This window comes from Polaribacter sp. M10 (assembly GCF_054968445.1).
Genome location: NZ_JBSSBG010000004.1, coordinates 1 through 57,671 on the forward strand (window position 1 = coordinate 1; position 57,671 = coordinate 57,671).

Here is a 57,671-nt window from a genome sequence, read left to right on the forward strand (position 1 = left end):
AACTCCTCGTTTGTGAAGCTGTTCTATAAAACTGGTCAGTTCTGAACCTGTTTTAAATTGTTTTAAAAAGTCTTTGTTGTTTAATAAATCTTCTGGTTTCATAAATAAAAGTGTGTTTATAAATTTAATGATTATTTTATCGTAAAGTTATTTCCGAAATTTTTCCTCATTGAGCAATTGAAATATTGCTCTAGAAAAATTTCAGAATAACTTTACTTACACACTTTTTGGTTTAGTACCATAAAAACAAAAAAACCGTTTAGAAATTTCTAAACGGTTTTTTTTATTAAATTATAATTAAGCTTTATTCTTTGATAAACTTTGTTGTATAACTTACATCATCAGCAAAAACTTTTATCAAATACAAACCATTGGATAAATCTTCTATATCAATTTTTGTAAGATTTGCAGTAAATACTTTCATCTTTTTACCTAATACTGAGTAAATTTCAATTTTAGAAACTTGTAAAGTTTTCGATTTTACATTTAGAATATTTTTAACCGGATTTGGATAAAACTCCAAAGATGCTACTAACCCATTATTTTCTGTATTTAAAGTACATGTATTACCAACTTTGTAAGAAAAATATTTTGTTACAGCCAAACCACCAGCAAAAGCAAATTTACAAGCATAATTAATAGTTTCGCCATTTGTAAAACCACTTATTGTTTTGGTAAATTTCTTACCAGAAACCAAATCCATTTGAGTTTCTATAAATGGAGATTGTTTCCATAAGTATGCAACTACTCCTGATTTGTCTGTATCTAATAATTCAAAAGTAAAAGTTACATCTGTTCCGTTTGTGGTAAACTCATAATTATATCCTAAAGAAAATGCACCTTGTACAGCTTCATTAAAAGTTCCTGCACATTCTGAATTGGTATCTGAAGTAGTTGTAGCTTGCAGTTCTATTGAATTATTAGCAGCTTCATTACCAGAAAGATCTTTTGCAGCAACACTAAAAGAGTATAAAGTTTCAGGATTTAAACCTGTGATAACCATAGATTTTTGAACTCCAGAATCGCCATTTTCAGAAACTGTATTGTTGTTATACGTAACTTCATAAACCACTTTACCAGAATTATCTGTTGCGTTTAACAATAATTCTACAGAATTTCCTGTGATTGTACCTAAAGTGGCCGTAAAATTTTCTGGTGCAATTGTATCAGAAGTACTACCTGTACAACTACTACCCACAACATAATCGAAATATGTTGTAGCAGACAAACCACCTGAATAAGCAAATTTACATCCATAACTTATGGTTTGCCCTAAAGTTAATCCACTGATTGTTTTCGAAAAACTTAAACCATCTGTTTGATCAAATTCAGATTCAATAAATGGATTTTGTTGCCATAAATACGCTACAACACCAACTTTATCAGTATCTAACAATTTAAAAGTTATGGTTACACTTGTACCAATCGTTTCGAAAGTTACTTCATAACCTTCAGAAAAAGCACCTTGTTGAGCTTCTGATGAAATTTCTACACATGATTTTTCTTCAGAAACCATAATACTAATTTCTTCGGATGTTGTTGTTGCTCCTAAATTATCTGTTGCAATTGCTGTAATTTGATGCGTTCCTAAGCTTGCATCAGACCAAGTAAAACTAAAAGGCGCTGTTGCATCTTCTCCTAATTTTGTTGCACCCGCATAAAATTCTACTAGATCAACTGAACCATCTAAATCATTTGCAGTTGTTGTTATTGTTATCCCTTCTCCTTGTTTGTAAGATGTATTTGTACTTGGAGCTGTAATTGAAATTGTAGGATTTATATTACCTCCATCAGAAACCAAAATAAGCACTTCATCACTATCAGCATACGTGCCATCACTAACTGTTAATTTACATTTGTATACTCCATTTATTAAGTTACTAGCTGTTGGTGAGGCAATTGTTTTATCATTAAAAGAAATAATTGTTGGGCCATAAATTTGTTCCCAATTAAAAGTGATTGTTTCTCCTTCTGGATCATTACTTGCAGAACCATCTAAACTTGCAGTTGTATTTGGTGAAACAACAGAAACATTGCTACCAGCAATGGCTACAGGAGGCATAAAAGGCAAAGCATCTTTGTAAGTAAACGTCATTTTACCTAAATTAAACTCACCATTTTCTATAAACAAACGCAATATATTTTCACCTTTAGTCAGTTGAATATCTGTTACAGTTTTGGTTTGCCAAACATCCCAATCTGAAGTATAAGCAACAGTAATATCAGGACTTATTTTAATACCATCAACCTCAAAATAAAAAGGCCCACCACCATTTTGGTTACCAGAAGCGTATCTAAAACTTAAATCGTAAATACCTGCAGTTTTCACATCTACAGTATACTCCATCCACTCTCCTGCTCCATTCCAACCCACAGTTGCACCTTCTCCATTTACAATAACAGCATCAATATTTTCTTCTGTTCTAAAATCCCCATTATTACCAATAGAAGTATCTACATAAGCAATATTTTGCCCAATTCCACCTTCAAATTTATCATAAAAACCAGCTTCAATTTCACCAGGAATTACATGCGGACTTCCTAAATAAGAAACCTGCTCACCTACTTGCACACTTACATTGTTGGTTAAATTAAATTCGTTATCAACAAAAACTTTTGCATAAAAACCGTGAACTCCTAGAGTTAAGTTTTCTGCTTTAAATTCGTATGGAGCTGTTGTGTCATCACCTAGAAAAGTTATGCCATCAAAAAAGGCAACTTTAGTAACCGCATTTCCTGTAACAGTTGCAGATAAATTTATGCTTCCATTAGGAAAAGCTTGTGTAAAATCTGAACTTAATTCACCAAAAACATCTACGTCTCTGCTGGTTTTCATTTGATTTGCTGGCACAGTTAACTGAAATCCGTCAGAAAAAGTAACCACAATTTGTGCATCTGAATAATTGTGAGCAACATAAGTAATTTCATCATTTTGTTTAAAAGCTGCAGCAATAGGATAATTAGCTGTAATTGATGCATCTACAACACCTAAAGCATTAACAGAATGTAACCAGTGATAGGTTTGAGCATCAGAAATACCAAATTTTAAATTTCTATCAGCATAAGCATTGTAGAGATTTACAGCTTCTTGCGGATTAGACATTGATAAATATTTCCAATACGTATCGTGCCATAAATTGTCATTGTTTTCTTGAGTTAAAACACCCGTATTTTGTGAAATTTCTGTCCATAATTTTTTAGCATATTCTTGGTTGTGACCTAAATAAAAAGAACCACCATGAATGGGATATAATTCTATACCATAAGATGCTGCAATGTCTGCTGTCCAAAAAGTTCCATTATCGTAAGAATTTCCCCAAACCCTAGAAACCAAACTGTATTGTTGATTATTGGCAAAATTTCTATCATACATATCAAACCAATATTCTTCTACAGCTGTTTGTTCTGTGGTGTAAATGTAAATTCCTAAATCTCTAATAGCATCGTTTTCTGTAATTGCACCCCAATGAATTAAAGAAGAAGCAAATTGCATACTTTCTGAGGTTGATTCTTGATCATTACCTTGAGGAAAACTTGCAAAACCATTTGCCCAGCTATGCCCTGCATAAGGACTAAAATTTCTTAAAAACGGAAATAAATCATCATTTCTATCCATAGAAGCTGCATCACTAATTAAGGTGTTAATCATTGCACCCCATTTTGTAGCCCAACCAGGTTCAAATTGTTCCATAAAAGCTGCTGCGTGAATAAAATATCCCCAATGAAAATGATGATCGTTTATGTTAGTGTCTTGCCCATGACCTGAAGGATAACCCAATAGTGCAGACCAAGTATTGTTGTAATAAAATAGAAATGCTTTTTCGCCAGATTCGTAAGTTAACCAATCTTCTAAACGTTCTTTAACAGTAGCAATCATTTTATCTCTTGCTGTAATATTACCTGTTTGATCTGCAATTCTAGCAGTTTGAATTAAACGATTTAACATTTGACCTTCGTTGTAAGAATCTGTCCAAGTTGATAAACCATCGTTTTCTATCTGAGCAATTTTTTCTTCTAATTCAGAAGGACTAAAACCAGTACTGTAATTTGCTAGATAAGGAATCGTTGGTAAAATACCTTTAAACGTATTTTCTACTTCAAAACTATTGCCTTCTAACATTTTTAATTCTCCTCTAACTGAAGTGTAAGAATAGACACTATTTACAGGCGCATTAGAACTTGTGTTATACCATTGATGAGGCAATAAACCCAACAACATATTTGTATTTGTACCTTCTTTTACGGCTGTTGTAACCGAAAAAGTTGTGTTTATTTTTGATGTGTTTTCGTTATAACTCCAAGAAGTTATGGTATTTGTAGGAAATACAAAAGCATATTTTTCTAAGTCAGATGCTACAGCTGTTACAATACCTGTATTTTGAGGTAACATGGCCATAGACCAATAGGTTTTTCCATTTAAGGTAGATGTATATGTGTTGCCAGATTGAATCCAAGAACTTCCTGAAGGTGCATAAAACACAAAATCTTGTCCATTAGATGCATTTTCTACAATTAATTGTTCGTTGATTATGGTTGTTGATCCAGAGTTTACTTTAATTTCTACAACATCATCAGTATCTTTTTCATAATATAAAAATGGCATTCCAATACCAGAAGTTACATTCATTTCATTGTCAGCATCTTTCCAATTCATTGTAACTGTCCAATCTGAATAATCAGAAACTGTAGCTCTGTCTGTAGACAAACCTTGCAAACCAACTTCTATTGGAGAAGAATCGCCAATAACACCCCAAGGAATATAAGTTACAATTAAACCTGTGTTTGTGGTTTTCATTGTTAATGGGTAATTGAATAAATTATCTGCATGATTTTCTTTTACCAATTTAGACCACCAATCATTGGTAGGTACAGGCTTGCCTAAAGCATTACCAGTTAATTGAGGAGAACCTGAAGGAAAACCATTTCTACCAGCAATATCTGTACCTGGAAACGTTTTTGTGTAGCTTCCACTACCTACTTGTGTAGTTTGAGAAAATAAAGTTGCAGTAAATACAAATAAAAACAACTTTAATAATTTAATTCTTAATTTTATGAACATATTTTTGAGTTTTATGTAAAGCTATCTTTATTAAGATTGCATTTCATAAAACACAACAATACAAAAACACAACAATATAAATATATTTAAAAAATAAGGAGAATATTAAAAATATGCCATAATATTTACAAATACCTTAATTATAAAAGTGATTTGTAACGATAAATAGAAAATTTAAGGAATTAACTCATTAAATATCGACTATACATCAACCATACAAAAATAAAAATGAGCTACTATTAAGCAAAAAAAAATCCGTTTAGAAATTTCTAAACGGATTTTAAATATTATAAATTTTATTTGCTAAAAAATTATTGATTTAATCAAAATCTGTATCTAATTTTAAGTAATCTAAAAATTCTCTTTTGGTTTCACTTTCTTTAAATTTACCACCAAACTCTGCAGTTACTGTAGAACTTTCAATATCTTTTATTCCTCTAGAATTTACACATAAATGTTTTGCATCGATAACACAAGCAACATTTTCTGTACCTAAAGCTTCTTGCATAGCTTGTACAACTTGCATTGTTAAACGCTCTTGTACCTGTGGTCTTTTAGAAAAATACTCTACAATTCTATTCATTTTTGATAACCCAATTACCTTACCATCAGAAATATAAGCCACATGAGCTCTACCAATAATTGGTAATAAATGATGCTCGCAAGTAGAATATACAACAATGTTTTTCTCTACTAACATTTCACCATAATTGTAGTTATTATCGAATGTAGATGCTTTGGGTTTATTTTTTGGGTCTAAGCCCATAAAAATCTCATTTACAAAAGCTTTAGCTACTCTTTTAGGAGTTCCTTTTAAGCTATCGTCTGTTAAATCCATTCCTAAAGTGTTTAAAATATCTTTAACACTTTCTTGAATTCTATTGATTTTTTCTTCATTTGTAATATCAAAAGCATCTGCTCTTAAAGGAGTTTTTGCTGATGTACCAATGTGATTTTCACCAATTTCTTCTATTCTTTCGTCATTCATTTTGCTGCTCAATTCAAACATTTCAATCTATATTAAAGTGCAAATTTACGTGTTTGCAACGTATTATAATCGTTTTTACATCAATTATCGTTATAACAGAATAATTCTTGATAACTAAAAACTTCTTCAAAAACAGTTTTATAAAACCCTGTTTCTAACTATTCTGTAAATCCTTAAAGTTTTTGTTGATGTTATCCATCAATCTATATATGTTGTATAACTATTTTAATTGGTCTATTAATTCTGATAACGAACATTTTGTTTGCGATCCAGAAACCATATTTTTTAAAGTATATTCTTGTTTTTCAATTTCTTGAGAACCCACAATTACAACAAATTCAATTTCGCGTTTGTTAGCATAATTCATTTGTTTTTTCATTTTTGCAGCATCAGGATACAATTCAGATTTTATATTTTGAGTTCTTAAAGCAGCAATGGCTTTCATAGAATACAAAGCTTCTGCATCACCAAAATTGATAAACAATACCTTTGGTTTTGGCAAATCAACAGATTTAAACAAACCTAACTCTTCTAAAACCAAGTAAATTCTATCCAATCCAAAAGAAATTCCTACACCAGAAACATCTTTTAAACCAAAAATTCCTGTTAAATCATCATATCTACCCCCACCACCAATAGAACCCATTTTTACACCTTCTGGAGCAGACACTTCAAAAATTGCGCCTGTGTAATAATTTAATCCTCTTGCTAAAGTTACATCCAATTCTAATTTAGCAGATTGTAAACCCAATTCTGAAATTGCATTGATTACAAATCTTAATTCTTGTACACCTTGCAATCCTTCTTCAGATAATTGTAACATTGCTGCTAAAGCATCTAAATTCTCTTTATTAGTGCCATCAAAAGAAAATAAAGATTGTACTTTTTGAATCGCTTCTTCAGAAATACCTTTGGATATCATTTCTGCTTCTACTTTTTCTTGACCAATTTTATCTAACTTGTCTAAAGCTACAGTAAAATCGATCAATTTATCTTGGGCGCCAATAACCTCTGCAATACCCGAAAGTATTTTTCTGTTATTGATTTTAATAGTCGTTTTTTCTAAACCTAATTGAGTAAAAACAGTATCGTATAATTTAATAAACTCTACTTCTTGCCAAAGCGATTTACTACCCACAACATCAGCATCACATTGATAAAATTCTCTAAAACGTCCTTTTTGCGGTCTGTCTGCTCTCCAAACTGGTTGTACTTGATATCTTTTAAAAGGAAATGTAATTTCATTTTGATGTTGTACTACATATCTTGCAAACGGAACAGTTAAATCGTAACGCAATGCTTTTTCTGAAATTTGCGCTGTAACCTTGGTACTTTCTTTTTCAGCTAATAATTTTTCATCAGCCTTTTTTAGAAAATCCCCAGAATTTAAAATTTTAAAAATCAGGCGATCTCCTTCTTCTCCATATTTCCCCATTAAAGTTGATGAATTTTCAAAACTCGGAGTTTCTATAGGTTGAAATCCGAAAGTTTCGAAAGCAGTTTTAATCGTGTTCATAATGTATGTACGATTGGCAACTTCTGTTGGCGAAAAATCTCTAGTTCCTTTTGGGATGCTTGGTTTCATATAAATAATTATGAATTACGAAATTTTAATTAATGATCAAATCACTAAAACCTAAAATTCGTAATTATGATTTTGTAATTGTAAAATTAAGAGCGCAAATATCGTGAAAAACTTATAATTTATTACGTGATATAAAGGTTTTATTTATCCTTTTTAACTTGTGCAAAGAGGCATTTAATTCAAAACCCAACAATAAAATAATGGAATTTAACCAAACAAAAAGCATCAAAATTAAAAGTGTACCAATAGAACCATACAATTGATTGTATTGCGCAAATTTTAATACGTAAATTCCGAATAAATAGAAAGTGAAAATTGAAACAACTGTAGTTAAAACAGCGCCTGCAGAGAAAAACCGTATTTCTTTTCCTTGTTTTGTTCCATACCTAAATAGTAGTGAAACAATTATAAAAATCATCAACACAAACAGTAAACCTCTACCATAATAAAATAGATTTAAGTCTGAGGTATTTAGCCAACCAATTTCATCAATCTTAGTTAATGCAAACTGGTATAATATTACCAAAATAACAGTTGATATTAAGAAAACCGAGATTAATAAAGAAACCCCTAAAGCCACAAAATACGATCGAAAAACATTTCTGAATTCTGTAATGTGATACGAATATTCGAAGCCACCAAAAATGGCGTTAATTCCATTGGTCATTAGAAAAATAGATAGTAAAAATCCGAAGGAAAGTAAACCTCCATATTGATTGTTGATAATATCGCCAATTACCAAATTTACAGCATCAAAAGTTTGAGGAGGCAAAACATCTTTAATAAAAGAGAACAAACCTTCTTGAAAACCGTCTATAGGGATGTAAGGAATTAAGGTTAAAATAAATAGCATAAATGGAAAAACGGCCATAAAAAAACTAAAAGCAATTCCTCCTGCTCTTGTGGTTAATGCGCCTTGAATGATTCCAATGACATACAATTCTAAAACATCATACAAAGACATACCCACTAAACCCGGAATTTTTATTTTTTTTCCGAATGCAACCAACTTATTAATAATTGGTATTTTATTTAGTTTGGCTTCTATTTCTTTTGACATTTTTTTTTAAGTTTCTAAGTTACAGAGTAACAAAGTTTAAAAGCTACTGAATTATAACCTTGAGTTATTCTATAATAATCTTATAACTCGATAGCAAACCTGCTACATTTTCTTTACTAAACTTGGCACCTTTTAAACTATTTTCTTCTGGACGTATTTTAAAATTAAATGCGGTTCTAAAATCTACTTTTTCTAGTGATGTTCTATCAAAAATTGTGTTTTTTAAATCGCAATTATCAAAAAATGAACTCGTTAAATTAGATGCTGTAAAATCCGTTTCTTCTAAGTTACAATTTATAAATCTTGTATTTTGAATTTTTAATTGATAAAAAGATGCAAAATTTAACAAACAATCTTTAAAAGAAAATTGCAATAAAAAAGGATCGCATTCATTGAATTTTACGCCCAACATTTTACAGTTGCTAAAATTCACATCTTTAAAAGCGGTGTCTTTTAGTATTGTATTGCTAAAATTACAATCGATAAATTCGCATTCTAGAAACTGAATATTTGATGCGTGAATACTTTCGAAATTACAATTGGTAAATGTACAATTGTCATATTCTCCTTTTTTTATTTTTGATTTTGTAAAATCAATTTTGGAGTATTCTTCGCTATCAAAATAATTGTTCATGCTTTATAATTCATTATTTAAAGTTCAAAATTCAAAGTTGGGCTTTAGTTCAAGGATTCAACTTTAAATTTTAAACTCAGAACTTCTTAAAGCGCTTTTAAACTTAAATCCATATTATAAACCGAATGTGTTAAAGCACCAGATGAAATAAAATCTACACCACATTCTGCGTATTCTCTAATGGTGTCTTCGTTAATTCCTCCAGAAGATTCTGTTAAGCATTTATCACCAATTAAAGCCACCGCTTTTCTAGTATCTTCGTAATTAAAATTATCTATTAAAATTCTGTAAACTCCATCAACAGATAAAATTTCTTCAATTTCTTCTAAACTTCTAGCTTCCACAATAATTTTTATATCAATATTATTATCCGCTAAATATTTTTTAGTTTTTGTAATGGCTGCTGTAATTCCACCTGCAAAATCAATGTGATTGTCTTTAATCATTACCATGTCATACAACGCAAATCTATGATTTTCTCCACCTCCAATTTTTACTGCCCATTTTTCTAGAGCTCTAATTCCTGGAGTGGTTTTTCTGGTATCTAAAACTTTGGTTTTTGTACCTTTTAGCAAGTTTGCAAAATATGCAGTTTTGGTTGCAATTGCACTCATTCTTTGCATTGCATTTAACACCAAACGTTCTGCCATTAAAATGGATTGCGATTTACCAGCAACATGAAAAACAATATCTCCATATTTAACTTCATCACCATCGTTTATAAAAGTTTCTACTTGTAAATCTGCATCAACATATTTAAAAACAAGTTTGGCAAATTCCACACCAGCTATAATTCCGTCTTCTTTTACCAACAATTTTGCTTTACCTTCTGCTTCTGCAGGAATACAAGAAAGTGAAGTATGATCTCCATCTCCAATATCTTCTCTTAAAGCATTTTTGATAATTAAATCTAATTCGTTCTGAAATTGTTCTTTTGATATCATTTTTTCGTGTTTCTGATGTAAAAATAGCAATGATTTTTTAACTTTTTGTCAGTTCGAGTGAATTTAATGAGTGAAAACGAATAAATTTGTATCGAGAACAATTATAGTGAACTTCTCGATACAATTTTCTCATAAAATCGAAAATTACTCGAAGTGACAAACCTAAAAACTAATGAAAATTAAACTTCTGGCCATAGGTAAAACCGACAACAAACATTTAATTCAATTGATTGATGAATATCAAAATCGATTAAAACACTATATTAAGTTTGAACTCGAAATTATACCTGATATTAAAAATGTAAAGAATTTAAGCGAAGTTCAGCAAAAAGAAAAAGAAGGAAATTTAATTTTAGCCAAACTCCAAAATACAGATCAATTAATTTTGTTAGATGACAAAGGAAAACATTTTACATCTATAGAATTTTCTAAATATTTACAAAAGAAAATGAATTCTGGAATTAAGCAATTGGTTTTAGTAATTGGTGGTCCTTATGGTTTTTCTGAAGCGGTGTATAAAAAATCTGTTGGTAAAATATCATTATCTAAAATGACGTTTTCCCATCAAATGATTCGTTTATTTATTGTTGAACAATTATACAGAGGTTTTACGATTTTAAAGAATGAACCTTATCATCACGAATAATTAAAATGAACTAGCATCATTATAATTTTTAAAAAAAAGAAGCCTTATTTGATTTCTATCATCAAAACAGACTTCTTAATTTTTACTCTCAATTTTTAAATGCTATTTTATACAAATAAGTTTAAATTAGATTGTTCTGCTTCTTCTAAATAATTAGCAACACCTCCTATTTTTACACCTGGTATTAATTCAGTTTTATCTACTCCCATAATATCCATACTCATTTGGCAAGCAATCATATTTATACCACTTTCTTGTGCAATCTGTATCATTGTTTCTAAAGCATCTACGTGTTTATCTTTCATTCTCCATTTCATCATTAAACGTCCCATACCTGCCATGTTCATATTAGAAAGTCTTAATTCTCCTGCATGACTTGGCATCATTTTGCTAAACATATTGCCCATGGTATCTTTTTTTACTTTTGGTTTGTTAGCATCTTTAATAACATTTAAACCCCAAAAAGTAAAAAACATTGTTACTTTTTTACCCATACTAGAGGCACCATTTGCAATTACAAAAGAAGCCAAAGCTTTATCTAAATCATCACTAAAAACAACAATTGTTTTATGGTCTGATGTAATTTTTAAATCACTTGAAACTTCTTTTTTAGCTTTTTCAATTATTGCTTTTACTTCTCCTTGGTTATGTTCTCTTTTAATTAATTTGTTTCCAGTAACCTTGCACCAAGATTCTACATCACTATAAAAACCTGGATCTGTAGCTGTAACTTCCATTTGGTCTCCATCTAAAATTCCTTCAATATTCTCTTTTAATTTTAAAATAGGACCAGGACATTGTAAACCACAAGCATCTACTTCTATGGTTTTTATACTAAAAGGAGTAACAGGTGTTTCTGTTTTTTCTTCGATTATATCATCAAAAAAAATAGGATTAGACTGTTCTGCCATTGCTTGTTTGTAGACTTTTAATCCACCAGAAAGGTTATAAACATCATCATAACCATTCTGACGTAAAATTCTTGTAGCCACATAACCACGCAAACCAACACCACAATAAATCATTATTTTTTTATCCTTAGGTATCTTTTTTAAATGATTTCTTAAATCATCTACATTAATATTTAATGCTCCATCAATAGAACCTAAATCATATTCTTCTTTAGTTCTTACATCTAACACAAAAGAATCTGTAATACCTCTTTTCTTAAATTGATAAGGAGAAAGTGGTTTAAACAAGCCTTTAATAATATTTTCTGCATTAAAACCAGCCTGATTTACTGGGTCTTTTGCAGAACTAAAAGGTGGTGCATAAGCATGTTCTATTTCTTGTAAATCATAAATTGTTCCGCCATTTTTAATGGTTGTTGCTAACAAATCTAATCGTTTATCAACTCCTTTATAACCTACAATTTGTCCTCCTAATAATTTTCCATTATCAGGATCAAAACTAATTTTTAACACCATTTGCATAGCACCTGGATAATAACTAGCGTGAGAACCACCGTAAACAATTGTACTTTCGTGTTTTCTACCCAAAGCTTTTAAACCACGATGTGTAAGTCCTACAATTCCTGCTGATAAATCAAACACTTTTGCGATAGCTGTGCCAATTGAACCTAAATATTTTCTTTTATGGCCATACACCATATTATCAGCTAAAATTCGACCTTGTTTATTTGCAGGTCCTGCTAAAAATGCCAAACTTGGTTTGCCTGTTATAGGATGAGGAAACTCGATAGCATCGCCCACTGCATAAATATCTTTTTTTGATGTTTGCAAATACTCATCTACCCAAATACCACCTGCTTCACCAATTTTAATTCCTGCAGATTTTGCCAAAGAAATATCTGGTTTTACACCTATAGATAAGATGATAAAATCGGCAGAAATTACGCGTTCACTTGCCAAATGAACATCAATTAAATCTCCATTGGGTTTAAACTCTTTTACAGCATCTTCTAAAAACAAACCAACATTCTTTTCTTTAAAATGTTGATGAATTGGTGCTGCAATTTCACTATCCATCATATTCATAACTTGACTTGCAGCTTCTACAACAGTTACCTTAACACCAATATGATGTAAATTTTCTGCCATTTCTAAACCAATAAACCCTGCACCAACTACAATTGCTCTTCTTGGTTTAGAATCATCTACAAAAGCTTTAATTTTATCGGTATCATCTACATTACGTAACGTAAAAATGTTTGGCGAATTAATACCAGGAATTGGAGGTTTAATAGCAGAAGCACCTGGAGATAAAATTAATTTATCGTAAGTTTCTTTATAAACTTCGCCAGTTTGTGTTTTTTTAATTTCAACACTTTTATTGTCAGAATTCACAGAAATTATTTCTGAATGTATGCGAATATCAATGTTAAAACGGGCATTAAAACTTTCTGGTGTTTGCACTAAAAGCTTGCTTCTATCTTTTATAACGCCACCAATGTAATAAGGTAATCCACAATTTGCGTAAGAAATGTGCGAACCTTTTTCTACAATAATTATTTCTGCTTTTTCATCTATTCTTCTTAAACGAGCTGCAGTTGTTGCTCCACCAGCAACTCCTCCTACAATAATATACTTCATGTTTTTATAAATTATATTGAGTTTAACTCAAAATTTAGTGACTTATTTACACTACAAATTAACAAACTTCTAAAGCTTTTATCTGTAACAAATATCACATATAGCTTAAGGTACAGCCATTTTTATTTTCAAAATATAAATGTGATTAAATCAATGATTTTTGTCATTTTTTAAATTAAATATCCGTTCAAAATTTTATTAAAAACTGTCGTTTTAAACTCTCCTCTTTTGTTACTTTCAAACCTTAAAAACTTTGTAACTTTGTTGTATTGAAACTTTGTAATTCAAAATAATGAAACTCGTATTTGCTACCAACAACCTTAACAAATTGGCTGAAGTTCAGAAAATGCTGCCAAAATCTATAGAATTATTGAGTTTAAAAGACATAAATTGTTTTGATGAAATTGATGAAACTGAAACAACTTTAGAAGGCAATGCCAAATTAAAAGCAGATTATATTACTCATAAATTTGGTTACAATTGTTTTGCTGATGATACAGGTTTAGAAGTTGAAAGTTTAGGAGGAAAACCAGGAGTTTATTCTGCACGTTTTGCTGGTGAACCTGCAAATTCTGAAAATAATATGCAAAAATTATTATCAGAATTACAAGCTAAAGAAAATAGAAAAGCACAATTTAGAACTGCTGTTGCTTTAAATTTAAATGATGAAAAATTTCTTTTTGAAGGCATTTGCAAAGGCGATATTTTAACCGAAAAACAAGGTGAAAAAGGTTTTGGTTACGACCCAATTTTTAAACCTGAAGGATACAATTTGTCTTTTGCAGAAATGAGTTCTGAAGAAAAAAACAAAATTTCTCATAGAGGAATTGCCATTCAGAAATTAGTCGCTTTTTTATCTGATTATAAAAAATAGGTTTCATTGATTTGAAATCTAGAAGTCTTACATGAAAAACAAATCTTACACAAAACACTTTATCATATTATCAGTATTACTGATATTCTTGTTTTTTGTAAATATTAGCTTGGGTTCAGTTTCTATTCCTTTTCAAGATATTTTTAAAATTTTTATAGGTAGTTTTTCATCCAAAGAAAGTTGGGAAATAATTATTTTAAATTTTAGATTACCAAAAGCAATAACTGCAATTTTAGTAGGTTCTGGTTTGTCTATTTGTGGTTTGTTAATGCAAACGTTATTTAGAAATCCACTAGCTGGTCCATTTGTATTGGGTATTTCTTCTGGAGCGAGTTTAGGTGTTGCTATTTTAATTTTAGGTTCTTCTGTTTTTGGAGGATTTTTATTAACCAATACTGTATCTAATTGGTCTTTACCAATTGCTGCTAGTTTAGGCGCTTTTTTAGTATTATCTGCAGTAATTATAGCCGCAAATAAGGTTAGAAATACAATGTCAATTTTAATTATTGGTTTAATGTTTGGGTCTTTAACTTCTGCAGTAATTAGTGTATTGGCTTACTTTTCTGAGGCAGAGCAAATTCAGCAATATTTATTCTGGAGTTTTGGTAGTTTAGGGAATTTAAGTTGGAATGAAATTTTAGTTTTTTCTATTATTTATAGTATTGGAATTCTTGCAACACTAACAATTATAAAACCTTTAAACAGCTTTTTATTGGGCGAAAATTACGCCAAGAGTTTAGGCATTAACATTAAAAAAAGCAGAAATATTATCCTGTTAATTACTAGCTTGTTAACTGGTGTTATTACTGCTTTTTCTGGCCCAATAGCTTTTGTGGGTTTGGCTGTACCTCATATTACAAGAATGTTTTTTACGACATCAAATCATAAAATATTAATACCAGCTGTAGCCATTTTGGGCGCTATTATTTTATTAATTTGCGATGCTATTGCTCAATTACCAACAAGCGAATTTACGCTACCCATTAATGCAATAACATCGCTTTTTGGGGCACCTGTTGTTATTTGGTTGTTAGTTAGAAAAAAGAAGATTTATATATAATCTAGTAATAAAGCAACAAACCTTGAAACATCTTAAAAATATCATCTTAAAAACCGAAAATCTAAGCATAGGTTATCAGAATAAAAAGTCGCAAAATATTGTAGCGTCTAAGATTGATATTGCTATTGAAAAAGGAAAATTGGTTGCGGTTTTAGGTAAAAACGGAATAGGTAAATCAACTTTATTAAGAACAATTTCTAAAGTTCAAAAAGCATTAAAAGGCGAGGTTTTTATCAACCAAAAAAATATTAACACCTTTACAAACAAAGAGCTTTCTACAGTTTTAAGTTTAGTTTTAACAGAACGATTACCAGAAAGTCAAATTACGGTTTTTGAGTTGATTGCTTTAGGCAGACAACCTTATACCAATTGGATTGATAAACTTTCAGAAAATGACTTAAAAAAAATAAACTGGGCAATTTATCAAACAGAAATTGATCACCTAAAAGAAAAGTTTTTTTATGAATTGAGTGATGGCCAATTACAACGAGCACTAATTGCTAGAGCTTTAGCACAAGACACTGATATTATTATTTTAGACGAACCCACTGCGCATTTAGATTTGCATCATACCATTAAAATTTTCGACCTATTAAAAAAACTGGTCAAAGAAACTTCTAAAACCATTATTTTATCATCGCATGAAGTAAATTTGTGTATTAAATTTGCTGATGAAATTGTCTTATTCACAGATTCTAAAATACATTCTGCTACCCCTGCAGCACTCATAAAACATGAAGCTTTTGATAATTTGTTTCCAAAAGACATCGTTAATTTTAACAAAAAGTTAGAGCAATTTATTATAAACAAGTCTTAATTTTGATTTCGCTGTTACTTTTTATTACTTTTGGTAACAAATAAATTCAAATTAATCACATTTTTTAATCGATGAAAAAAATACTGTACGTTGCTAGTGCAATTGCTTTTATGGCTTGTAGTTCTAGTAAAGACGCTTCTAATGAAGATGCAAATGTAGACCAAGCTGCAAAATACGCAGAAACCATTACTGCCAAAGATTTAGGAACTCACCTTTTTACATATGCTTCAGATGAATTTGAAGGAAGAGAAACTGGAGAACCAGGACAGAAAAAAGCGGTTGAATATTTAAAGAACTTTTACGTAAATAAAGGAATCGTATCTCCTATTGGAGTTGATGATTATTTTCAAGAAGTACCTGCAGAATGGATTAACAAAAACACACGTCGTGGAAAATTTAAAGATTCTGAAAATGTATTGGCTTTTATAAAAGGTACAGAAAAACCAGATGAAATTGTAGTTATTTCTGCACATTTAGATCACGAAGGTATTAAAGACGATAAAGTCTATAATGGCGCAGATGATGATGGTTCTGGAACTGTTGCTATGTTAGAAATTGCAGAAGCTTTTAAAATGGCTACAGATGCAGGCAAAGGCCCAAAACGTTCTATTTTATTTTTACACGTTACTGGTGAAGAAAAAGGTTTATTAGGTTCTAAATATTATACAGAAAATCCAATTTTTCCGTTAGCAAATACAGTTTGCGATTTAAATATTGATATGATTGGTAGAACTGATGATAGGCATAAAGAAAATCCTAATTATGTATATTTAATTGGTTCTGATAAACTAAGTACAGAATTGCATAATTTGTCTGAAGAAATCAACAAAAAATACACAAATATTGCTTTAGATTATAAATATAATGATGAAAATGATCCAAATCGTTTTTACTATAGATCAGATCATTACAACTTTGCAAAACACAACATTCCGATTATTTTTTATTTTAACGGAACTCATGCAGATTACCACAGACCAACAGATACACCAGACAAAATTAACTACGAATTGTTAGAAAACAGAACACGTTTGGTTTTCCATACAGCTTGGGAAGTTGCCAATAAAGAAACAAGAATTATTGCTGATAAAGCAGAAGTTAAGAAAGAAGAAAAAACAAAATAGTTTACTCTCTGTTTTCTAAAAATAAAAAACCAAGCAATTTAAATTGCTTGGTTTTTTTTATATTTAAAAAGTTCTTGAAATTAAGTATAGAACTTATTTATTTGTTTAGATATTCTCAGCTAACCAATCTCCTACTTCTTTAGTACCATAAGATTTTCCTCCATCTGCTAAATCTTCTGTAACAATACCTTTATCTAAGGCACTGTTTACAGCATCACGAATTGCTTTACCTTCTGCTTGTAAACCAAAGTTTTCAAACATCATTGCTGCAGATAACACTGTAGCCATTGGGTTTGCAATGTTTAATCCTGTTGCTTGCGGATAAGAACCGTGAATTGGTTCAAATAAACCAATTTCTGCACCTAAAGAAGCACTTGGCATTAAGCCCATAGAACCAGAAATTACAGAAGCTTCATCTGTTAAAATGTCTCCAAATAAGTTTTCTGTAATTAAAACATCGTAACTATTTGGCCATTGAACAAGTCTCATTGCAACAGCATCTACAAACTCATAAGAAACCTCAACTTCTGGATAATCTTTTTCCATTGCTTGCACAGTTTCTCTCCATAAACGAGATGTTTCTAATACATTGGCTTTATCTACACAACATAATTTCTTACCACGTGTCATTGCCAATTCAAAACCTTTTTTTGCTAATCTTTGAACCTCAGCTCTTGTGTATACACAATTGTCAAAAGCAGTTTCACCTTCTTCTCTTCTACCTTTTTCTCCAAAGTAAATTCCTCCAGTTAATTCACGTAAAAACACCAAATCAGTACCTTCAATTCGTTCTCTTTTTAAAGGTGATTTATCTAATAAAGAAGGAAACGTAAATGTTGGTCTTACATTTGCAAACAAACCTAGTTTTTTACGCATTTTTAATAAACCTTGCTCTGGACGAACTTTTGCAGAAGGATCATTATCGAAACGTGGATGCCCAATTGCACCAAATAATACAGCATCTGAAGATGCACAAATTTCGTGAGTTTCATCTGGATAAGGTTCACCAACTGCATCAATAGCAGCAGCACCAGTTAAGGCTGGTCTCCAATTAATTTCGTGATTAAATTTTTTAGCAATTGCATCAGATACTTTTACAGCTTGGTCTATTACTTCAGGACCAATTCCATCTCCTGCTAATAATGCGATGTTTAATTTCATTTTTTATTTTGGCTTTTGGCTCTTGGCTTTTGGCTCTTAGCTAAGTGCTAATTACTAAAAGCAAAAAGCTATTATATAATATTCAACATTTTCTCAGTGGCTTTTATTGCTGATACAGTTTGGTCTGAATCTAAACCACGTGTTATAAATTCTTTCTTTTCTCCTTTCCAGGTGATAATGGTTTCACATAACGCATCAGAATGACTTCCAGGAGGTATTCTTACTGCATAATCTATTAAACCTGGTAAATCTTTTTTACTGTGTGTTTTGTATAATTTACGCAAGGCATTCATAAACGCATCAAATTGTCCATCTCCTTGTGCATGTGCTTCGTATTGAACTCCTTCTACTTTTAATTGTAAAGTTGTAGAGGGTTTCATTCCTTTTGCGTGCCCTAATACATAATTTTCTACTACAATTCTTTTTTCTATGGTATCAGAATCTAAAACATCAGAAATAATATAAGGTAAATCATCTTGAGAAACGACTTCTTTTTTATCTCCTAATTCTATAATTCTTTGGGTAACTTTTTTAAGTTCTTCGTCATTTAAACTTAAACCTAAATCTTGTAAGTTTTTCTGAATGTTGGCTTTACCAGAGGTCTTCCCTAAAGCGTATTTACGTTTTCTTCCAAAACGTTCTGGCATTAAATCGTTAAAATACAGATTGTTTTTATTATCTCCATCTGCATGAATACCTGCAGTTTGCGTAAAAACATTTGCCCCAACAACAGGTTTATTAACAGGAATTCGAAATCCTGAAAACGTTTCTACTAACTTACTTACTTTATTTAAAGCCTTTTCGTTAGTATTTACTTTTACATCCTCTAAAAAATCATTAATTACTGCAATTACACTAGCCATAGGTGCATTTCCTGCACGCTCGCCCATCCCATTTATGGTTAAATGCAAACCATTTGTACCCGCTTTTACAGCTTCCATAACATTAGCAACACCTAAATCATAATCATTATGACCGTGAAAATCGATAGGCAAGTTTGGGTACTTTTCTTTAACCTCACTTATGAATTTAAAGGTTTCTTCTGGAGTTAAAACTCCTAAAGTATCTGGTAATAAAACTCGCTCTATTTTTTGAGTAGTTAAAAAACCTAAATATTCGAAAACATATGCTTTAGAACTACGCATTCCATTAGACCAATCTTCTAAATACACATTGGTTTTAATATTATTTTTAGCAGCTAACTCAATAGTTGCCTTAATATCTGCAAAATGTTGTTCTGGAGTTTTTTTAAGTTGATGTGTTAAATGATTTAAAGAACCTTTGGTTAACAGATTCTGAACTTTTGCCCCAGAAGCCATCATCCAATCTATAGATTTTCCACCATCAACAAAAGTTAATACTTCTATTTTATCTAAAAAATTATTTTCGGATGCCCAAGAAGTAATTTTTTTAACCGCTTCTAATTCGCCTTCAGAAACCCTTGCAGATGCAATTTCTATTCGATCTACTTTTAATTCTTCTAAAAGTAATTTAGCAATTGTTAGTTTTTCGGAAACTGAAAACGACACTCCTGATGTTTGTTCTCCATCACGCAGTGTCGTATCCATTATTTCTATCACTCTTTGGGTCATTTCATCAATTTTGAAAACCTAAATAATTTATCTGTTATCGACCTTGTGGAGAAATCTAAAATGGTCTTGTTTCAGCAAATGCCGAAATTTCGTTTTCGATGTTTTTTAAATAATCGATATCATCAAAACCATTTAACATATTGTCTTTTTTGTAGCTATTGATGTCAAAAGACTCAGACTCACCAGTTGCAACTAACGTTACTGTTTGATTAGGTAAATCTACTTTTATTTCTGTTTTTGGGTCTGCAAAAATTGCATCGAACAATTTATCTGCAAATTCTGGAGAAACTTGCACAGGTAAAACTCCAACATTTAAACAGTTGTTTTTAAAAATATCTGCAAATGCTGATGAAATAACGCAACGTAAACCAAAATCGTACACAGACCAAGCTGCGTGCTCTCTAGAAGAACCAGAACCGAAGTTTCTACCTCCTACTAAAATTTTAGAACCTGCATAAATTTCTTTATTTAATGGAAAATCTGGTTTTGGTGTTCCATCTTGTTCAAATCTCCAATCACGGAAAAAATTGATATCAAAATCTTTACGCTCAGTTGCTTTTAAAAAACGAGCAGGAATAATTTGATCTGTATCTACATTTTCGGTTGGTAATGGATATGCTGTACTTGTTAATACATTAAATTTATCGTAAGCCATATTTTAAGTATTCAGTCTGCCAGTATTCAGTTGGCAGTCATTATAATTATTTTAAATTTTATTTCACTAGCAGAACATCAGTTTTTGACTGAAAAACTGCTTACTGCTAACTGCAAACTATACCAAAAGCGTTCTTGGATCTGTAACTTTACCTTCTACTGCAGAAGCTGCTGCTACTAATGGAGAAGCTAATAATGTTCTAGAACCTGGTCCTTGACGTCCTTCAAAGTTTCTGTTTGATGTAGAAACTGATAATTTTCCTGATGGGATTTTATCATCATTCATAGCCAAACATGCAGAACAACCTGGTTCTCTTAACACAAAACCTGCCTCATCAATAATTTTATCTAAACCTTCTGCTTTAATTTGATCTACCACTTTATGAGATCCTGGAACTAACCAAGCAGTAACATTGTCTGCTTTTTTACGTCCTTTTACAATAGAACAAAATGCTCTAAAATCTTCAATTCGTCCATTAGTACAAGAACCTAAAAATACAAAGTCGATTTCTTTACCAATCATTGCTTCGCCTTCGTTAAAAGACATATAACCTAAAGATTTTTTATACGTCTCTACACCACCTTCTACAGTTTCAGCTTTTGGTATCGATTTTGTAACGCCAATTCCCATTCCTGGATTTGTACCATAAGTAATCATTGGCTCAATGTCTGAAGCTTCGTAATTGAATTCTACATCAAATTCAGCTCCTTCATCAGTATATAAAGTTTCCCAATATTTCATGGCTTTGTCCCAATCTGCTCCTTTAGGAGTTTGAGAACGTCCTTTAATATATTCAAAAGTTTTAGCATCGGGTGCAATCATTCCACCACGTGCTCCCATCTCAATAGATAAGTTACACACAGTCATACGTCCTTCCATAGTCATGTCTTCGAAAACATCTCCTGCATATTCTACAAAATAACCAGTAGCTCCAGAAGTTGTTTGCTTAGAAATGATGTATAAAGCAACATCTTTAGGAGTTACCCCTAAACCTAATTTACCATTAACGTTAATACGCATTTTTTTAGGTTTTGGTTGCATAATACATTGTGTAGACAATACCATTTCTACTTCAGATGTACCAATACCAAAGGCAATTGCACCAAAAGCACCATGTGTAGATGTATGCGAATCTCCACAAACAATGGTTGCTCCAGGTAAGGTAATTCCGTTTTCTGGCCCAACAACGTGTACAATTCCGTTATTTACATCACCTAAACCCCAGTGAGAAATACCATATTTAGCAGCATTGTTTTCTAAGGCATTTAACTGATTTGCAGATAAAGGATCTGCCACAGGTAAATGTTGATTTATAGTTGGTGTATTATGATCTGCAGTTGCAAATGTGCGTTCTGGATATACTACACTGTTTCCTCTACTTTCTAATCCTAAAAAAGCTACAGGACTTGTAACTTCGTGGATAAAATGACGATCTATAAAAAACACATCTGGTCCGTCTTTAACTTGACGAACAACGTGCGAATCCCATACTTTGTCAAATAATGTTTTTGCCATTTTTAGTGGTTTTTATGATTTTATTTATAATCAGCTACCAAAAATACAATTTTAAGAAGTTTATTTTACGATTAATGCATTATAAAACATTATACCCAACTGTTAAATGAACACTTATTACATTGATTTATAAAGCTTTAAATTGTTTTAAAATACGATGTCTATTTATTTTATGGGATATATTTTTTTTACAGTTGACTTTCTTAGTCTATAAAATACTGATTAAATCTAAAGGTTTTTCTAAAATAAACTTTGCGCCACTTGCCGTTAATTCTTCTTTACTTCTATACCCCCAAACTACACCTACAGGATGCATGCCAGCACTTTTTGCTGTAAATATATCTACATCAGTATCACCAACAAAAATAAAATCTTCTACTGCGATTGCTGTTTTTTCGCTAATTTCTATTGCAACTGTAGGATTTGGTTTTTTTAGGGCTTCTACTTTTAAACCAGCCACAACTTCAAAATTCCATTTCGGCATTACATCGTTTACCACTTTTTTGGTAAGTTCATCTGCCTTATTAGAAAACACTGCCATTTTTATACCACGCGCAGTTAACGAATCTAACAAGTCACTTATCCCATCAAACATTTTGGTATGTACAGTACAATTATCACGATATTCTATCATCATTTCATCTAAACAACGATTTACCCATTTTTCATTTTGATACTCTTTAGGCAAAGATTTAACCACAAGTTCTCTTAATCCATGGCCTATAAAACTCTGACAAACTGCAACACTATGCGTAGGAAAACCATGCTGTTTTAATACTACATTTATTGCATTACTAATATCTTCTAAAGAATTTACAAGTGTACCATCTAAATCAAAAATTACTCCTTTAAACATATTTTATATATTTTGCTTTAATCGCATAACAAAGCTAAAAATAATTATTGCTTAGAGGTTTATTTTTTGATGGAATTATTGACATTATTATGAATGTAAAAAGGTGAAACAAATAACTTTAAGTTGATGGAATTTGTTCTTAGTTATCGTTTTTCAATTATTTTCTATCTAGTATAAAAACGGTAAAAGAAAACTATTTTTTATCTAACAAAACAAACTCCATATCATAAGATTTTCGTTTCCAACCCGAAACTTTAAATAAAGCTATAAAATCTTGATTTTTATTTAACTGATGTCGCTTATAAAAAGCTTGTACTGAATCTTTTTGTGTAAAATACTGTAAAGCACTTATGGCTCCACAATCTTGATCCGACAGAAAAAAACGCAGTTCATTACCAGAAGGAATCGATATTTTAGCAACCACTGTATAATCTATAATTTTGTCGTTTTTCGTCACTACATCATTATAAACAATTGTTTTTTTTGTTTTTGGATTTGTGTACAAAAGCTTTTGACTTTTATAAGCAAACTGAGGAAAATTTTCCTCTAAAATATTCTTTAAAATCCCCATAGATTTTGATTGCCCAAAATATACAAGGTTGGCTTTTTCTAATTGTGCTACGTTCCATTCAGAAATCTGGATGATATCAAAATCATAATCATATTTACCCCAAAACTCAGTAATATTTTTGCTAACATAAGGAGCCATCCAATTAAAATAATGATGTGCACTGCCTTTTAATAGTCCAATCTGAGCAGGATTTTCATCTAAATATTCTTGTAATTGTATTTCGTTATTAATTTCATAATCGCGAATAATTCCTTTTTTACTAGTTAAAGTAGGTCCTTCTATGGTAAAATAATCACCAAAAATAACAGTAGTCGCAAAATTATTTTTCATTAAACTTTGCCAAAATTCATTAACCGGTTTTTGATAACTAAATACAAGTATCCCACAAATAACAATAACTGCCAACATTATTTTAATCCAAAAAAATACTCCTTTCGATTTTTGTGTATCTTTTTTATGTTTTTCGAACTGAACTTTATATTGCCCTTTTTTAATATGAAATCGAATCTGATTTTCATCTGCCAAAGCATAATATTCATCTAATTTTTTACGAAGATGATATACATAAACACGTACTTTATTATCTAATTTTACAGGATCGTATTTTGTGCCAAAAAACTCAATTCCGATTGTGGTTTCTTTCAGCTCTTTTTCTTCTAAAGTAGAAGCAACCAAAAATTTTAATAAACGAACATTTATCTTAGACCTAGAAAAAGATTTATCAGAAATTATTCTGTTAAGTTGCGCTAATATTTCACTTTTTTCAAATTCCATTTCTAATTTTAAAAGTCATCTAAAGTAGTTAACTAATCTTAACTACACAAATAAGTAGTGTTAGGCTCAACCTCTAACAAAGAACACAAAAACCTGAAAAGCAAATAATTAAACCTTATTTTAAACGGTTAAAAAACGTGATTTTATCAAAATAAGCCAAAACCTACTTAGAACTTGCGTTAAATTTGATAAAGTTCAATTTAACTAGAAACTGTATGATGTTTAAAAGATTAAAATTATTAATTAGCTTATCATTTATCGTTTTTCTCTCTTGTTCTCAAAAGCAAGGATTTCCTATTTTTAATAGTGGTAAAGTTGCCACAATTTATGTATCCTCAAAAGAAAGTCCACAAATTATTCGAGCTGTAAATGATTTACAAAATGATATAAAAATGGTAACTGGCATAAAACCCAACATTGTAAATACCATAGATAAAATTGATAAAAACACTATTATTATCGGTACTAAAAACAATACTCTTATTCAAAAAATAAAAACAAAAGGTTTTCTAGAAGAAGCTAATGGTCTCGAAAATTTGAAACAATCATTTTTATTAAAGAGTGTTACAAATCCGACAGAAAATATAGAAAACGCTTTGGTAGTTACTGGTAGTGATCCTTTAGGAACAGTTTATGGTATTTATGAAATTTCTGAAAAAATCGGAGTTTCCCCTTTATATTGGTGGGCTGATGTTACCCCTAAAAAACAAGACGAAATTATTTTAGAAAACATATTAGTATTGCCAAAAGAACCATCAGTAGAATACCGTGGAATTTTTATAAATGATGAAGAAGCCCTAACGCAATGGAGTAAAAACACTTCGAAAAACGAAGGGAATATTCATCCAAGTCCAGAAGTTTACAAAAAAATATTTGAGTTATTGTTACGTTTAAAAGCAAATGCAATTTGGCCAGCAATGATGCATAGAAGTTCGTATTTCTTCGAAGCAAAAGATGAAAACGGAATTCCTATCAACCCAAAAAACGCCAAAGAATATGGCATTTGGGTAGGTGCTTCGCATTGTGAGCAAATGGGACGAAATAATTATGATGAGTGGTATGACTGGGCAGCTTCACACAAAAATATGTATGATGCTAAAGGAGAGCCTCTTTGGGATTATACAGTAAACCCAAAAGCCATTGAGGCTTATTGGCAAGAGAGATTAGATGAGGCTAAGGATTTCAATTTGATCTACACTTTAGGTATGAGAGGTGTACATGATGCGCCATTTCGTTTTGACAATTTAAAAAATCCTACTTTAGAGAATCAGGTAAAATTATTGCAGAAAATTATCGACCGTCAACGAGAAATGATTAAAAATACGTTTGGTGCAGAAGATGCTGTTCCTCAAATTTTTGTTCCTTATGAAGAAACTGGAGAAATCTATAATGGAGAAAGTAAAGATGGTAAAGAAAAATGCGAAGGTTTAGATATGCCAGATGATGTAATGATGGTTTGGACTGAAGATAATTTTGCGCATGCGCGTCAATTACCAACTGAAAAAGAGAAAAAACATCCTGGAGGAAATGGAATTTATTATCACATTGCCTACCAAGGTTGGCCAACAACTTACGATTGGTTGTATACAACTCCAATGACTATAATGCAAGAAGAGTTAAAAAAGGTGTATGATAACAAAGCACGAAAATTTTGGGTTGTAAATGTCGGTGACATAAAACCTGCTGAACTAGGCTTACAGTTTTTTATGTCTTTGGCTTATGATATTAATTCGTACCCAAAAAACACCACAAAAGATTTTTTACAGAAAACTTCTAAACAACAATTTCAGGTTAATGATGATACATCAAAAGAAATTGCAGATTTAATCACAGATTTTCAACAGTTTGCTTGGGCAAAAAAACCAGAGGTGTATGTACCTTTTTGGAGTTGGGATTTTAAACCCACTTGGATGTATCAATTTCATAGTCTATTTGATTTTGGTGATGAAGCACAAATACGTATTCAAAAAGCAACTGAGCTTGAAAAACGAGCAAAAACGATTTATGATGGTTTAGACGAATCAGCAAAAAACACATTTTGGCATTTGGCTTATTATCCAATTCGTTCTGCAAATCTGATGCTAAAAAAGGCAACCTATTATCGTAAAAATGTAGCTTATGCTAAACAAGGTCGTTTTGCAAGTGTAAACGCTTACAAAGTATTATCAGAAAAAGCCGAAGAAGAAATTCAAGCAGATTTAAAGCATTATAAAGCTATTGAAAATGGGAAGTGGAATGGTATTATGGATCCTTATGCTGATTATAATGATGAAGAACGTGTAATAGATGTTGCCAACATTCCGAATAATTTGGTGTATGATGAAGTATTTTTAGAAGAAGCCATAAAAGGAATTGGAGCAGTTTCTGAGGGACAAGAAATCGGAAATGAAAAAATTGAACTGCGTTTTTCTTCTTTAGAAGATAATCAACGTTTTATTGATATTTTCAATCGTGGATTGGATGCAAATACTTGGGAAATTTCGAGTGATGTTGATTGGATACAATTCACTAAATCTTCGGGTAAAGTAAAAATTGAAGAACGCATTTGGGCATCCATCAATTGGGATAAAGCTCCAAAAGAAAAAAATATCGCCATAATTACTGTAAAAGGCGCAAATGGTTTTTCAAAATCTTTTCCAGTGTTAGCTACAAAATTTGATATACAACCTAAAGAAAAATCATATTTTGAAAGCAATGGTTTTTTAGCGATTGAAGCAGAAAATTTTACAACAAAATCAAAAGGAAAAGAAGATTCTGATTGGAGTATTTATACCAATTATGGTCATAATAAATCATCAGTTTTTGTTAAAGGCGGATCTAAAATTGAAAAGAATATCAAAGAAAATTCAGCAAGATTAGAGTATTCTGTTTATTTTGAAAATACAGGAACTTTTTATGGAGAATTATACAGATTACCAACTTTAAATGAAGGTAAAGGAAAAACAATTCAATTGGGCATTGCCTTAAATAATGATAAACCAGAAATTTTAGAAGGTGTTCGAAAAAAAGGAGAACGTAAAAACAAAACACTTTCAACTGGTGAAAAATTAAGCTGGACTTGGCACAGAAATGTATTGATGCTGATGGAAAAAATTCCGTTTGAAATTACAGTTGACAAACCTGGATATCATACCTTAAAAATTTACCAAGTAAATACAGATATTGGAATTGATCGCATTGTAATTACCACAGATAAACAAGCTCAAAAAACACAAAGAAGTAGTTTATTGGGTGCCAAAGAAAGTTTCAATACTTTTAATTATGTAAAAGAAAAACCTGTTAAATCACCTGTAATTACAGAAGAATTAGCAAACGTAAATGCATTACCAAAACCAGAACCATTAACAGAAATCAACTTAAATTTTGCTTTGTATTCAATGGTTGAAGATCATGGATTTACACCCGTAAATCAAAGGCATATTTTCGATCCGAATAAAAATCAATTTGGCTGGAGAGCTCAAGATATAAAGCATTTAGACATCTATCATAATGAAGCTAGTAATCGAGTTCCTTTTTGGCAACGAGATGCGTTAAGAAGTAAAAAAGATGCTAAATTTTATGTAAAACTAAAAAAAGGAGTGTACAGCGTTAAATTTTATATGGGTGATACAAAAGACAAAGAAGAAGAAATGTATAGCAAAGCAAAAAGTTATACAAATACTTTAATAATGAATGGTAAAACGTATTTAAAAAACGTAAAATCATTACCAAGAAAACAAATTATAAAAACAGTAGATGTGGTTGTAGGTGATAATAATTTATTAGAAGTAGAATTGTCTGGTGGCAATTGGATTCTGAATGCTTTAGTTATCAAACGCAAATAATTTTTTGCAGATTATTAATTCTAATCAATAAATCAGCTTTGGCAGCAAAATGCTACAGCTGATTTTTTTGATTTCCATAATTTAAAAAAACTTTAAATAAACAGCATTTTATAGTTATAATTAGTATTTTACATCAATAAAATCATCAGAAAAGTTTAAATTAGTGGAGTGTTTTCTGTAACAAAAGCGACGATTGCATCGTCTAAAAGAATGAATTCACTTAATCAACCAATTATGAAAAACCTTTTTTTAACTCTTCTATTTCTATCATTATTAGCCAGTTGTACATCAAAAAAAAATTCAGAATCTTTTATAAAAGCCACTTCTGGTCGTTATTTATTTAATGCAAACGAAGTTTTAGAAATCTATTTTAAAGATGCAGTAATGCACGCAAAATGGCGAGGAACAGATGCAGAATTACTAAAAGTAAACGATAGTTCTTTTTACATGAAAGAACTGAATGAAAAAATGCTTTTTGTAAGCAACCCCAAAATGCACATAGAATTAGAACCTAAAAATGAACACAAAGGAGTTTTGTATCATTTTAAAAAATTGGCTGCAGATGAAAAAACCGCAGGCGAATATTTTAAAGCCAAAGAATATGACAAAGCTTTAGAAGCTTTTAAAACCATACAAGCAAAAGATTCTAACAATATTGTTATTAAAGAAAGAAAACTAAATAGCTTAGGGTATAGTTTTGTTAGAGAAAAGAATTATGATGCTGCTTTAGAAATTTTTAAAATAAATACAGTTTTATACCCTAAAAGTTCAAATGTTTTTAATAGTTTAGGTGAAGCTTATTTCTTAAAAAAGGATACTGTAAATGCGATTGATAGCTTTAAAAAATCGTTAGCCATTAATCCTGAAAACAGAAATTCGCAACAATTTTTAAAAAAATTAACCAAGTAAAATGACATTAGAAGAGTTAAAATACCCAATTGGTAAGGCTGATATTCCAGAACAAATTACCAAAAAAAATATAGAAAGTTGGATTTCTGATATTGAGAGATTTCCTCACGAATTAGAGTTTTTGGTAAGAGAATTATCAGACAATCAATTAGAAGCACCTTACAGAGAAGGTGGCTGGTCAATAAGACAGGTAATACATCATTCTTACGATAGTCATCATAATTCTTACATGCGTTTTAAATGGGCTTTAACCGAAAATGAACCTGTTATAAAAGCTTACGATGAAAAACTTTGGGCAGAATTAAGTGATTCTAAATCAGGACCAATTTTACTAACAATAGATGCTTTAAAAGGCTTGCATGCAAAATGGGTGTATTTATTACAAGGCTTAACTGAAGAAGAATTGCAAAAGGCTTTTATTCATCCTGATGGAAATAAGCGCGTTACTTTACAAGAAAATATTGGTATTTATGCTTGGCATTGTCAACACCATTATGCGCACATAGAACAATTTATGATTCGTGAAGGCTGGAAACAATAATTTTAAATAATTAAAAAAATACTATCTTTAAAAACTTAATTTAGAGATAATGAAAACTGCACAAGAATATTTTGATGAATATGCAATAAGTCATCAAAACGAAACCAACCAAGCCATACATTATATTTGTGTACCACTAATATTTTTTAGTGTTATTGGTTTGTTGATGAGTATACCTACAACATTTTTAAAAAACACATTTGGTTTATACAATCCGCTTGTAGAAAATTGGGCAGTTGTAGTAACCGTTTTTATTTCTATTTTTTATTTGCGTTTGGGTTTTTGGTATTTTGCAGAAATGCTTTTTATAATTCTATTATCTATTATTGGTAATTTTTGGATTGGCAACAACTTCAATCTTTTTTATGTTTCTATTGCCATTTTTGTTTTGGCTTGGATTGGCCAGTTTTACGGACATAAAGTAGAAGGCGCAAAACCATCGTTTTTAAAAGATTTAGAGTTTTTGTTGATTGGTCCTCTTTGGGTAATTCAGAAATTGAAGAAAAAAAAGTAATATGAAAGACGAAATTAGTTTCGAAGATTTTTTAAAAGTTGATATTAGAATTGGTACAATAATAGAAGTGAACGATTTTCCGAAAGCTAGAAAACCCGCCTATCAACTTAAAATTGATTTTGGTGCTTTAGGCATTAAAAAATCGAGTGCACAAGTCACAGATTTATATACAAAAGATGAATTGCTTCACAAACAAGTTTCTGCGATCATTAACTTTAAACCAAGACAAATTGCGAATTTTAAAAGTGAAGTTTTAGTTTTAGGTGTTTATAATACAGACAATAAAGTGGTTTTACTACAGCCATCTAAAATTATTAAAAACGGAGAACAGGTTAGTTAAACAGTTAGCAGTTAGCAGTTAGCAGTTAAACAGTTAGCAGTTAGCAGTTAGCAGTTAGCAGTTAGCAGTTAGCAGTTAGCAAAAATGAAAATTCTTGTAAGTAATTTTTAAGATGATTATCTTTTTGGATTATTTAAAATTACCAAAGCTCCAATTACACCTGGAATCCAGCCACAAAGAGTTAGCAAAAATATAATAAAGAAAGATCCACAACCTTTATCGATTACAGATAGTGGAGGAAAAATAATAGCAAATAATACTCTAAAAAAACTCATTTATATTCAGTTGATTACATCAATAAGACGTTTACAAACTTGTTTTGTTACAGTATTATCATCAAAAAAAAAGGTTCAAAATCATCTATTTACAAGAATGATTCTGAACCTTTTAAATTTAATCTATTTAGATTGATAATTCTACATCATATTACCAAAGAAAATAGTATTCATTAACAACTTGTTTGTACCAAACCAAAAAGCTCTAAAGTTAGTATTATCAGTAAAAACAATAACTCTACCTCTACCAAAACGTTGTACTTTAAAAGGTACTGTATTCGGAATTACTGCAGCATTTTCTTTAGAGATATAACCACTTAACAAAGGTTTAGCAGTATACTGAATAGGATTGTTATAGCTATTTTTATCTGCTTTTAAAAACATGGTTGAGTTTCTAAATAAAGCAATTTTATCGTTTTTATATCCAAAGTTTATTGGATGAGATCTGTCTATTTTAGCTTCAAAAATAGCACCTCCAATAACTTGTGCTCCAGAAAATAATGATTTGTTTTCGAAAGTAATATTCTTAACAGAATCTCTTTTCGCTTTATCAAAACTTAAATTAATCATTTTATTACTTGCCAACCAAGAAGCTGTGTTTTTATAACCTACTACTACTCCACCGTTTTTAACCCAAGTTTTAATTTTTTCTATTGCCGATTTTTCTAAACGACTACTAGGAATTACAATATGCGTGTATTTAGAAATATCAACTCTCGAAAAATTTCTGGTATCTAAACGTGTAATGTGCATATCAAAACGTTGATCAAACAAATGCCAAATTTCTCCAGTATCATTGCCAGTTACACCATCACCCACAATCATAGCTACTTTAGGTTTTGTTATGTTTCTAAAGTTATTAGATCCCATATCAATTCCATCATTTAAACCTGTAGAAACACCAGTTATTTTAGTGTGGCTGTCTGCAGCAACTTTAGTTAAAAAGGCATATAAATCTGTTGCATTCAATTTTTGATTTTGAACAGGAATAAAAATTGTTCCATAATCGTAAGAATTTCCTCCGTTTTTAAAATTACGCATCGAAACTTTGGCTCTAATTCCTTTTTGTAAAATAGTATTTAACGCTTTAGGCGTGTAAAACTCGTTCCAAGGTAATAAATAACCATAATTACTTTTACCAGAAACACTACCCGATTTCATTTTTAAATCTGTAATTTCTGCTCCTGCTTTAGAAATAGAAACATCTTCTGCATAATCTACACCAAAAGCATGGTTAAATGTCCAAGCAGAAACATCGTAAAACAAACTATCTTTAAAGGTAGTTCTAACATCGAACATTGCTTTTACCAAACGATGATTTTTCTGATTCATAGGCACCACATAACTGTATCCTTTTTTAAAGGTTTTGCCATTTTCTGTAAAATCTGATTTTACTTCGTGGATTTTAATTTTGTGCTTTTTCATTACTTCTGCTAAATGAAAACTTTTAGCAGCATCTTTTTCATCACCAAAAACAATGGCTTTATTTGTGCCAGTATTTCTAGACTCTTGATAAAAACTTTGTTGATATTTTAAAATCTTTACACGCATACTTTTTGCAGCTTCTAAAGTAGACAAAGCTGCCGTAAATTGATTTCTGATGGTAAAAGGAAAGGTTAAAATTCCGTTTATAGTTTCTTGTGCATGTCCTCTAGAACTTCCTTGTTCAAATAAAATTCCAATACTACCATTAATGTCTGGAAATGTAGAACCTTTACCATAATAGAAATCATCGAAACTTTCTTCAGAATAATATAAAGAACCTATTTCATCTAAAGCTTTTGCATGATAAGTTGCAATTTCTTTAGTTAAATCTTGATTCATTTGCGGCGTTAACGGATTTGTTCTACTTGGTATTCCTGGTTGAAAAAAGAAACTAGAATTCCTTCCCATTTCATGATGATCGGTTAAAATATTTGGCAACCATTTATGAAAACTTGCAATTCTTGCAGTACTTTCTGGCAATTGCACAGGCAACCAATCTCTGTTCATATCAAACTGATAATGGTTGGTTCTTCCTCTTGGCCAAATCTCAAAAAATTCTCTGTCATTAGGATCAGGATTTAAGTTGGCACTTCTGTTGGTATTTGCCCAATAAGCAAAACGTTGCAATCCATCAGGATTTAAAGAAGGATCAAAAAGAATCACAACATTATTTAATAAATCGTCTATATTTTCTGCTGCTGCCAAATAATAAGCCACTGCTAAAGCTGCATTAGATCCACTAGCTTCATTACCGTGAATAGAAAATCCTTGGTAAACTACAATTGGATTTTTAGAAACATCAACAGAATTAGAATTGGTAGCCTCAATATGCTTTTCTCTAATACTTTCTAAGTTTTTATGATTTTCTGCGGATGTAATTGTAAGCAATAACAAAGGTCTATCTTCATAAGTTTTTCCTCTATTTTCTATTGATATTCTGTCTGATGAAGCTGCTAAAACCTTCATATACTCCACTAATTTATCGTGAGTAATATGCCACTCACCTACTTCGTGACCAATTACAGATTCTGGAGTAGGAATATTGGTATTGTAAGTGGAGTTTTTAGGTAAATAGTAAGATAAGTCTAATTTTTGAGCTGTTAAAGAAAAAGAACTCAATAAAAATAATAGTAATATTTTTTTCATATTGATTAGAAATTTGAATTGAAGTAACCAAATATAGGTATTCGAAAATTTTATAAGAGAGCTTTAACAAAGTATTAAGAATATATTAAGAGTTTGCTTCTGCATTAATTTTGCGTTTAAATAGACAAATTTCACAAAAATTGAAAAGGTGATAAAAGTCAGGTTTCTACTAAAAAGCCAATCGTAAATTTGCGATAAACAATTATGAAACGAACTTTAGAACAAATAGAATATCAGCAAAACACAGAGGCACTTGCAACATTTGCAAAAGCATTGGCACACCCAACTCGCATTGCCATTTTAAAACATTTAGAAAATAGATCTTGTTGTTTTACAGGCGATTTGGTAAATGTTTTTCCGTTAGCACAATCTACAATTTCGCAACATTTAAAAGAATTAAAAAACGCTGGTTTAATTCAAGGAGAATTAAAACCGCCAAAAATAAAATACTGTATCAATACTGAAAACTGGGAAAAAGCAAAATCACTTTTTCAACAATTTTTTGATTGATATTAATTAACATCATAAAAAAGAATAAATATTATGAGCAAGATTATAAAAGTATTAGGTACAGGTTGTCCTAAATGTAAATCTATGGTAAATGTTGTAAATGAAGTAATATCAGAAAACAACATTGCTGCCAGTGTAGAAAAAGTAGAAGATATTATGGAAATTATGCAATACAATGTGCTTTCTACCCCTGTTTTAGTTGTTGATGAAGTTGTTACTATTAAAGGTAGAGTACCTTCTAAAAACGAAGTAATAGCACTTTTAAAATAAAAAAATTGAAAGAAGCAAAACAAATTTGTCCAACATCAACTTTAAGAAAAATTAACGAAGGTGCATTATTAGTGGATGTAAGAAATGCAGAAGAAGTAGCAAAAGTTTCTTTTGATGTTCCTAAAATTATCAACATTCCTTTAAATGAATTTGAATCTAGAATTGATGAAATTCCGAAAAATCAAGAAATTGTTATGGTTTGTTTAAATGGAGTACAAAGTTTAAAAACCACTTATTTTTTAATGAATGCTGGTTATGAAAATGTGTATAATATGAAAAACGGAATCATAAAATGGGCTTCTAAAGGTTTTCCTATAAAAGGTGATATTAATTCTTTAGAACTAGTTACAAATTGTTGTTCTAATTCTAATTGTTGTTCATAAAGCGTAATGTTCAACTGGATACAAAATATTGCAGATTGGTTTGTGTATGATGTTCTTAAATTAGAAAAAGGACTGCATTTAGCAGAAGCTTTAAATTTCTTTATTTACGACACTACAAAAATCCTGATTTTACTTTTTGTAGTGATCTTTTTTATGGGAATCGTAAACAGTTATTTCCCTATAGACAAGGTTAAAAATTTCCTCTCTAGAAATAAATTATATGGTTTAGAGTATTTAATGGCTAGTCTTTTTGGCGTGGTAACTCCTTTTTGTTCTTGTTCTTCTGTTCCGCTTTTTATTGGTTTTGTAAGAGGAGGAATTCCTTTAGGCGTAACCTTTGCTTTTTTAATTACATCTCCTTTAGTTAATGAGGTTGCCATTGGTTTGTTTGTAGGTTTATTTGGATTAAAAATGACCATTATTTATGTTTTAAGTGGTATTTTACTGGGCACAATTTCTGGTATAATTCTTCAAAAATTAGAACTCGAAACTTTCTTAACTCCTTGGGTAAAAGAAGTTTTAACAAATGCTCAAAGAGAGCAAGATGTATTTATTGCAGAACAACAAACTCTAAAACAACGTTTACCAATTATTTGGGCAGAAGTCCTTAAAATTCTTAAAGGAATTATTCCTTTTGTAATTATTGGTATTGCCATTGGCGGATTAATGCACGGCTATATTCCAGAAGGTTTTTTTGAACAATATATGGACAAAGACAATCTTTTTGCTGTACCCATTGCAACTATTTTAGCTGTACCAATGTATTCTAACGCATCCGGAGTTTTACCTGTAGTACAAGTATTAGTTGCAAAAGGAATACCTATAGGCACTGCAATTGCTTTTATGATGGGCGTTGTTGGCTTGTCTTTACCAGAAGCAATGCTCTTAAAAAAAGTAATGTCTTTAAAGCTAATTGCCATATTTTTTGGTGTAGTTACGCTTTGTATTATCATTTCTGGTTATTTATTCAATCTTATTTTATAGAAAAACGAAACTGAATAAACTGCTAAACACAATTGCTGTAAATTCTGTTATGAATGTTCCTTTTTTTTTAACAAATCGATAAAATTAGTGAAAGGTTTTTCTTATTTTCTTTAAATAGATTTATTATTCTGATATTTGTAAATTAGATATTTTTACCACTTTTTTTGATGATTGATAATGCCACTCTAGAGAATTTAAACAACACACTTTCTGGTGATGTTCTTTTCGATAATTTACACAAAACTTTATATGCTACAGATGCTTCTGTGTACAGAAAAATTCCTTTAGCGGTTGCTTTTCCTAAAGACGAAAAAGACATTAAAACATTAATTGAGTTTGCTACCAAAAACAGCATCACATTAATTCCAAGAACTGCAGGAACTTCTTTAGCAGGTCAATGTGTTGGAGAAGGAATTGTAGTGGATGTTTCTAAGCATTTTACAAAAATTATTTCTTTTGATGAAAAAGCAAAAACCATCACCTTACAACCAGGAATTGTAAGAGATTCTTTAAATGTGTATTTAAAACCTTATAAATTGTTTTTTGGCCCAAATACATCAACATCTAACAGATGCATGATTGGTGGAATGGTGGGTAACAATTCCTCTGGAAGTACATCAATAAAATATGGTGTTACACGTGATAAAGTGTTAAGTATAGATGCTATTTTAAGTGATGGTAGCACTGCAACTTTCAGCGAAATTTCATCAGAAGATTTCATCAAAAAAACCAAAGAAAACACACAAGAAGGTAAAATTTATAAAGCCATTTTTGAGGAACTTTCTTTAGTTGAAAATCAGCAAGAAATTAAAAATGAATTTCCGAAAGAAACCATACATAGAAGATGTACAGGTTATGCTATTGACGAATTTTTAAAATCAGATTTATTTGGCGGACATGAACCCACCATAAATGTAGCAAAATTCTTAACTGGTAGTGAGGGTACTTTGGCTTTTTCTACATCAATTACACTACAATTAGATGATATTGCTCCAAAAGAAAGCATTATGATTTGTACTCATTTTAAGAGTATTAACGAGAGTTTAAAAGCAACTCTAATTGCTATGAATCACAATTTGTACAATTGTGAGTTAATGGATAAAACCATTTTAGATTGTACAAAAGACAATAGAAAATTAGCCCAAAATCGTTTCTTTTTACAAGGCGATCCAGAAGCCGTTTTAATGTTAGAAGTTTCTGCAGCAACTATAGAACAAGCAGAAATATTAGCCAATAATTTAATTGCAGATTTAGACAAAAATAACTTCGGATATTATCATCCAAAAGTTTATGGAGCAGATATTGCAAAAGTGCATTATTTAAGAAAAGCTGGTTTAGGAGCTTTGGCAAATATTGTTGGCGATAAAAAAGCAGTTGCTTGTATAGAAGATACAGCAGTTGCTTTAGAAGATTTGCCAAATTATATAGAAGAGTTTGCCAAAATAATGGATAAATATCAGCAAAATGCGGTGTATTATGCACATGCAGGTGCTGGAGAATTGCATTTACGTCCTATTTTAAATTTAAAAGAAAAAGAAGATGTTATTTTATTTAGAAAAATAACCACTGAAACTGCGCAATTAGTTAAAAAATATAAAGGTTCTTTTTCTGGTGAACATGGAGATGGAATTGTACGTGCAGAATTTATTCCTTTAATGATTGGTGATAAAAATTATCAATTGTTAAGAAGAATTAAAAAAGCATTCGACCCAAAGAATGTTTTTAACCAAGGAAAAATAACAGATGCTTTTGCTATGGATGAAAGCTTACGTTATGAAATTGATAGAAAAGAACCTGTTATTAAAACACTTCAAGACTTTTCTAAAGATGAAGGTATTTTAAAATTAGCAGAAAAATGTAATGGTTCTGGAGATTGCAGAAAACCTGTAGAAGCTGGTGGAACTTTGTGCCCAAGTTATAGAGCCACAAAAGACGAGAAAGACACAACAAGAGCAAGAGCAAATACGTTGCGTGAAGTTTTAACCAACAACACAGCTGTAAATAAATTCGATTCTAAGGAATTAAAAAAAGTTCTAGACCTTTGTTTAAGCTGTAAAGCTTGTGCCACAGAATGCCCAAGTAATGTAGATATTGCAAGTATGAAAGCTGAATTTTTATACCAATATCAAGAAACAAATGGTTATTCTTTTAGAAGCAAAATGTTTGCAAATAATGCAAAATATAATAAACTAGGAAGCATTTTTCCATCACTTACCAACTTTATTACCAATACCAAGTTTTCAAAAAAAGTATTAGGTGTTGCTGTTGAAAGAACTGTTCCTAAATTGGCAAATCACACCTTAGAAAGTTGGTTAAAAAAGTATCAACCAAAATCTTCTAAAAAGGCAGTTTATTTGTTTAATGATGAATTCACCAATTATTACGATACAGAAATAGGGAAAGATGCAGTAATCTTATTAGAAAAATTAGGCTATGAAGTAAAATCTGTTGCTCATGATGAAAGTGGAAGAAGTCATATTTCTAAAGGATTTTTAAAAGAAGCCAAAGAAATTTGCAATACTAATGTAGCTATTTTTAAAAATCTTATTTCAGATGATATTCCTTTGGTTGGTGTAGAACCTTCTGCAATTTTAAGTTTTAGAGACGAATATTTAAGGTTAGCTGATGACAAAACATCCGCAGAAAAAATTGCAAAAAATGCATTCACTTTCGAAGAGTTTTTAGCAAAAGAACTCGAAAAAGGAAATATAGACACCACTTTATTTACTGAAGAATCGAAAACATTAAAAGTTCATGGGCATTGTCATCAAAAGGCATTAACAGGAACTCATGCTAGTTTTCAGGTTTTAAATATTCCTAAAAATTATACGGTAACCATTCTAAATACGGGTTGTTGTGGAATGGCAGGTTCTTTTGGTTACGAAAAAGAACATTACAAAGTTTCTATGCAAGTTGGCGAAGACACCTTATTTCCTAAAGTTAGAAATTGTAGTGCAGATACAGAAATTGCAGCTGCAGGTACAAGCTGTAGACATCAAATTTTTGATGGAACCAAACGTATTCCAAAACACCCAATTACGTTGTTAAAAGAGGCATTAAAATAAATCTTTTGTTTCAAATTTCTTATATTTGTTTAACTTGTTATTCATTACAATATTATGGGAACATTAGAATTAAGAAACAAATGGAAAGAAGCTATCGTTAATGTAGACGATCGTTTTTTACGTATGATAGATGCTTTGCATAAAACTTATATACAAGTAGAAGGTTCTACTGAAGATATTCCTAATGAAATTGAAGAACTCCTAAATAAAAGTAGAGAAGACATTAAAAATGGTAAATTTTCTACTCACGAAGAAGTAATGTCTGAAGCTAAAAAGAAATATAATATTTCTTAAATTAAATTTGTTTTGGAAGTTATTTGGGGTGAAAAAGCCAAGCATTCATATTTTAAAGAAATTGATAGAATTGCTGCTTATCATTCAAAAAATGAGGTTGAAAATTTCATTAATTTAGTTGATGATATTATTTTTAATCTTAAAACAAATGTACTTGTTGGTAAAGTCTCACAAAAAACGAATATAAATTCATTTGTTATTTCTAAACAAACTACTTTATTTTTTGATATCAATATAGAAAAATCTCGACTAGAAATTCTTTTATTTTGGCGTAATAAAGAAGATCCTAAAAAATTAATTAAATTTTTAAACGAAGCTTCTAAACAATAAATTTTTTATAATATCTAAATTTATTAATACTAAGACATTTTTTAAAACACAGGTTTTAAATCCGTAGTAATTCTAATAAAATAATATTCTTATCATCTTTTGTTTTTGTACATTTAAGCTTTAATCCTATTTAAATTTTGCAAAAAAAATCTAAGATTACTGCTATGTTTGCCCTAATTATTGCAGGGGAAGCAATTTTTTTATTGCCATTTATTTTAATGCGCGTTTTTAAACCCGTAATTCGTGAAGCTTTTGTAATTTCTGATGCTCAAATTGGAGAAGCTCAAGCTTTATATGGAATTACTGCAATGTTATCTTATTTTTTTGGTGGCTTTATTGCAGATAAATGGGAAGCTCGTAAACTGCTCTCTTTTTCGTTAATTTTAACAGGAATTGGTGGTTTTTGGATGACAATGATTCCTTCTATTTTTGCCTTAAAAATGTTGTACACTTTTTGGGGGATTTCTACTATTTTATTTTTTTGGGCATCTTTAATAAAAGCTACTAGACAATGGGGTAATGAGCACAACCAAGGTTTATCTTTTGGTTTATTAGATGGTGGTAGAGGCTTTTTTGCAGCAACAATTGCACTTTCTGGAGCAGGAATTTTAACTTTCTTTTTTCCTGAAAAAGGAGTAGAAATTACTTTTGATGACAAAGTAAAAACTTTACAATATATTATTGGTAGCATTACTTTAATTGTGTTTTTAGTTGCTATTTTAGTTTGGACAGTTTTGCCTAAAGAAAATGCGAATTCAGATCATCAAAAGAATAATAATGAGCATAAATTCAACTTTAAAAATGCTTTTATCTTAATGAAAAGTAAAAAAGTGATTTATCATTCTTTAATAATTTTTTGTGCTTATTGCTGTTATAAATTAACTGGTGTTTATGGTACTTATGCCAAAGATGTTTGGAAATTTTCTTTAGAAGAAGCCACCTATTTTGCAGTATGTATTCAATATTTAAGACCTATTGCTGCTATTTTTATTGGTTGGATTGCAGACAAATTCATACCCTCTAAATTAATTGCTCCAAGTTTTATTATATTAACCTTGGCTTCGCTAATTTTAGGTTTAGGGTTCTTTCATCAACAAGCAATATTTTTATCTTTTACAATTTTTATAATCATGGCTTTTGGTACGTATGCTATAAGAGGATTGTACTTTGCCATTATCGAAGAAACCAAAACTCCTATTCAATTTACAGGAACTTTAGTAGGTATCATTTCTGTGGTGGGTTTTACACCAGATATTTTTATGTCTTTATTTAACGGTTATATGCTTGGTGAAAATCCGACAATTATTGAATATCAAAATTTATTTACAACATTCACAATTATCCCTATTATTGGCTTATTAGCTGCTTTGGGGTTTAAAAAATCTTTACAAAATGAGTAAGAAAAGTAAGTATATAGCTGATGAAAATCGCTATGAAAAAATGAAATATAGAAGAACAGGAAAAAGTGGTTTACTATTGCCTGAACTCTCTTTAGGCTTATGGCATAATTTTGGAGAAAATGACGATTTTAAAAATGCTAGAAATCTTTTAAAATGTGCTTTTGATAATGGAATAACTCATTTTGATTTGGCGAATAATTATGGACCTCCTCCTGGTTCTGCAGAAAAAAACTTTGGTAAAATAATAAAAAAAGATTTTAAATCTTACAGAGATGAATTAATTATTTCTTCTAAAGCTGGTTACGGAATGTGGCCTGGTCCTTATGGAGATTGGGGATCTAAAAAATTTCTAGTGGCGAGTTTAGATCAAAGTTTACAACGAATGGGATTAGATTATGTAGATATTTTTTATCATCATAGACCAGATGAAAACACTCCTTTAGAAGAAACCATGGGTGCACTAGATTTGATAGTAAAACAAGGCAAAGCTTTGTATGTTGGCCTTTCTAATTACAGGCCAGAAAGAGCTGCTGAAGCTTTTAAAATTCTTAAAGATTTAGGAACTCCGTGTTTAATTCATCAACCAAGATATAGTTTATTTGATAGATGGATAGAAGATGGTTTGTTAGATTTATTAGGCAATTCTGGTGTAGGCGCAATTTGTTTTTCGCCTTTAGCACAAGGCATGTTAACCAATAAATATATTAATTGTTTGCCAAAAGATTCTAGAGCCGTAAAAGAAAGCCCATTTTTAAATACACAAACTGTTTTAGAAATGTTGCCAAAAATTAAAGCATTAAATGAAATTGCAGAACAAAGAAATCAGAATTTGGCACAAATGGCCATTTCTTGGATTTTAAAAGATGATAGAATTACATCTGTTTTAATTGGTGCTAGCAAAACATCACAAATTTTAGATAGTGTAAAAGCTATAGAAAACACTATTTTTTCTGATGAAGAATTGGCAAATATTAATGCTGTTTTATAGTTTAACAAACATCATTAATAAATAGAATCCTCTAATTTACTAGCTAGAATTATAGCATTGTTAAAATTTAAACTGATTAACTTAAATCCATCAAAAAACATAAACACTTAATTTTAAGTTAATTATCGTTTTTTCATTATTTTTTTACTATATTTGTTTAATGTTTAACCAAAAATAATAAACAAAATGAAAGAAATACATATAATTCTTAAAAATGCAATTTTAACAACAGTACTTATAGGAGGTTTATTCTTTTTGTCAAAACTCTTAGGTCTTCATGAAAATCCTTATTTAAGATTTTTAAATTTATTGTTTGTTGTTTATGGAATTCGACAAGCGGTAAAAACTAATATCGAAATTAACAATGAGACAAATTATATAACTAATTTAGGTTTAGGGCTGCAAACATCAGCTTTAGCTGTATTATTTTCTATAATTGGAGTTGTAGTTTATATCGAATTTATAGATCCAGAATTTTTATTGGTTATGGAAAATTCCTTTTTAATTGGTGGTAATTTATCTGTTGCAGAAATTTTTATCACTTTATTAATAGAAGGTATGGCTTCTACTGTTGCTGGTTGTTTTATTGTAATGATATTTTATAAAAATCACGATAAAGTTATGGCTACTGCTCATACCTCAGCTGCGTAGAATTGCCTAAAACTATATATTATAAAATTAAAAAGAGAAGCTTTCGCTTCTCTTTTTTTTTGAAAAGGTTTTACCTTGCCCCTAACATTGTTTAAAACCTAATCAATATCATAACCTTAACTCCTTTTTAGTCTAAAACCTCTTCTTCTGCAAGTAAAGCAAAGAATTTGTCTAAATTTGGTAGAATTACAATTCTAGTTCTTCTGTTTTTTGCTCTGTTTTCATTGCTTGTATTTTCTACTAAAGGCATAGTAGAACCTCTACCTGCTGCAATTAATCTACTACCATCAATATTGTATTTGTTTTCTAAAAGTCTAACAATAGAAGTTGCTCTTTTTACACTTAAATCCCAATTGTCTTGTACAGTTGCATTGCTAATTGTTCTAGAATCTGTGTGGCCTTCTATCATAACATCCATACTTGGTTCAGATTTTATGATAGTTGCTAATTTTTCGATTAAATCATAAGCTTGATTTTTAACTCTGTAACTTGCAGTGTTAAATAATAATTTGTCTGATACAGAAATCATAACTACAGTTTGATCGATATCAATATTTACATCATCAGAACCATTTAAATCTGCTGTATTAATCTTATTTTTTAAATTATAAGAAATGGCTAAATTTAAAGAATCTTTTAAGGTTTTTGCTTTTGCTAATTCTGATGCATCTACTTTAGATAAAGTTTTTAGCATCATTTTTTTGGTATTATTAGAAATTACAGCTGTATTGCCAACCATATCTAATTTTACATCATTTTCTGTTTGTAAAGAAGCATTGTTTTCTGTTAAAGAATTTATTTTTTGATTATAGTCTGCTACTCTTTTTTCTATAGTTGCAAATTTACTTTCTAGTGCTTCTTTTTCTACTGTTGTTTTTTGAAGATTTCCTTTAGTATCTATTAATTGATTTTCTAATTCAACATACTTTTTTTTTGATACACAAGATGTTGCCAATAAAGAAATTGCTACAACAGGAATAATTAATTTTCTCATAATTTATTAATTTAAGTTATATAGCCAAAAAGGCTATTGGGTTATTTAATAGTTCTCTACAGGTATAACAATTCACTTCTAATTTACCCTACCTAAAAATTTAAATTTATTTTAAAAGCATAAAAAAAAGTCTATAAAAAACTAGTTTTCATAGACTTATAAATTATATAAAATTGACAAAAAATTTATTTAAGCGAACCTAAACTACTTTTAATCGTTTCTATTTTTGCTAAAGTATCCGCTTCTTTTTTACGCTCTAAAGCTATTACTTTTTCTGGAGCATTGGCTACAAAACGTTCGTTTGATAATTTTTTAGTAATACCAAATAAAAAACCTTCTGCCCTTTTTAATTCGGCTTCTAGTTTTTTAATTTCTGCTTCAACATCGATATTAGCTGCTGAAATTGGCACAAAATATTCATTCGATTTTACTCTAAAAGAGGCTCCATCTACTTTTTCTGATACATAATTTATGGCAGAAGTATTTGTTAATTTCTGAATAACAACATCAAACTCTTTAGAATTTTGTTCTGCATCAACCACAAATAATTCCACTTCATCTTTAAAAGAAATATTTTTTTCTTTTCTGATGGTTCTAATTCCTGAAACTACACCTGTTGCAAATTCAAAGTCGGTAATAATTGTAGAATTAAATTCTTTTTGCTCTGGATATTTTGCAATAATTAAAGCTTCTTCTGATGTTCTTTCTGTAATAAATTGCCAAATTTCTTCGGTTAAGAAAGGCATAAAAGGATGTAAAACTTTTAAATTATTTTCTAGAACTTCTATAATTGCATCAAAAGTAATTTTATCAATGGGTTTTTGATAGGCAGGTTTTACAATCTCTAATAACCATGATGAAAAATCATCCATAATTAATTTATAAATTGCCATTAAAGCATCAGACAAACGATATTTAGAGAAATGATCTTCTATTTCTGCTAATGTTTTTTGAAATTTTGCATCATACCACTCCAAACCAATTTTTGCGGTTTCTGGTTGCTCTAAAGTTTCATCAACTTCCCAACCTTTTATCAAACGAAAAGCATTCCAAATTTTATTGGCAAAACCTTTTCCTTGCTGACATAAATCTTCATCGAACATTAAATCGTTACCAGCTGCAGAACTTAATAAAAGCCCTACTCTTACTCCATCTGCTCCATAAGTTTCAATTAACTTTAAAGCATCTGGTGAATTCCCTAAAGATTTAGACATTTTACGTCTTTGCTTATCTCTAACTAAACCAGTTAAATACACATTTTCAAAAGGTTTTTCGCCTTTATATTCGTAACCAGCAACAATCATTCTAGCTACCCAGAAAAATAAAATATCTGGCCCAGTAACTAAATCGTTTGTTGGGTAATAGTATTTAATTTCTTCGTTTTCAGGATTACGAATTCCATCAAAAACAGACATTGGCCACAACCAAGAAGAAAACCAAGTGTCTAAAGCATCTTCATCTTGCGTTAAATCTTCTAATGTTAATTCATAATCATTAGATTTTTTCCAAGCCAATTTTAACGCTTCTTCTTTACTTTCTGCAACTACAAATTCTTTCTGACCATTAGAATTTGCAGAAATATAATAGTAAGCAGGTATTTGCTGACCCCACCAAAGTTGACGAGAAATGTTCCAATCTCGCACATTTTCCATCCAATGACGATAGGTGTTTTCGAATTTCTTCGGATATAAATTGATATCAGTATCATCACCTAAAACAGCATCAATAGCAGGTTTTGCTAAATCTGTCATTTTTAAAAACCATTGATCTGATAATCTTGGTTCTATAACCGCTTTTGTTCTTTCTGATGTACCCACTTTATTGGTGTGTACTTCTGTTTTTACTAAAATTCCTTTTTCTTCTAATTCTTTGGCTATTGCTGCACGAACTACAAAACGATCTTTTCCTTGATAATGTAATCCGAAGGAATTTAAAGAAGCATCATCATTAAAAATATCGATTACTTCTAAATTATGTTTATCACCTAAATTTTTATCATTTTCATCGTGAGCAGGTGTTACTTTTAAGCAACCTGTACCAAATTCTAAATCAACATATTCATCTTCAATAATAGGAATAACTCTTCCACAAAGTGGCACAATTGCTTTTTTACCTTTTAAATGTGTAAAACGTTCATCATTTGGGTTGATACAAATGGCTGTATCACCAAAAATAGTTTCTGGACGTGTTGTTGCAATGGTTAACGTATCTTCAGAATCTTCTATTTTATATTCTAAATAATATAAATTTCCTTGTCTTTCTTCGTGAATTACTTCTTCATCAGAAAGTGTGGTTTTTGCTTCAGGATCCCAGTTTACCATTCTGTAACCTCTGTAAATTAAACCTTTGTTGTATAAATCAACAAAAACTTTAATTACAGATTCAGACATTTCTGGATCCATTGTAAACGCTGTTCTTTCCCAATCGCAAGAAGCACCTAGTTTTTTTAATTGCTCTAAGATGATTCCTCCATATTCATTTTTCCAATCGAAAGCATGTTGTAAAAATTCTTCACGCGTTAAATCGCTTTTAGAAATGCCTTGTTCTTTTAATTTGGCAACCACTTTTGCTTCTGTTGCAATAGATGCATGGTCTGTTCCAGGAACCCAACATGCATTTTTACCCAACAAACGTGCACGTCTTATTAAGACATCTTGTATGGTATTATTTAGCATATGCCCCATGTGTAAAACCCCTGTTACGTTTGGTGGTGGAATTACAATAGTGTAAGGCTCTCTTTCATCTGGTGTTGAATGAAAATAGTTGTTTTTCATCCAGTAATCATACCATTTATCTTCTACTTTACTAGCATCATATTTAGATGGAATTGTCATACTTTGGTATCCTTTTTGATATATAGTTGGCAAAAATACAATTCTCTTTTTTGTAGAGAAAATTAGTGATTGATTATTTTATCATTTTAAAAATTGTAAATTTGTAATATGCATAAAGGTTTTATTTTTTTGTTGATATTCTTCTTAAGCTTAAAGGTTTCTGCACAGGAATTTGAGTTTAAAAAAGAGATTATTAACTACGGAAAAATAAAAAAAGGAGATAATGGAAAACGCATTTTTGAATTTACCAATATTGGTGATGCTCCTTTAATTATTAAGGATATTAAAACATCTTGCGATTGTGCCATTCCTAAAAAACCAGGAAAACCAATTATGCCTGGAGAAAAAATGACATTAACAGTAGAATATGATACTTCTAAATTGGGAGGTTTTTCTAAAGAAATTATTATTTTTTCTAACGCTAAAGAATCTATAAAACGAATTAAAATTAAAGGTTACATCAGTAAATAAAATATTATGAAAGCATTTTTTACAGTATTGATTATCGCAGTTCTAAGTTTATCTACTTCTGCTCAAGAATTTAAGTTTGAGAAAGAAATGATTAATTATGGTAAAATAAATAAAGGTTCTAATGGAGAAAGAACGTTTGTTTTTACAAATATTGGCGATAAACCCCTAATTATTAAAGATATAAAATCTTCTTGTGGTTGTACAGTACCTAAAAAACCAGAAGCACCAATTATGCCTGGTAAAAAAGGTGAAATTAAAGTTTCTTATGATACTAGAAGAGTAGGCGGATTTTCTAAATCGATTACCATTTTTTCTAATGCAAAAAACCCAAGAAAAGTTATTCGAATTAAAGGAAGTGTAAATAAAGAAATTTCTTTAGAAAAAGAGAAAAGTTTACTTTCTGATAGTTAGACTTTCTTTTCTAATCTAAATTCAAATTTTATTTTTTGACCATTTCTATCTACCAGAATTCTTATTTTTTTTTGATCTCTTTCTTGAAAGATTTGATTTATTTTACCCAATGTAAAACTATGTGCTGGTAAACCATTAATTTTTAAAACAACATCATTCTTTAATAAACCTGCTTTTGCAGCAGGAGATTCTGGAACCACGTGTTTTATTTTAAATAATGGCCTAAACCTGTAAGAAAAACTTGTAATAAATTTTACTGAATTATTTGTTCTAACTTTTTGATTATAACCATCTATATTACGTTCTCTATTTTCTTGCCTAACTAATTGTTTACCACTATAAACGATGTCTAATCCGCTCATATTATAGTTAAAATCTTTAGTAAAAGAACCATTTTTTTTGAGGGTTATTTTTTTATTAGGATAATCGAACCAAACCACAAACCTTTTTAAAATTCCAGCTCCAATACTACCATTTCTACCTTTAAATTTTCTTGCATTACTTGTTGATAGGGAGTCTAAAAAAGAAACTGTTGGGTTTTCTAATTCAAAAGATTTTAATTTTATTTTAGAAATTCTACTTCTTTTACCATAAATAGGTCCGCTTAAACCTTCACCTAAAATATCATTAAAAAAAAGTTTAGGCGTTTTAATTTTATCATTGGTATCTTCAAACAACCAAATGGCATCACTACCTCCAGAATCTATTAAAAGTTTAACATCTATAAGCTCTTTACTATCTGTATCTAATTGAAGTTGTACATTTATGTAAGGTTTTTTTCGATAAAATTGAAGCGGAAAAACTTCGCATTTTTTACACTTTTTATATTTGTATTTCTTCGGATTATAAAAATCTATTTTTTTTTGCTTGTAATTAATTTTTACAATAAAATTTTTCAGTAAATCATACCCTAAAATTCCGTGAATGGTAACTCCCATTTTACTCGATAAATCAAAATAATCTTTTAAAATTACGTATAATGTTTCATTATAATTCACCAAATTATGAATACTTACCTTATTATTTTTAGATAATAATGCATTTACAGATTCACCATTTCCAAGACCCAATAATTCAACTTTTTCTACATTATTTAAACCAATACTATCATTTTTAGTAATATTAAAAAGTATGGTTTTACTAACTCCAGAATCTAAAATAAAAGACAACTTTTTACCATTAATTTCTAAAGGAATTACAATTAAATTATTTATCAGTTTAAAAGATATTCGTTGTTTTGTTTGGTAATTATTTATGAAACGAAATTCTTCTTGCGCATTAATATCCGAAGGAAAGCAGAGAAAGAAAATAAATAAAATGAATACTGTTTTTTTCAAAAAAAATGAATTAGAATAATAATGAATATACAATTTTAAGATTAAATTCTAAAGAATATTTAATAATTATTTAATCATTTAAAGAATCTTAAATTAAAAGTGAGATATAAAATTTATTTCGCAACTTTGTATTTTAATTAAAGCTACACATATTATGCCATTAATATCAGAAAAAGGTTTACAAATGCCAGAATCGCCAATTCGTAAATTGGTACCTTATGCTGAAGATGCTAAAAAAAGAGGAGTAAAAGTATACCATTTAAATATTGGGCAACCAGATATTAAAACACCGCAAGTTGCCTTAGATGCTGTAAAAAATAATGATATTGAAACGTTATCTTATGCACGTTCTGAAGGTTCTGAAGTGTATAGAACTAAACTTGCAAATTACTATTCCAATCATAACATAAATGTAACTGAAAATAACATTGTAGTAACTACTGGTGGTTCTGAAGCCTTATTATTTACAATGGGAAGTATTACAGATCCTGGTGATGAAATAATAATTCCTGAGCCTTTTTATGCCAATTATAATGGTTTTTCTAAAGCTTCTGGAGTAACAGTTGTACCTGTAATTTCTAAAATTGAAAATAATTTTGCTTTGCCAAAAATTGAAGATTTTGAGAAATTAATCACCAAAAACACCAAGGCAATACTAATCTGTAACCCAGGGAATCCTACAGGTTATTTATACTCTAAAGAAGAAATTGAAAAACTAAAACAAATTGTTTTAAAACACGATTTATTTTTAATTGCAGACGAAGTTTATAGAGAGTTTGCTTATGATGGTTTGCAACATACATCCGTTTTATCTTTAGATGGCTTAGCGCAAAACGCAATTGTAATAGACTCTGTTTCGAAACGTTACAGCATGTGTGGTGCAAGAATTGGTTGTATTGTATCTAAAAACAAAGAATTTATAAAAACTGCCATTAAATTTGCGCAAGCAAGATTGAGTCCGCCAACGTATGCATTAATTGCAAGTGAAGCTGCTTTAGATACACCTCAGCAATATTTTGATGATGTAAAAGCAGAATATGTAGAAAGAAGAAATACTTTAGTTACAGAACTTAAAAAAATTGAAGGTGTAAAAGTTGCCAATCCTAAAGGTGCTTTTTATTGTGTTGCAGAATTGCCTGTTACTGATACTGATGATTTTGCACAATGGTTGTTAGAAAAATTTAATTTGAATAACGAAACTGTTATGGTTGCACCTGCAAGCGGATTTTATTCTACAGAAGGTGAAGGAAAAAATCAAATTAGAATGGCTTACGTTTTAAAGAATGAAGATTTAATTAGGTCTGTAAAAATTTTAGCAGAGGCTTTAAAACAATATAATTCATAAATATTTATGTTGAGTGTAGTTACAGTTTTTTAACTACACTCAATTTTATATGCTTTATTATTTATGAAAATTCAACAAGATATATCTTTAAAAAACTACAATACTTTTGGTATTGATGTAATTGCAAAACGCTTTGTTTCTGTTGATTCTGTTTATCAATTAAAACAATTATTGAAAACAGAACAAGACATTTTTTTAATTTCTGGAGGTTCTAATATGTTGCTGACCAAAAATATTGAAAAATTGGTTGTACATATAGATATTAAGGGGATTTCTATAGATAATGAAGATGAAAACAATGCTTATATTACTGTAAATGCTGGTGAAAATTGGCACGAATTTGTTTTGTGGTCTGTATCACAAAATTATGGTGGAATTGAGAATTTATCTTTAATTCCTGGTAATGTAGGTACTTGCCCAATTCAAAATATTGGTGCTTATGGTGTTGAAGTTAAAGATACAATTACCAAGGTTGAAGCCTTAGAAATAGCAACTCAGAAACTGATTACTTTTTCTAACCAAGATTGTAATTTTGGGTATAGAAACTCCATTTTTAAAAACGAAGTAAAAGGAAAATACATCATAACTGCAGTCAGTTTTAAATTAACTAAAAAGCAGCATAAATTAAACACTTCTTATGGTGCAATTGAAACTGAATTAGCATCAAAAAAAATAGAAAAACCTACTTTAAAAAATATTTCTGATGCTGTAATTGCCATTAGAAAATCGAAATTACCAGATCCAAAAGTAATTGGTAATAGTGGTAGTTTTTTTAAAAATCCAGTAATTTCTAAAACGCATTTTTTAGAACTTCAAAAAGAATATCCAACAATACCAAGTTATACCATTTCTGAGGATGAAATAAAAGTACCTGCTGGCTGGTTGATAGAAAGAGCTGGTTTTAAAGGCAATCGTTTTGGCAATTTTGGTGTGCATGAAAAACAAGCTTTGGTTTTGGTGAATTATGGTAATGCTTCTGGGAAAGATATTTATCAGCTTGCTGAAAAAATTCAACAAACAATTTTAGAGTTTTTTAAAATTGAATTAGAAATTGAAGTAAATATCATTTAAAAAAAGGCCTCCAACCGAAGTTAGAAACCTTTTCAATCAATCAACCAAATTTATTTTTTTATTAATTTTTTACTTTTAAAACTGTAGGTATATTTTAAACCTAAAATGTTATTTACATCTGGGTAATCTTCGTTTAAATCTCTTTCATATCTATAATAGATGCCCAATTCTCCGAAGTTTTTAATTTTATAATCTGTACCTAATGTTAGTCTGTATTTGCTAAAACCATTGTCTTCATCCGCTTGAAATCTATTAAATATTTCTGCAGAAAACTTTGGATCTAATTTCCAATCTTTAAAATTATATTCTAAAGAAGTTTTAAAACGCAGGTTTTGTTTTGCCTCATCACCTTCATCAACAGAAACCCCTAATTCATTTTTATTTTGATAACGGAATCTGTACCCTATTTTTAAATTATTTATTTCATGTTTGTACTTGGCATCAAACTGAAATCGAAAATGATTTTCATAACCTTGTACATTTCCTTGATTGTCGTTTTCTCTTATATAACGAATTGCAGCTCCTAGTTTAAAACCTTTAAAAACTTTGTATTCACCAGATAATTGCGTGAAAAATTCATCTACTGCAGAAAAATTTTCTTTTAATCTGAATTGCTCTTCTAAGCCAAAAGTCCATTTTTTATTTAACTTATATTCAATTCCTATCGAATTCCAAGAAGACCAATCTTTATCGCTTTCTTGTGCAAAATTTATCGCTGAAAACAAGATGATATTTGCAAAAAGTATTCTTTTAAAAATACTTTTACTTTTTTTATATGTATTCATTTTTTCTGGGGATTTAATTACTACTTTCTATTAAAATAAAAGATGGTTAACACAGCTGTATCTCTTAAAAAATCGACATTACCAATGGTTATATTATTAATTTCTAAACCTGTTCTATTTTCCAAATCTTCTTTTAATAAATGATAGTTTTCTGGTTTTATATTATCGATATTTTCGTAAATAATTTCTTTGGATACTTGATGTTTTAAATGCCATATTTTTTCGATAATAGCTATAGCCACAACAATAACAACATTGGCTAAAATTATTTCTGAATAACTCATTTTTTTATTGGCCAAAGAGTTCATTACAGAAACACCAATTACCACAAATAAGTAGGTCATTTCTTTAATATTTATGGCATCTGTTCTGTACCTTATAATACCAAATATTGCAAAAAGCCCAAGAGCCATACCAATATCAAGTTCAAACTTTTTTAAGGTAAAACACAAGAAAAACACGATAAAACTGATCATATAAAAAGTAAAAACGTAATCTTTTCTTCTTGTTGATGTATAATACAACCACCTAATAATTAGGGTTAAAAAAATTAAATTGATTGTAAAACGAAATGACATTTTAAAAAAATCGTCATCGAAAATTGGGATTTCTAAAAACTCCATATTAAGCTATTGTGTTATTTATTTTGATTAATTTTCTTTTAAATACGTTGTATTTTATATCATTATATAAACTAATCATACCAATACAATATTTGCTAATACTATAGGGATGATTGTGTATGGATTTTAACGCTTTTACAATTTGAGATTTTCTGTTAAAACGCTCTTGTTTTACTTCAATAACCACCAAATTATCGAAGCTTTTTTCAACTTTATTTATTCGATAATTTAAATTTAAGTCTAACGTAACACGTTCTTTACTTTTAATGTTTACTAAGGTTATTCTGTTAAAACCATTCCATAAACTTGGCTCTAAATCAAACTCTTGATGTGTTGTGTTAGCAATAAAATTTTTGGAATCTTGGGTTAGATTTATTTCGAAATCTTTAACAGGAATTCTTGTTTTGTTAGTTTCTCCTTTTCCGTTTTTTTGTTTAATTTCTAAAAAACATAAATCAGATTCTACGTACTTTCTTTGTCTAATTTTTATCCTGTTATTTTTTCCATTATGATGATCGTTGTAAAATTTATTTGTTTCAGTATCAAAATATAAAGAAGAATAACTCATTATTCTATCATTATTAATTTCGAGTACTTTATAATCATTTTTTAATTCTTTTAGTATTGCAACTAACTCCTTTTTGTTTACCAAAAATTTAGTATCTCTTCTTTTCATTAGAGCAACACTGTTCATTTCTGATAAAGAAATAGGCTTAAAACTTTTAATAATTTTCTCAACATCTCTTAACATAATACTTCTCTTTAAAGTTTAGTTATTGTTATTAAATTGTTACTTATTTTTAGATGCTACAACTTTAAAAAACTTGTTCTTAATTTGTTAAAAAAATCAAAAAAAATGTCTCACCACTTTGTGATGAGACATTGGGTATAGCAACAAACAATCCCCATTAATGTTGCCCTACGTTTTTAAATTTTGGTTTAGATAAACACTAATCTAGATATGAATTCACTACATTTTTTCTAGAAGTTACATGACTTTTTAATGTATTAATGGCAGAATAAAAACTTGAACTACTGTTTAAAAATGAATATCCAGCAACTTCAGATGTTGCATATTCTTCTATCAAAGTTTGATAATTTGTATACAAATCTTGTATTGATGTTTCATTAAATGGGCCATCTATAGTTTCTTGTACATAAGTGTCATATTTTGCTTTATATACATCATCTTGATATAAATAGCCAATTAGAGGCCAACTAGTAGAACTTAAATCAGAAAAATTTAAAGACAAAGCACCTCCTTGTTTACCATCTTGTAATGCTTCATTATTATCCCAAGGAATCCATGTTAATTTATTGGTTTCTGGGTTGTTATACAGATAGTAATTGTGTGTCATTCTACCATAAGTATCCCAATTCTGAATTACTGTATTTACGGCTAAATATTTTAAAAAGACGTCTGTATCAAAAACGGCTTCTAAATTTGTTCTCCAGGTTTCTGGGTCTGTTGTTCGTGTATTATCATGTAAAACAGTTAATAAATTACTTACATCTGTAAAATCTGCTTCATCTTCATTATTTTTCTTTACATACTCATCTTCATCGTAAGTTCCGCTAGCAAAAGTAGCTGCATCACCATCTGGTTTGTAAAGGTTTCCTTCTTCATCTGATGAAAATTGGGTTTCTATAACAGTATCATCTACTTCTTCTACCAAAGTGTATAAACCAAAATATTGAGGTCCATCACCATAATCTACATACAACGTATAAAAAGCAGTATGAGAAGCTGCTAAACCAGCATTTCTAAATACATCTGTTGCTACTTTTTCTCTTAACAAAGATTCGTCATCATAATTATTTTTAAGACTTAATTTTTTAAATCCATAAAAACGTTGATTTTTAATTTGTGGGTAATCATCTTCAAATTCATCGAAATCTAATTTAAATGATAGTTTTAAAATTCCACTAGACCATGATGAAGCCAAACTAGAATTCCCTTTAAAACGTAAACCTACTTTATACCATTCTGTACCTTCGTAAAATACTTGACCAGGTACAAAGATTGGGTCTTCATCATCATCAGAAAAAGAACCTCTTCCAGTACCAAATGTTCCATACAAAGAAGTCATATTGTCTAACATACTTTGCCAATTGCTTTCAGAAATTACAAAATCTAATCTTTTTACAGTATTGTCTTCAAATACTTCATCAAAATTTGGTTCTGCATCTTTGCTGTGCGTTTCAGTTGTCCAATCTACTGGATCAAAATCTGAGTCATCTAATACTACAACTACTTCTTCATTATCTTCATTAGAAGCAATGTCTGTAATTTCATCACTTGAACAAGAAAAAACTACAAACAATAGAAAAATGGGCATAAAAGCTTTTTTTAATTCTTTCATCTTTTCACTATTTTAGGTTTGATTAAAATTTAATATTATACCTCTTTAGATGTTAGTTCTTTTAAAAACTTGTGCCCATTTTGTTAAAAAAAACACAATAAAAAAACCTCACCAAATGAATGATGAAGTTTTACAAAAAACCAAACTTAAAAGTATTACTCTTCTTTTAAAGTTTTAATATCTGCTATTAATTGTTTTACTGAATTTTTATTTAACCCATTATAAATACCTCTAATGTGTTTATTTTTATCTACCAAAATAAAATTTTCTGTGTGTAAAAAATCGTCTAATCCTTTTGGCTCTCCTAAATCATTTTCTACAAAATAAGCTGTTCTGCCTAAATCGTAAATTTCTTTTTTATTGCCAGTTACCAAATGCCAATTGTTGCCTATATTTTTATCTATTGCATATTTTTTTAATTGTGGTACAGAATCTTTTGTTGGTGTAACTGAGTGTGATAGCATTAAAACAGCATCATCATTTTTAAATGTTTCTTGCACAAGATTCATGTTTTTTGTCATCATTGGACAAATACCAGGACAAGTTGTAAAGAAAAAATCTGTTACATAAATCTTATTTTCAAACGTTTTTTGGGTGATGATTTCACCATTTTGATTGATAAGTTTAAAATCTGGAATTTTATGAAATGCTTCTAATTCTTTTGAGTTTGATACAATCCATTTAGGTGTAAAAGAAGCTTCATTATAATATGGCAACTTGTTTACTCTGCTGGTAAAATCATCTTTTTTAGTTTTTTTACAACTAAAGGCACCTACTACAGCAAGAAGTAATATAAAATTAATTTGTTTGATTTTGTACAACTTTCTCATTTTTTAATTGATAACATAAATTAGCACGTTTCATACCAAAAATTCTTCCGTTTTTAACCTCATAGTTTACGTAAATGGTACCATTTTCTAACCAAGCTTTTTGTAAACCTTCTTCTTTTCCTTTTACTAAATTTCTTTGATTAGCCAGTTGTCCACTTGAATACCACACTTTTTGAACTCCATGACGTTCTCCATTAACATAATTTGATTCAGACATTAGTTGTCCATTTTGTAAATAATTTGTCTTTTTGCCATGAAGTTTGTTGTTTACATAAAAAGCTTTTCTTTTAATGCTACCATCACTAAAATACATTACATCTTCTCCTTCTCTCTTACCATTGCAATAACCTGTTTTTTCTAATAAAGTATCGTTCTTATAAATTTTAAAACCATAACCACTAAAAGGCTTATCATTATAAAACCATTGACCTTTTAATGGATTTAGTTTTAAATATTTTTTATCGATTAAAATATTTTTTATGTTATTTTTAGTGAATACATTTCTATTTTCAGCTTCTCGGTTTTTACAAGAAACTAGAACAAAAAATAATAATATGTAGTAATTAATTGATTGCATTTGGTGTTCCTTGATAAGACCCCGCAAAAATTACATATCTACCTGTTGTAGAATATAACTCATTAATAATATGGTAATGGTATTCTTCTCCATCAGGATTATGTACTGTTGGCCCCACATGCCCTCCTGAAGTATCTAAATCTAAGGGATACTCATTGCTTGGATAATCTCTCCTTCCGTAGATTAAAAAACCATCTGCCATAATTCCTATTAATTTATCGTCATCATCTGTAAATGCTAAAGGCTCTAAATGATAATGATATTGAGACGGGCCAATATGCGCTCCTGTATAATCTAAACTTCCTGCAGCACCGTCTAAAGGGCCATTACCTTCTTGGTCATTATAAATATAAGCACCGCTAACAGATATACCAATTGCACCTAAAGAAGTTGCTGTGCTTGAGCTGGCTTTTTTTGGAAAGGCAGATACTGTTAATGTACCAGATAAATCTCTGCCTGAAGTATCAATTCTAGTGGGTGTCATATTTTCTTGGCTTGTTACAGTTGGCGCTACGTATAAGGGGTGACTTTCACTCCAATATGGTGTAGTATGGTTTGGCAAACCTGTTGTTTCTATGGTGATTGTTGTTCCATTATCTGAAATATAAATATCTGTTTCATTTGTATCGAAAGCAGCAAAAGCTGGATGCAATTCTGTAACTACTTCATCAGTTACTTCTGGGTCTGTTTCTGAATCTAAATCTTCGTTAGAACTGCAAGCAATAAATGCGATAAAAAACAAAGCTAAAAGCGCTGAAATTTTAATTAATTTGGTTTTCATAATAAATAAATTTAATTAGTGTCTAAATTCTTTAGATGTTTTAATAGTAAAAAACTTGCGTTCTCTTATTTGTTTTCTGGTCTTTCTCTTCTTTTTGGTTTTGGAGCTTTTTCTAATTCTTCTTTAGTTAAAAAACCATCCTCGTCTGTATCGATCTTTTTAAAATCTTTTTTAATTGGTCCTTTTGCTTCTTTTTTTGAAATTTTTCCATCTTCATCTTTATCTAATTCTTTAATTAGTTGTTCTGCAGATGGTGGCCCTTTTCTTCTTCTTTCTTCGTTATTTTCTTGCGCTGTAATTGATGTAAATCCTAATAAAATTACTCCTACTGTTAAAATTGTTTTTTTCATTTTGTATGTTTTTAAATGTTATATCTATTAAGATGCAGAACTTTTTAAAAACTTGTGTTGTTAACTTAAGTTTAACATAATCAGTACAAAGAGCTAAAAAATCAGTAAAAAAAAATTCATCAACTTGTTTTGGTTGATGAATTATAGGACTATGAATTGGAATTCTTATTATCTTGGTGGTGGAGGCATTCTTTCTCTATTTGGAGGGTGGTTTTCGTTATTTCTAGGAGGTCTAGAATTGCCACCTCTTATGGCTTCTTTTATAATTGCATCGAACTTTTTTTGTTGTTCTGGCGAACAAATTTTTCTTACTTCTTTAAAAAAGGTAAAAACTTCTAGCTCTTTTTTTATTTCTAAATTACCAGCAACTCTTGCTAATGAGTCTACATTTATAGTTTCATCTGCAAAAGAATTGAATAAAATATCCTTTTGTTTGCGAATACTAAACTCTAAATTCATCATTCGATCTCTGTGAATATTATCTAACGTTTTAAATTTTTCTTGCTGACTTTCAGAAAACTGC

At 30.0% G+C, this 57,671-nt stretch carries 51 protein-coding genes (1 of these 51 running past the window's edge); 24 read left to right on the top strand and 27 right to left on the bottom strand.

Going from position 1 to position 57,671, the window contains the following annotated elements; translation table 11 throughout:
* Positions 1 to 304: 304 nt before the first annotated feature.
* The 6 genes from ACWYN7_RS05900 to nadC all read right to left on the bottom strand — a co-directional run bounded on the left by ACWYN7_RS05900 (position 305) and on the right by nadC (position 10,270).
* Positions 305 to 5,059 carry a glycosyl hydrolase gene (locus tag ACWYN7_RS05900; RefSeq protein ID WP_462858930.1) on the bottom strand — a complete coding sequence of 1,585 codons (4,755 nt, stop codon included), beginning with the start codon at positions 5,057 to 5,059 and terminating at the stop codon, positions 305 to 307.
* A gap of 319 nt (positions 5,060 to 5,378) precedes the next feature.
* A complete protein-coding gene (gene folE, locus ACWYN7_RS05905) occupies positions 5,379 to 6,068 on the bottom strand; it encodes a GTP cyclohydrolase I FolE (RefSeq protein WP_462858931.1) in 690 nt (229 codons plus the stop codon).
* A gap of 199 nt (positions 6,069 to 6,267) precedes the next feature.
* Positions 6,268 to 7,632, bottom strand: a complete 1,365-nt coding sequence (gene hisS, locus ACWYN7_RS05910; protein WP_462858932.1) for a histidine--tRNA ligase — start codon at positions 7,630 to 7,632, stop codon at positions 6,268 to 6,270.
* Between the two features lie 112 nt (positions 7,633 to 7,744).
* The gene (locus ACWYN7_RS05915; RefSeq protein ID WP_462858933.1) at positions 7,745 to 8,692 is read right to left on the bottom strand and encodes a YihY/virulence factor BrkB family protein; all 948 of its coding nucleotides are present in this window, start codon (positions 8,690 to 8,692) and stop codon (positions 7,745 to 7,747) included.
* A gap of 64 nt (positions 8,693 to 8,756) precedes the next feature.
* Positions 8,757 to 9,326 (bottom strand): pentapeptide repeat-containing protein, encoded by a 570-nt coding sequence (locus ACWYN7_RS05920; protein WP_462858934.1) that lies wholly within the window; start codon positions 9,324 to 9,326, stop codon positions 8,757 to 8,759.
* A gap of 86 nt (positions 9,327 to 9,412) precedes the next feature.
* A complete protein-coding gene (nadC, locus tag ACWYN7_RS05925; RefSeq protein WP_459486298.1) occupies positions 9,413 to 10,270 on the bottom strand; it encodes a carboxylating nicotinate-nucleotide diphosphorylase in 858 nt (285 codons plus the stop codon).
* Positions 10,271 to 10,442: 172 nt separating this feature from the next.
* Here nadC and rlmH point away from each other — a divergent pair, with 172 nt between their 5' ends.
* Complete coding sequence (gene rlmH / locus ACWYN7_RS05930) at positions 10,443 to 10,916, top strand: 23S rRNA (pseudouridine(1915)-N(3))-methyltransferase RlmH (RefSeq protein WP_459486299.1); 474 nt, start codon at positions 10,443 to 10,445, stop codon at positions 10,914 to 10,916.
* Between the two features lie 107 nt (positions 10,917 to 11,023).
* Here rlmH and ACWYN7_RS05935 read toward each other — a convergent pair whose 3' ends face one another.
* Positions 11,024 to 13,468, bottom strand: a complete 2,445-nt coding sequence (locus tag ACWYN7_RS05935; RefSeq protein WP_462858935.1) for an FAD-dependent oxidoreductase — start codon at positions 13,466 to 13,468, stop codon at positions 11,024 to 11,026.
* A gap of 292 nt (positions 13,469 to 13,760) precedes the next feature.
* Between ACWYN7_RS05935 and ACWYN7_RS05940 the strand changes: the two genes are divergently transcribed.
* From ACWYN7_RS05940 to ACWYN7_RS05955, 4 genes are all read left to right on the top strand, one after another.
* The gene (locus ACWYN7_RS05940; RefSeq protein ID WP_462858936.1) at positions 13,761 to 14,342 is read left to right on the top strand and encodes a non-canonical purine NTP diphosphatase; all 582 of its coding nucleotides are present in this window, start codon (positions 13,761 to 13,763) and stop codon (positions 14,340 to 14,342) included.
* Positions 14,343 to 14,373: 31 nt separating this feature from the next.
* On the top strand, positions 14,374 to 15,402 hold the full coding sequence (locus tag ACWYN7_RS05945; RefSeq protein WP_462858937.1) for a FecCD family ABC transporter permease: 1,029 nt from the start codon (positions 14,374 to 14,376) through the stop codon (positions 15,400 to 15,402).
* A 22-nt stretch (positions 15,403 to 15,424) separates the two neighbouring features.
* Entirely contained in the window at positions 15,425 to 16,219 is a 795-nt protein-coding gene (locus tag ACWYN7_RS05950) for an ABC transporter ATP-binding protein (protein ID WP_462858938.1), read from the top strand.
* 71 nt (positions 16,220 to 16,290) lie between these two features.
* Positions 16,291 to 17,343 (top strand): M28 family metallopeptidase, encoded by a 1,053-nt coding sequence (locus ACWYN7_RS05955; protein ID WP_462858940.1) that lies wholly within the window; start codon positions 16,291 to 16,293, stop codon positions 17,341 to 17,343.
* Between the two features lie 105 nt (positions 17,344 to 17,448).
* Here ACWYN7_RS05955 and leuB read toward each other — a convergent pair whose 3' ends face one another.
* The 6 genes from leuB to ACWYN7_RS05985 all read right to left on the bottom strand — a co-directional run bounded on the left by leuB (position 17,449) and on the right by ACWYN7_RS05985 (position 24,467).
* Entirely contained in the window at positions 17,449 to 18,504 is a 1,056-nt protein-coding gene (gene leuB / locus ACWYN7_RS05960) for a 3-isopropylmalate dehydrogenase (protein WP_462858941.1), read from the bottom strand.
* Between the two features lie 71 nt (positions 18,505 to 18,575).
* Entirely contained in the window at positions 18,576 to 20,096 is a 1,521-nt protein-coding gene (locus ACWYN7_RS05965; RefSeq protein WP_462858942.1) for an alpha-isopropylmalate synthase regulatory domain-containing protein, read from the bottom strand.
* Between the two features lie 55 nt (positions 20,097 to 20,151).
* Positions 20,152 to 20,751, bottom strand: a complete 600-nt coding sequence (gene leuD / locus ACWYN7_RS05970; protein ID WP_397445873.1) for a 3-isopropylmalate dehydratase small subunit — start codon at positions 20,749 to 20,751, stop codon at positions 20,152 to 20,154.
* Positions 20,752 to 20,868: 117 nt separating this feature from the next.
* Positions 20,869 to 22,266, bottom strand: a complete 1,398-nt coding sequence (leuC, locus tag ACWYN7_RS05975; protein ID WP_462858943.1) for a 3-isopropylmalate dehydratase large subunit — start codon at positions 22,264 to 22,266, stop codon at positions 20,869 to 20,871.
* Positions 22,267 to 22,474: 208 nt separating this feature from the next.
* Entirely contained in the window at positions 22,475 to 23,122 is a 648-nt protein-coding gene (locus ACWYN7_RS05980; RefSeq protein ID WP_462858944.1) for an HAD family hydrolase, read from the bottom strand.
* Between the two features lie 193 nt (positions 23,123 to 23,315).
* Entirely contained in the window at positions 23,316 to 24,467 is a 1,152-nt protein-coding gene (locus ACWYN7_RS05985; RefSeq protein WP_462858945.1) for a hypothetical protein, read from the bottom strand.
* A gap of 215 nt (positions 24,468 to 24,682) precedes the next feature.
* On the opposite strand from ACWYN7_RS05985, the gene ACWYN7_RS05990 reads away from it, so the two are divergent.
* The 5 genes from ACWYN7_RS05990 (at position 24,683) to ACWYN7_RS06010 (ending at position 30,595) form a co-directional block, all read left to right on the top strand.
* On the top strand, positions 24,683 to 28,291 hold the full coding sequence (locus tag ACWYN7_RS05990) for a glycosyl hydrolase 115 family protein (protein WP_462858946.1): 3,609 nt from the start codon (positions 24,683 to 24,685) through the stop codon (positions 28,289 to 28,291).
* A 210-nt stretch (positions 28,292 to 28,501) separates the two neighbouring features.
* The gene (locus ACWYN7_RS05995; RefSeq protein WP_462858947.1) at positions 28,502 to 29,200 is read left to right on the top strand and encodes a tetratricopeptide repeat protein; all 699 of its coding nucleotides are present in this window, start codon (positions 28,502 to 28,504) and stop codon (positions 29,198 to 29,200) included.
* 1 nt (position 29,201) lies between these two features.
* Positions 29,202 to 29,741 (top strand): YfiT family bacillithiol transferase, encoded by a 540-nt coding sequence (locus ACWYN7_RS06000; RefSeq protein ID WP_462858948.1) that lies wholly within the window; start codon positions 29,202 to 29,204, stop codon positions 29,739 to 29,741.
* A gap of 49 nt (positions 29,742 to 29,790) precedes the next feature.
* Complete coding sequence (locus tag ACWYN7_RS06005) at positions 29,791 to 30,255, top strand: Mpo1 family 2-hydroxy fatty acid dioxygenase (RefSeq protein ID WP_462858949.1); 465 nt, start codon at positions 29,791 to 29,793, stop codon at positions 30,253 to 30,255.
* Position 30,256: 1 nt separating this feature from the next.
* Positions 30,257 to 30,595, top strand: coding sequence for a tRNA-binding protein (locus tag ACWYN7_RS06010; RefSeq protein WP_462858950.1), 339 nt, complete (start codon positions 30,257 to 30,259; stop codon positions 30,593 to 30,595).
* 116 nt (positions 30,596 to 30,711) lie between these two features.
* Here the strand turns inward: ACWYN7_RS06010 and ACWYN7_RS06015 are convergent, their stop codons facing one another.
* Positions 30,712 to 30,870, bottom strand: coding sequence for a YqaE/Pmp3 family membrane protein (locus ACWYN7_RS06015; RefSeq protein ID WP_215994925.1), 159 nt, complete (start codon positions 30,868 to 30,870; stop codon positions 30,712 to 30,714).
* Between the two features lie 141 nt (positions 30,871 to 31,011).
* Positions 31,012 to 33,501, bottom strand: coding sequence for a M14 family zinc carboxypeptidase (locus ACWYN7_RS06020; RefSeq protein ID WP_462858951.1), 2,490 nt, complete (start codon positions 33,499 to 33,501; stop codon positions 31,012 to 31,014).
* 204 nt (positions 33,502 to 33,705) lie between these two features.
* Here ACWYN7_RS06020 and ACWYN7_RS06025 point away from each other — a divergent pair, with 204 nt between their 5' ends.
* The 10 genes from ACWYN7_RS06025 (at position 33,706) to ACWYN7_RS06070 (ending at position 42,376) form a co-directional block, all read left to right on the top strand.
* Entirely contained in the window at positions 33,706 to 34,011 is a 306-nt protein-coding gene (locus tag ACWYN7_RS06025) for an ArsR/SmtB family transcription factor (protein WP_462858952.1), read from the top strand.
* 33 nt (positions 34,012 to 34,044) lie between these two features.
* Positions 34,045 to 34,281 (top strand): thioredoxin family protein, encoded by a 237-nt coding sequence (locus ACWYN7_RS06030; protein WP_462858953.1) that lies wholly within the window; start codon positions 34,045 to 34,047, stop codon positions 34,279 to 34,281.
* A gap of 5 nt (positions 34,282 to 34,286) precedes the next feature.
* Positions 34,287 to 34,664, top strand: a complete 378-nt coding sequence (locus tag ACWYN7_RS06035) for a rhodanese-like domain-containing protein (protein WP_462858954.1) — start codon at positions 34,287 to 34,289, stop codon at positions 34,662 to 34,664.
* Positions 34,665 to 34,670: 6 nt separating this feature from the next.
* Complete coding sequence (locus ACWYN7_RS06040; protein ID WP_462858955.1) at positions 34,671 to 35,648, top strand: permease; 978 nt, start codon at positions 34,671 to 34,673, stop codon at positions 35,646 to 35,648.
* Positions 35,649 to 35,815: 167 nt separating this feature from the next.
* Positions 35,816 to 38,713, top strand: a complete 2,898-nt coding sequence (locus ACWYN7_RS06045) for an FAD-binding and (Fe-S)-binding domain-containing protein (protein WP_462858956.1) — start codon at positions 35,816 to 35,818, stop codon at positions 38,711 to 38,713.
* Between the two features lie 54 nt (positions 38,714 to 38,767).
* Complete coding sequence (locus ACWYN7_RS06050; RefSeq protein ID WP_462858958.1) at positions 38,768 to 39,007, top strand: hypothetical protein; 240 nt, start codon at positions 38,768 to 38,770, stop codon at positions 39,005 to 39,007.
* Between the two features lie 12 nt (positions 39,008 to 39,019).
* Complete coding sequence (locus ACWYN7_RS06055; protein WP_462858959.1) at positions 39,020 to 39,337, top strand: hypothetical protein; 318 nt, start codon at positions 39,020 to 39,022, stop codon at positions 39,335 to 39,337.
* 137 nt (positions 39,338 to 39,474) lie between these two features.
* Positions 39,475 to 40,737, top strand: a complete 1,263-nt coding sequence (locus ACWYN7_RS06060; RefSeq protein WP_462858960.1) for an MFS transporter — start codon at positions 39,475 to 39,477, stop codon at positions 40,735 to 40,737.
* On the top strand, positions 40,730 to 41,725 hold the full coding sequence (gene mgrA / locus ACWYN7_RS06065) for an L-glyceraldehyde 3-phosphate reductase (RefSeq protein ID WP_462858961.1): 996 nt from the start codon (positions 40,730 to 40,732) through the stop codon (positions 41,723 to 41,725). The genes ACWYN7_RS06060 and mgrA overlap by 8 nt, the downstream gene beginning before the upstream one ends.
* 186 nt (positions 41,726 to 41,911) lie before the next feature.
* On the top strand, positions 41,912 to 42,376 hold the full coding sequence (locus ACWYN7_RS06070; RefSeq protein ID WP_462858962.1) for a hypothetical protein: 465 nt from the start codon (positions 41,912 to 41,914) through the stop codon (positions 42,374 to 42,376).
* 127 nt (positions 42,377 to 42,503) lie between these two features.
* On the opposite strand, the gene ACWYN7_RS06075 is transcribed toward ACWYN7_RS06070, so the two are convergent.
* Positions 42,504 to 43,370, bottom strand: a complete 867-nt coding sequence (locus tag ACWYN7_RS06075) for an OmpA/MotB family protein (RefSeq protein ID WP_462858963.1) — start codon at positions 43,368 to 43,370, stop codon at positions 42,504 to 42,506.
* Between the two features lie 185 nt (positions 43,371 to 43,555).
* Positions 43,556 to 46,204 (bottom strand): valine--tRNA ligase, encoded by a 2,649-nt coding sequence (locus ACWYN7_RS06080; RefSeq protein WP_462858964.1) that lies wholly within the window; start codon positions 46,202 to 46,204, stop codon positions 43,556 to 43,558.
* A 108-nt stretch (positions 46,205 to 46,312) separates the two neighbouring features.
* Between ACWYN7_RS06080 and ACWYN7_RS06085 the strand changes: the two genes are divergently transcribed.
* Both ACWYN7_RS06085 and ACWYN7_RS06090 read left to right on the top strand, forming a co-directional pair.
* Positions 46,313 to 46,675 (top strand): DUF1573 domain-containing protein, encoded by a 363-nt coding sequence (locus ACWYN7_RS06085; protein WP_462858965.1) that lies wholly within the window; start codon positions 46,313 to 46,315, stop codon positions 46,673 to 46,675.
* A 6-nt stretch (positions 46,676 to 46,681) separates the two neighbouring features.
* Positions 46,682 to 47,086, top strand: a complete 405-nt coding sequence (locus ACWYN7_RS06090) for a DUF1573 domain-containing protein (protein WP_462858966.1) — start codon at positions 46,682 to 46,684, stop codon at positions 47,084 to 47,086.
* Here the strand turns inward: ACWYN7_RS06090 and ACWYN7_RS06095 are convergent.
* Complete coding sequence (locus ACWYN7_RS06095) at positions 47,083 to 48,423, bottom strand: retropepsin-like aspartic protease (RefSeq protein ID WP_462858967.1); 1,341 nt, start codon at positions 48,421 to 48,423, stop codon at positions 47,083 to 47,085. The two genes, ACWYN7_RS06090 and ACWYN7_RS06095, sit on opposite strands and share 4 nt — an antisense overlap.
* Positions 48,424 to 48,577: 154 nt before the next feature.
* On the opposite strand from ACWYN7_RS06095, the gene ACWYN7_RS06100 reads away from it, so the two are divergent.
* Together ACWYN7_RS06100 and murB are read left to right on the top strand one after the other, a co-directional pair.
* On the top strand, positions 48,578 to 49,768 hold the full coding sequence (locus ACWYN7_RS06100) for a pyridoxal phosphate-dependent aminotransferase (RefSeq protein ID WP_462858968.1): 1,191 nt from the start codon (positions 48,578 to 48,580) through the stop codon (positions 49,766 to 49,768).
* Between the two features lie 63 nt (positions 49,769 to 49,831).
* A complete protein-coding gene (gene murB / locus ACWYN7_RS06105) occupies positions 49,832 to 50,839 on the top strand; it encodes a UDP-N-acetylmuramate dehydrogenase (protein WP_462858969.1) in 1,008 nt (335 codons plus the stop codon).
* A gap of 50 nt (positions 50,840 to 50,889) precedes the next feature.
* Here murB and ACWYN7_RS06110 read toward each other — a convergent pair whose 3' ends face one another.
* From ACWYN7_RS06110 to ACWYN7_RS06150, 9 genes are all read right to left on the bottom strand, one after another.
* Positions 50,890 to 51,624: a DUF2490 domain-containing protein gene (locus ACWYN7_RS06110; protein WP_462858970.1), complete on the bottom strand. Its 735-nt coding sequence runs from the start codon at positions 51,622 to 51,624 to the stop codon at positions 50,890 to 50,892.
* Between the two features lie 20 nt (positions 51,625 to 51,644).
* Complete coding sequence (locus ACWYN7_RS06115; RefSeq protein ID WP_462858971.1) at positions 51,645 to 52,247, bottom strand: DUF4956 domain-containing protein; 603 nt, start codon at positions 52,245 to 52,247, stop codon at positions 51,645 to 51,647.
* Position 52,248: 1 nt separating this feature from the next.
* On the bottom strand, positions 52,249 to 52,998 hold the full coding sequence (locus ACWYN7_RS06120; RefSeq protein ID WP_462858972.1) for a polyphosphate polymerase domain-containing protein: 750 nt from the start codon (positions 52,996 to 52,998) through the stop codon (positions 52,249 to 52,251).
* 199 nt (positions 52,999 to 53,197) lie between these two features.
* Positions 53,198 to 54,610: a CotH kinase family protein gene (locus ACWYN7_RS06125; protein WP_462858973.1), complete on the bottom strand. Its 1,413-nt coding sequence runs from the start codon at positions 54,608 to 54,610 to the stop codon at positions 53,198 to 53,200.
* A gap of 155 nt (positions 54,611 to 54,765) precedes the next feature.
* Positions 54,766 to 55,440: an SCO family protein gene (locus tag ACWYN7_RS06130; RefSeq protein ID WP_462858974.1), complete on the bottom strand. Its 675-nt coding sequence runs from the start codon at positions 55,438 to 55,440 to the stop codon at positions 54,766 to 54,768.
* Positions 55,409 to 56,017, bottom strand: coding sequence for a toxin-antitoxin system YwqK family antitoxin (locus tag ACWYN7_RS06135; protein ID WP_462858976.1), 609 nt, complete (start codon positions 56,015 to 56,017; stop codon positions 55,409 to 55,411). The genes ACWYN7_RS06130 and ACWYN7_RS06135 overlap by 32 nt, the downstream gene beginning before the upstream one ends.
* The gene (locus ACWYN7_RS06140) at positions 56,004 to 56,798 is read right to left on the bottom strand and encodes a YHYH protein (RefSeq protein ID WP_462858978.1); all 795 of its coding nucleotides are present in this window, start codon (positions 56,796 to 56,798) and stop codon (positions 56,004 to 56,006) included. The genes ACWYN7_RS06135 and ACWYN7_RS06140 overlap by 14 nt, the downstream gene beginning before the upstream one ends.
* A gap of 65 nt (positions 56,799 to 56,863) precedes the next feature.
* Positions 56,864 to 57,148 (bottom strand): EF-hand domain-containing protein, encoded by a 285-nt coding sequence (locus ACWYN7_RS06145; RefSeq protein WP_462858979.1) that lies wholly within the window; start codon positions 57,146 to 57,148, stop codon positions 56,864 to 56,866.
* A 168-nt stretch (positions 57,149 to 57,316) separates the two neighbouring features.
* Positions 57,317 to 57,671 carry the 3' portion of a Spy/CpxP family protein refolding chaperone gene (locus ACWYN7_RS06150; RefSeq protein ID WP_462858980.1) on the bottom strand. 134 nt of this gene lie beyond the right edge of the window, so 355 of the gene's 489 nt are visible here — the last part of the coding sequence; its start codon lies beyond the right edge, outside the window — the gene reads right to left on this strand; it ends in the stop codon at positions 57,317 to 57,319.

Excerpts from the sequence above, each read along its gene's own strand:
- ACWYN7_RS05900 (WP_462858930.1), bottom strand. The coding sequence starts at position 5,059 with ATGTTCATAAAATTAAGAATTAAATTATTAAAGTTGTTTTTATTTGTA.
- folE (WP_462858931.1), bottom strand. The coding sequence starts at position 6,068 with ATGTTTGAATTGAGCAGCAAAATGAATGACGAAAGAATAGAAGAAATT.
- hisS (WP_462858932.1), bottom strand. The coding sequence starts at position 7,632 with ATGAAACCAAGCATCCCAAAAGGAACTAGAGATTTTTCGCCAACAGAA.
- ACWYN7_RS05915 (WP_462858933.1), bottom strand. The coding sequence starts at position 8,692 with ATGTCAAAAGAAATAGAAGCCAAACTAAATAAAATACCAATTATTAAT.
- ACWYN7_RS05920 (WP_462858934.1), bottom strand. The coding sequence starts at position 9,326 with ATGAACAATTATTTTGATAGCGAAGAATACTCCAAAATTGATTTTACA.
- nadC (WP_459486298.1), bottom strand. The coding sequence starts at position 10,270 with ATGATATCAAAAGAACAATTTCAGAACGAATTAGATTTAATTATCAAA.
- rlmH (WP_459486299.1), top strand. The coding sequence starts at position 10,443 with ATGAAAATTAAACTTCTGGCCATAGGTAAAACCGACAACAAACATTTA.
- ACWYN7_RS05935 (WP_462858935.1), bottom strand. The coding sequence starts at position 13,468 with ATGAAGTATATTATTGTAGGAGGAGTTGCTGGTGGAGCAACAACTGCA.
- ACWYN7_RS05940 (WP_462858936.1), top strand. The coding sequence starts at position 13,761 with ATGAAACTCGTATTTGCTACCAACAACCTTAACAAATTGGCTGAAGTT.
- ACWYN7_RS05945 (WP_462858937.1), top strand. The coding sequence starts at position 14,374 with ATGAAAAACAAATCTTACACAAAACACTTTATCATATTATCAGTATTA.
- ACWYN7_RS05955 (WP_462858940.1), top strand. The coding sequence starts at position 16,291 with ATGAAAAAAATACTGTACGTTGCTAGTGCAATTGCTTTTATGGCTTGT.
- leuB (WP_462858941.1), bottom strand. The coding sequence starts at position 18,504 with ATGAAATTAAACATCGCATTATTAGCAGGAGATGGAATTGGTCCTGAA.
- ACWYN7_RS05965 (WP_462858942.1), bottom strand. The coding sequence starts at position 20,096 with ATGACCCAAAGAGTGATAGAAATAATGGATACGACACTGCGTGATGGA.
- leuD (WP_397445873.1), bottom strand. The coding sequence starts at position 20,751 with ATGGCTTACGATAAATTTAATGTATTAACAAGTACAGCATATCCATTA.
- leuC (WP_462858943.1), bottom strand. The coding sequence starts at position 22,266 with ATGGCAAAAACATTATTTGACAAAGTATGGGATTCGCACGTTGTTCGT.
- ACWYN7_RS05980 (WP_462858944.1), bottom strand. The coding sequence starts at position 23,122 with ATGTTTAAAGGAGTAATTTTTGATTTAGATGGTACACTTGTAAATTCT.
- ACWYN7_RS05985 (WP_462858945.1), bottom strand. The coding sequence starts at position 24,467 with ATGGAATTTGAAAAAAGTGAAATATTAGCGCAACTTAACAGAATAATT.
- ACWYN7_RS05990 (WP_462858946.1), top strand. The coding sequence starts at position 24,683 with ATGATGTTTAAAAGATTAAAATTATTAATTAGCTTATCATTTATCGTT.
- ACWYN7_RS05995 (WP_462858947.1), top strand. The coding sequence starts at position 28,502 with ATGAATTCACTTAATCAACCAATTATGAAAAACCTTTTTTTAACTCTT.
- ACWYN7_RS06000 (WP_462858948.1), top strand. The coding sequence starts at position 29,202 with ATGACATTAGAAGAGTTAAAATACCCAATTGGTAAGGCTGATATTCCA.
- ACWYN7_RS06005 (WP_462858949.1), top strand. The coding sequence starts at position 29,791 with ATGAAAACTGCACAAGAATATTTTGATGAATATGCAATAAGTCATCAA.
- ACWYN7_RS06010 (WP_462858950.1), top strand. The coding sequence starts at position 30,257 with ATGAAAGACGAAATTAGTTTCGAAGATTTTTTAAAAGTTGATATTAGA.
- ACWYN7_RS06015 (WP_215994925.1), bottom strand. The coding sequence starts at position 30,870 with ATGAGTTTTTTTAGAGTATTATTTGCTATTATTTTTCCTCCACTATCT.
- ACWYN7_RS06020 (WP_462858951.1), bottom strand. The coding sequence starts at position 33,501 with ATGAAAAAAATATTACTATTATTTTTATTGAGTTCTTTTTCTTTAACA.
- ACWYN7_RS06025 (WP_462858952.1), top strand. The coding sequence starts at position 33,706 with ATGAAACGAACTTTAGAACAAATAGAATATCAGCAAAACACAGAGGCA.
- ACWYN7_RS06030 (WP_462858953.1), top strand. The coding sequence starts at position 34,045 with ATGAGCAAGATTATAAAAGTATTAGGTACAGGTTGTCCTAAATGTAAA.
- ACWYN7_RS06040 (WP_462858955.1), top strand. The coding sequence starts at position 34,671 with ATGTTCAACTGGATACAAAATATTGCAGATTGGTTTGTGTATGATGTT.
- ACWYN7_RS06045 (WP_462858956.1), top strand. The coding sequence starts at position 35,816 with ATGATTGATAATGCCACTCTAGAGAATTTAAACAACACACTTTCTGGT.
- ACWYN7_RS06050 (WP_462858958.1), top strand. The coding sequence starts at position 38,768 with ATGGGAACATTAGAATTAAGAAACAAATGGAAAGAAGCTATCGTTAAT.
- mgrA (WP_462858961.1), top strand. The coding sequence starts at position 40,730 with ATGAGTAAGAAAAGTAAGTATATAGCTGATGAAAATCGCTATGAAAAA.
- ACWYN7_RS06070 (WP_462858962.1), top strand. The coding sequence starts at position 41,912 with ATGAAAGAAATACATATAATTCTTAAAAATGCAATTTTAACAACAGTA.
- ACWYN7_RS06075 (WP_462858963.1), bottom strand. The coding sequence starts at position 43,370 with ATGAGAAAATTAATTATTCCTGTTGTAGCAATTTCTTTATTGGCAACA.
- ACWYN7_RS06080 (WP_462858964.1), bottom strand. The coding sequence starts at position 46,204 with ATGACAATTCCATCTAAATATGATGCTAGTAAAGTAGAAGATAAATGG.
- ACWYN7_RS06085 (WP_462858965.1), top strand. The coding sequence starts at position 46,313 with ATGCATAAAGGTTTTATTTTTTTGTTGATATTCTTCTTAAGCTTAAAG.
- ACWYN7_RS06090 (WP_462858966.1), top strand. The coding sequence starts at position 46,682 with ATGAAAGCATTTTTTACAGTATTGATTATCGCAGTTCTAAGTTTATCT.
- ACWYN7_RS06100 (WP_462858968.1), top strand. The coding sequence starts at position 48,578 with ATGCCATTAATATCAGAAAAAGGTTTACAAATGCCAGAATCGCCAATT.
- murB (WP_462858969.1), top strand. The coding sequence starts at position 49,832 with ATGAAAATTCAACAAGATATATCTTTAAAAAACTACAATACTTTTGGT.
- ACWYN7_RS06110 (WP_462858970.1), bottom strand. The coding sequence starts at position 51,624 with ATGAATACATATAAAAAAAGTAAAAGTATTTTTAAAAGAATACTTTTT.
- ACWYN7_RS06115 (WP_462858971.1), bottom strand. The coding sequence starts at position 52,247 with ATGGAGTTTTTAGAAATCCCAATTTTCGATGACGATTTTTTTAAAATG.
- ACWYN7_RS06120 (WP_462858972.1), bottom strand. The coding sequence starts at position 52,998 with ATGTTAAGAGATGTTGAGAAAATTATTAAAAGTTTTAAGCCTATTTCT.
- ACWYN7_RS06125 (WP_462858973.1), bottom strand. The coding sequence starts at position 54,610 with ATGAAAGAATTAAAAAAAGCTTTTATGCCCATTTTTCTATTGTTTGTA.
- ACWYN7_RS06130 (WP_462858974.1), bottom strand. The coding sequence starts at position 55,440 with ATGAGAAAGTTGTACAAAATCAAACAAATTAATTTTATATTACTTCTT.
- ACWYN7_RS06135 (WP_462858976.1), bottom strand. The coding sequence starts at position 56,017 with ATGCAATCAATTAATTACTACATATTATTATTTTTTGTTCTAGTTTCT.
- ACWYN7_RS06140 (WP_462858978.1), bottom strand. The coding sequence starts at position 56,798 with ATGAAAACCAAATTAATTAAAATTTCAGCGCTTTTAGCTTTGTTTTTT.
- ACWYN7_RS06145 (WP_462858979.1), bottom strand. The coding sequence starts at position 57,148 with ATGAAAAAAACAATTTTAACAGTAGGAGTAATTTTATTAGGATTTACA.